The following is a 56738-nucleotide window of genomic DNA, read 5'->3' on the forward strand; positions in this document are numbered from 1 at the left end:
GAGATATAAAAGTCGGCGCAAGGTGCCAAACACAAGACGGCGGAACGGGGAGCGGGTCATACGGCTTCTGCATGAGTGAATGGGATGGAGCGGGCGCCAGTGTGCCGGATTCGTCGAAAATCGGCAAAAAAGCACCGAAGTAAAGTCAGTTGAGAGTTTTTCCGGGTGTCATATACTCGGCCGGTTACTGCCCGGGGCTTCCCCATGGACGTTCGGACGGTGGCTTAGGTTCGTACGGCTTTGCCTTTTCAATCGGGCGGGAAAAGCCGACTTAACAATAAGAAAACAGGAGTGAGCATCATGGCAACACGCGAAACCGGCAGTGTGAAGTGGTTCAACGACGCCAAGGGCTACGGCTTTATCCAGCGCGAGGGCGGAGCGGATGTGTTCGTGCATTACCGCGCGATCCGTGGCGAGGGCCACCGCTCACTGACCGAAGGCCAGCAGGTCGAGTACGCGGTCGTGGAAGGCCAGAAGGGCCTGCAGGCTGAGGATGTGGTGGGGTTGTAAGCCGCATTCACCGGCAACACAAAACCCTGTGGGAGCGAGCCTGCTCGCGAAAGCTGTGTATCAGACAATGACTCATTAACTGTCACACCGCTTTCGCGAGCAGGCTCGCTCCCACATTAGATCAGCGCTGGGCGCTAAATCACGCCGTTTTCCAGGTAATCTCTTCTTCCCCATCGGCGCTGATGCGGATCCAGCGGTCCGCCGATTCTTCCCCTTCTTCTTCCACCCAGGAGCCGGGCGCGCAGCGCACTTCGACGTTCAGCGCGGCGAAGGCGGCGCGGGCGCAGGCAATGTCGTCTTCCCACGGGGTCTGGTCACTTTCCAGATAGAGGCTGTTCCATTTTCCTACGGCCTTGGGCAGCCAGGTCACCGGAATGTGGCCAGCCTTGCACTTGTAGGTCTGGCCTTTCTGTACCCAGTCGCTGCATGGGCCCAGGGCCTCGCCTAGCCAGTGGGCGATGGCCTTGTGGTCAACGTCGGCGTCCTTCAGGTAAATCTCGATATCGGGTTGGCGCATGGATGTCCTCACTGCGGTCTTGAAAAATCCATTCGCGGATTTAGCTGGCCCCAAGCGATTGCCAGGGGCCAAAGGTTAATTATTGAACAATGAAATAATCGTAGCGCATCGACACCGTGACTTCGAACGGCTCGGCCTGTTCGATCACGTTGGCGCGGCGCTCGGCGCTGGCGCGCCAGCCGTGGGGCGTCATCGCCAGCAGATTGGCGCGGTCCTGGCCGCTGTCGAGCGTCAGCTTGAATTCCAGGGTTTCGCTGTGATCCAGCGCCATGCCGGGCGGCACCAAGGCCAGGTGCTTGTCGTCCGTGTACCCGCGCACTTCGTCGTACAGGCGCTCGCGCAATTCCATCAGGTGGCCGGCGGTAGGGCCGACTTTCATCAGGCCGCCGCCGGGGCTGAGCAAGCGCTTGGCCTCTTGCCAATCCAGCGGGCTGAACACACTCGCGAGGAACTGGCAGCAGCCATCCGCCAGCGGCACCCGGGCCATGCTGGCGATCAACCAGGTAAGCCGCGGGTTGCGTTTGCAGGCGCGCTTGACCGCTTCGCGGGAGATGTCGAGGGCATAGCCATCGGCGTTGGGCAGGGCATCGGCGATTTGCGCGGTGTAGTAGCCCTCACCACAACCGATGTCGAGCCAACGTCCAGGTGCCCGTTCGGCCGCCAATTCGGCCAGGCGCCGGGCGACCGGGGCGTAGTGCCCGGCGTTGAGAAAGTCGCGGCGAGCTTCGACCATCGCCTGGTTGTCGCCGGGGTCGCGGCTGTTCTTGTGCTGCACCGGCAACAGGTTCAGGTAACCCTGCCGCGCACGGTCGAACCGGTGGCCGGCGGGGCACACGACGCCGTTGTCCACGGCGTTCAGCGGTTCCCTGCAGATCGGGCAGGCGAGCATCAGGCGAGCAACTTGATCAGCGTCTTGTAGTAGATCTCGGTGAGCACGTCGAGATCAGCCGCCAGCACGCGTTCGTTGACCTGGTGGATGGTCGCGTTGACCGGCCCCAGCTCCACGACTTGCGTGCCCATGGTGGCGATGAATCGACCGTCGGACGTACCGCCGCTGGTGGAGGCTTTCGTCTCGCGGCCCGTCACGTCCTTGATGCTCGATGACACGGCGTCCAGCAGGGCACCCGGCTCGGTGAGGAATGGCAGGCCGGACAAAGCCCAGTCGATGTGCCAGTCCAGCTGATGCTTGTCGAGGATATCGGCGACGCGCTGTTGCAGGCCCTCGACGGTGGATTCAGTGGAGAAGCGGAAGTTGAACACCGCTTCCAGATCGCCGGGGATCACGTTGGTCGCGCCGGTGCCAGAGTTCAGGTTGGAGATCTGGAAGCTGGTCGGTGGGAAGAAATCGTTGCCATGGTCCCAGTGCTCGGCGGCGAGTTCGGCCAGGGCCGGCGCGGCCAGGTGGATCGGGTTCTTCGCCAGGTGTGGATAAGCCACGTGACCCTGTTTGCCGCGTACGGTGAGTTTCGCGCCGAGGGAGCCGCGACGGCCGTTCTTGACCACATCGCCCACCAGCGTGGTACTCGACGGCTCGCCGACGATGCACCAGTCCAGGCGCTCCCGGCGGGCCTTGAGGCGTTCGACCACGGCCTTGGTGCCGTGGTGGGCCGGGCCTTCTTCATCGCTGGTGATCAGGAAAGTCAGCGAGCCCTTGTGGTCCGGGTAGTCGGCGACAAACCGCTCGGCCGCCACAACCATCGCCGCCAGGCTGCCTTTCATGTCCGCCGCGCCGCGGCCGCAGAGCATGCCGTGTTCGTCGATGACCGCATTGAACGGGTCGAGCTGCCACGCCTGCTCCGGACCGGTCGGCACCACATCGGTGTGGCCGGCGAAGCACAGCACCGGGCCGTCCTGCTTGCCATGGCTGGCCCAGAAGTTATCCACATCCTCGATGCGCATCGGCTCCAGCTTAAAACCGGCGTCGCCCAGGCGCTGCATCATGATTTTCTGGCAATCGGCATCCAACGGCGTCACGGACGGACGGCGGATCAGGTCGATGGCGAGTTGCAGGGTCGGCGAAAGGTCGGCGTGGGCCGTCATGGAAGCTCCGGGAATAATGTGGACGCAAGGCTAGTGCGGGAGCAGGCTGGCTCGCGCAAAATGGCGGTTATCTTATAGCAAAACGACCATCATGGGCCCCTGGTGCTGGTCGGTTGGAACACAAATCCTGTGGGAGCGAGCCTGCTCGCGATGGCGGTTGATCAGTCGATACTCTATTGACTGGACTGACGCCATCGCGAGCAAGCTCGCTCCCACAAGGGGAAATTGGTGGGATTCAATTCGCGAACAGCTCGAATTGCCACGGCAAAGCCCTATAATGCGCGCCGGTTTTTGGGGTAACGGTCATGAGTACAGAAGATCCACGGTTTGCCGGCATCGCCCGTTTGTATGGCATCGAAGGCCTGGAGCGCCTGCGGGCGGCCCATGTGGCAATTGTCGGTGTTGGCGGCGTCGGATCCTGGGCGGCGGAAGCCATTGCCCGTTGTGGCGTGGGCGAGATTTCGCTGTTCGACTTGGACGACGTCTGCGTCAGCAACGCAAACCGCCAGCTACACGCCCTGGATAGCACCGTCGGCAAGCCCAAGGTCGAGGTGATGGCCGAGCGGCTGCGCGGCATCAACCCCGATTGCACCGTGCATGCAGTCGCGGACTTCGTCACCCGCGACACCATGGCCGAGTACATCACGCCGAACATCGACTGCGTGATCGACTGCATCGACAGCGTCAATGCAAAGGCCGCGCTCATCGCCTGGTGCAAGCGCCGCAAGATCCAGATCATCACCACCGGCGGCGCGGGCGGGCAGATCGACCCGACGCTGATCCAGGTCTGTGACTTGAACCGCACCTTCAATGACCCGCTGGCCTCCAAGGTGCGCTCGACCTTGCGCCGCGACTACGGCTTCTCCCGCACCGTGACCCGCCACTACAGCGTGCCGTGCGTGTTCTCCACCGAACAGCTGCGCTACCCGAAACCGGATGGCAGCATTTGCTTGCAGAAGAGTTTTGTCGGAGACGGCGTCAAGCTCGACTGCGCCGGCGGGTTCGGCGCGGTGATGATGGTCACGGCGACGTTCGGCATGGTCGCGGCGACCAAGGCTGTGGATAAGATTGTCGCGGGCGTGCGCCGGCCGGCGGACAGGGTCAAGCCCGGGGAGTGATGCAGCGCAGTTGACTAAGGGAGTGATGACCTGTGGCGAGGGAGCTTGCTCCCGCTGGGCTGCGCAGCAGACCCATTAATGTGAGCGCTTCGCGCTCAAGCGGGAGCAAGCTCCCTCGCCACAGGTTATTGCGTCAGTTCGCGCATGCGCTTCAACACCGCATTCAATCCATTGCTGCGCGACGGCGATAGCTGCCGCGATAACCCCAACTGATTGAACCAATCCGGCAAATCCACCTGCTGTAACTCGTCAGCGGATAAGCCATTGACCCGCGCGAGCAACAACGCCACCAAGCCACGGATCAATCTCGCATCGCTGTTGGCGGAGAACTGCCAGTGGCCGTCGCGCAACTGCCCCACCAACCACACCTGGCTCTCACAGCCGTGGACAAGGTTGGCGTCGCACTTGTCTGCATCGCTCAATGGCGCCAGGCGATCGCCCCACTGCATCAGCAGGCGGGCCCGCTGTTCCCAACCGGAGGCGTCCTGAAAAACTTGCAGCGCGGCGACCGCATCGGCAGGCAGGTTCATCGCAGCATCTCCAAGGCCTGGTCCAGGGCCTCGAAGAAACGTTCGAGATCGGCGGAGTCGTTGTACAGCGCCAGCGACACCCGAATCGCCCCGGACAGCTTCATATGCCTGAACAGCGGCATTGCGCAGTGATGCCCGGCGCGCACGGCGATGCCTTGCTCGGTCAGCAGGTGCGCCAGGTCGGCATTGTGGATACCGTCGACCACAAAACTGACGAGGGCCAGTTGCGGCTCGCCCACCAGGCGCACGCCGTTGCGCGCCTGCAGGCCGTGAAGCAGATAGTCATGCAGGGCAGTTTCATGATCGATGACCGCCTGCCCGTCGAGGCCGGACAGGTAATCGAGGGTCGCTCCCAGGCCGATCACACTGGCGATAGGCGGCGTCCCGGCTTCGAAACCCAGTGGCGCCGGGCGGAAGGTGGCGCTGTGGTAATCGGCCTGCTGCACCATTTCGCCGCCAAACTGCCAGTGACGCAGTTGGCCAAGCGCTGCGGTGCGGCCAAACAGCACGCCCAAGCCTTCCGGGCCGTACAGCTTGTGACTGGAAAACACATAGAAGTCGCAGCCCAAGGCCTCCACATCATGACGACCATGGACGACGCCTTGGGCGCCATCGATGACCGTCAGCGCACCCTGCGCCTTGGCCATCGCCAGCAATGCCGGCAACGGCTGCCAAGTGCCAAGCACGTTGGACAATTGGCTCACCGCCAACAGGCGCGTGCGAGGGCCGATAAGCTCGGCGGCCGCAGCGCTGTCGATAACGCCGTCGGCGTCCAGTGGCAGTACCACCAGTGTCAACGCGCGGCGCTCGGCCAGTTGCTGCCAGGGCAACAGGTTGGCGTGATGTTCCAGGGCGCTGACGACAATTTCATCGCCTGGGTTGAACAGGTGTTCCAGCCCGTAGGCGAGCAGGTTCAACGCCGAAGTGGCGCCGTGGGTGAATACGATTTGCCCGCAGTCACCCGCGTTGAGCCATTGTGAGACCTTGAGGCGACTGTCTTCGAATGCTTGGGTGGCCAGGGCTCCGGGCAGATGTTGCGCCCGGTGCACGTTGGCCGCGCCGTTGGCGTAGTAATGCGCCAGAGCGTCGAGCAAAGCTTGGGGTTTTTGCGTGGTGGCGGCGTTGTCCAGGTAGGTCTGGCCTTGCCGTTGCAGGGCGGCGATGGCCGGGAAATCGGCACGCCAGGGGGATTGAATCAACATGCTTGCGGGCCCTGCTGGAGTTACGCCGGACCCTGTGGGAGCAAATCTGCTCCCACAGGTGATGGTGTGGAGCTTAGTTGTGCGCGTGCAATGCTTCGTTCAGCTCGATGGCCGACTTGTGGGTCTTGCATTCCACCGCGCCGGTCTCGGAGTTACGGCGGAACAACAGGTCCGGCTGGCCGGCCAGATCGCGGGCCTTGACCACTTTGACCAGCTGGTTGTTCTCATCCAGCAGGGCGACTTTGGTGCCGGCGGTCACGTACAGGCCCGACTCCACGGTGTTGCGGTCGCCCAGCGGGATACCGATGCCGGCGTTGGCGCCGATCAGGCAGCCTTCGCCGACCTTGATCACAATGTTGCCGCCGCCCGAGAGAGTACCCATGGTCGAGCAGCCGCCACCCAGGTCCGAGCCCTTGCCGACGAACACGCCCGCCGAAACACGGCCTTCGATCATGCCCGGGCCTTCGGTGCCGGCGTTGAAATTGACGAAACCTTCGTGCATGACCGTGGTGCCTTCGCCCACATAGGCGCCCAGGCGCAGGCGCGCGGCGTCGGCGATACGCACGCCGGCCGGGACGACGTAGTCGGTCATTTTCGGGAATTTATCCACCGAGAACACTTCCAGCAACTCGCCACGCAAGCGGGCTTCGAGCTGGTGCTCGGCCAGTTCGGCCAGGTCGATCGCGCCCTGGCTGGTCCATGCCACGTTTGGCAGCAGCGGGAAGATACCGGCCAGGTTCAGGCCGTGAGGCTTGACCAGACGATGGGACAACAGGTGCAGCTTCAGGTAAGCCTCAGGGGTGGAGCTCAGCTGGGCATCCTCGGCCAACAGGGTGGCGACCAGCGGCTTGTGGCTTTCAGCCAGGCGAGTCAGCAGCTTGGCTTGCGCGGCGTCGACGCTGCGAAGTGCCTCGGCCAGTTGCGAGGCCTGGGCGGTGGTGAATGTGATGGCCTGGTTGCCTTCGCTGTAGCCAAGGATCGGCGCGACGGCTGCCACGATTTCGGCCGACGGGTTGAGCAATGGCTGTGCGTAGAACACTTCCAGCCAGGCGCCTTCACGATTTTGGGTGCCGACGCCGAAGGCCAGGCTGAACAGGGTAGTGGACATGAAATTACCTCTACAAAATGGACTGGGCAGGCTTACTTGATTTCTGCCGCGTAGATATCTGGCTTGAAGCCAATCAGGGTACGGTCACCGAGGTCGAGCACCGGGCGCTTGATCATCGAGGGTTGGGCGAGCATCAGTTCGATGGCTTTCGTCTGGTCGAGATCGGCTTTGCGTTCGTCGTCGAGTTTGCGAAAGGTCGTACCGGCGCGGTTCAACACCACTTGCCAGCCATGCTCGTCGCACCATTGAGTCAGGTGCTCACGGTCGATGCCGGCGGTCTTGTAGTCATGAAAATCGTAATGCACAGCGTGATCATCGAGCCAGGTGCGCGCCTTTTTCATCGTGTCACAGGCTTTGATGCCGAAAAGGTGCAACGTTTTGCTTGAATCGGTCAAGGAACTGCCCCCTTTGCAGGTGCCGGAAATAAAAGGTGAAGGATTATGCCATGACCGGACGGTTTCGCGGCGACCCAGGTTGATGTACACCAAAACCTGTGGGAGCGAGCTTGTGGGAGCAAAGCTTGCTCGCGATACAGGCGACACGGTTCAACTGCAACACTGTGTCATCGTTCATCGCGAGCAAGCTTTGCTCCCACAGGCTCATTCCACAGGGCAGGGCTGCGACATAGGTGTAACGGCCAAGCTGATGTTAGGCGGTCAATATGGCACTTCAACTGCAAGCTGTTGCCGGATATGTGTAGTTGGCATTGCAGTTAAGCTTATTCCGACCCGTCTGCGTGGCTGGGTCAACCCCGAGAGGGATCCAGAAGATCAACAATTTGCGATCATCGAGATCACATCCATTTTCTGATCCTTACCCTAACGACAAAGCCCGCAGATGTGGGCTTTGTCGTTTCTGGAAGACATAAAAAAGCCCGGACTGCCCGGGCTAGTATCAGGCAGCTTTTACTGGCTTTATCAGGCTTTCTGCTGGAATGCCGAACATATCGTGAAGCTTCCAGATCATGGGCAGAGTTAACGAGCGTTTACGGTTGAGCACCTCGTATACGCGGTTCGTTTTTCCGATAGCGGGAGCCAGATCGGCCGCGGTGAGTCCGGATTGCTCCATGCGAAACTTGATGGCTTCAATTGGGTCAGGCAGATCAACCGGGAAGTTCTTGGTTTCGTAGGCCTCGATCAGAGTGATCATGACTTCGAAAGCATCGCCTTCCGGGGTGCCAGGTTCAGGCTCATTCTCAAACAGGGGAGAGATCTCTTTGAGAGCTATCCGGTATTCGTCATCGGTGCGGATTGGGCGAATGTTCATGGTGATTACTCCATTTCCACGGTGTTTACGTCGATCTCATCGTACCGACGATGAGTGCCGACAAACTTGATGTACACAGCGCCGAAGCGGTAGGCAATGGCGACCACCAGGCGGTAGTCGTTACCCTTGATGTTGAATACCACGCGGCGACTCTTGAGAATGCTTGCGTTACCGTATTGCGCCTTGATGTCGTTTGGGTTGGTCCAAGTGGCTTTTTTGGCATCGTCAAGCCAAGCCTTAAGCTGCTGTTCGGAATCTGGGTATTTCTCCCAGAAGGCTTTCAGGTGACTGATGGCGATAATTCTCATGGGTGAGAATGTAGTCCCGTGGTGGGACTTTTGCAAGCATTCACAAGCAACAGCTTGCAGTTCTGCCGGGCACTCTGTTTCCGATATCTTGGGCCCATCTTCCACAGGGGACGCCATGAGATTGTTCGTAGGCGCGGTAGCTATTGCTTTGCTGGCGGGGTGTTCTACGTCGCCAGTTTCTCCAGGCGAAGCGAAGCCGGTTCCGAAAGACTGATCCTTGCTTTCTCCTCAAAGCCGAAAGAGACATACGGAACCGTAGTCGTGACTCGAGACACGGGGTTCCTGGGGCGCGACTGCTATGTCGCTGTCCATATCGACGGAACGCTTGCTGCACGAATCGATGCCGGTGAGGTGGCGAAATTCTTTCTGCCCACGGCGATCACTTCGTCGGGCTCGGCATAGACAAGCAAGGCGGCATGTGCAGCTAGCCAGACCTCATAAAAAGCAAAGCCGCCCGAAGGCGGCTTCAATCGACACGCAGTTGAGCTTGCTCTGCCCCTTCTGCGTGGCTGGGTCAACCCGGAGAGGGACCCAGACTCCTGCCAGCGTTCGCCGGTGACGGGGGCGATCATGGCTACTGATATCAGCGAATTCAAGCGAGCTTGATTCTTGAAACAGGCTGCATGAGTTTTTTTGCGGTGTTAAACCCGTAAAATCAAGGGCTTGCTTCGATGAGGTGCGTTTTATTTCTTTTCTTGTCTGAGCAAGCGCTTGTGGTCTGTCAGACGCACCGAAGTTTCCGACAAGTTTTTAAGGTTGTCCGTCGGAAGCGAGGGCTCTAGCCTCTGGGTGTTGCTGCCAGTTCAGCGACCGGACGTGAGAATCCGAACTCCTCTAGGCGCGCAGGCGTCGACCATATAAAGTGCAGGCGCTTTTCGTCTGCGCATTATGTTATGGCGGCTGTGCGCGGGCATGCTTCGGCATGGCCGGGCTTCTAGGGACTCGGATTCTCACCCCGCGTACGGCTGCCACCCTCCGGTCCGTGAGAAGACTCGGTGGCGGCTCCCAATTCTCTAGGAGCAATAACATGATCAAAGATACGCCTAATCCTCCAAAGCCAGCCTCCACTTTCCCCTACGGCGATTACGCCCCCGAAAAACTGCAAGAAGCAGCTGACCGTGTGCTGGATCAATATCTCAAGCCTGATGACGACAGCAAGTCAGAGCCCAAGCCCTCAGTGCATTTATTCACTGTGGCTGACGGTATCGACACCGAAGTGTTGCTGGCCAACCTCAGCGAAACCCTGGCTTCGGCCAATGCAATGCTCAACGACCTTGCCTTCGATCAGGACGGCTCGCGACGGCATGTAGCGTTGGGGGTGGCGCAGATGATTGAGTTGGGGATGTTGTTGGCGAACAAGTGCCTGGATCGGGTAGAGCTTCGGACTTGATGTGATAAGTGCTGGCCTCTTCGCGAGCAGGCTCGCTCCCACAGGGTATGTGGTGTCAACAAATATGAGGTCTAAATCAAACCCCTGTGGCGAGGGAGCTTGCTCCCGCTGGGCCGGGCTGGCGCTCCAGCGCGAAGCGGCCCTGAAACCGGGCAGCGCGGTATGTCAGGCAGATTGAGTTGACTGCTTTGGGGCTACGCAGCCCAGCGGGAGCAAGCTCCCTCGCCACAACAGCTGTTATGCGTGGGTTTCTTCCTGCTCAGGCACCAGCCGTACTTCCACCCTCTGACCCAACGCACGCGCTGCGCTGGCAAGTGTTGCCAGCGTCATCCCCGCATCGTTCTGATCCAGCGCACGATCAACAGCAGTGCGACTGGTGTGCATCCGCTGTGCCAAGGCCTTTTTGGTCACTTTCTGAAGCTTCATTGCTTCGGCAATCTGCCAGGCAATAACGCGTTTGAGCGCAGCTGCGGAAACTTCTTCGGCGATACCTTGCTCGGCGAGGAAGTCGTCAAAATCAGATCCGATGTGTTTGTTCATTTGCTGTGCCTCATAGTCTTGCTTTGCGTTGCTTGGTGGTTGCCATGTCGGTGGTTGGCGTTTTTTGACTTTTCTTTATGAAAGCGTGGAGCAGAACCATGTCAGAGCCCACCACAGTGAAGAGAACGCGGGCGATGGTATCTCCAAGGTCAATCCTGACCTCCCATAGCCCAGTGTCCAGCTTGCGAACCACCGGCATACCTATAGGCCAACCAATCTGAACGGTTTTGATGTCAGTCCCGATCATCCGTCTATGCTCGCGAGGCAGGTCAGTCAGCCATTCGCGAACAGGCTCATTCCCGGCGTCGGTGCGGAAGAAACGTACGTTCAGTATGGGGGCAATATCAACCATGAATGGGAGTGTACCGAAATAGGTGCATTTCACAAGTCCGGTTGCTACTGTGAATGTCTACAGAATCCTGCGATTGCGGGCATCTCCTGGCCTCGGCCTATGCAGTACTCAGCAACCTGACGTTTGACCTGGACGGCTCGCGACGGCATGTAGCGTTGGGGGTGGCGCAGATGATTGAGTTGGGGATGTTGTTGGCGAACAAGTGCCTGGATCGGGTAGAGCTTCGGACTTGATGTAATAAGTGCCGGCCTCATCGCGAGCAGGCTCGCTCCCACAGGGTATGTGGTGTCAACAAATATGAGGTCTACATCAAACCCCTGTGGCGAGGGAGCTTGCTCCCGCTGGGCCGGGCTGGCGCTCCAGCGCGAAGCGGCCCTGAAACCGGGCAGCGCGGTATGTCAGGCAGATTGAGTTGACTGCTTTGGGGCTGCTACGCAGCCCAGCGGGAGCAAGCTCCCTCGCCACAACAGCGGTCCGCTTCAGCGCGATACAGCCATCAACCCCGGCGCTGGATAAACGCTCGGATCCGCTCCGCCGCTTCCACGCATTCGGCCAATGGCGCAACCAGGGCCATGCGCACGCGGCCGGTGCCTGGGTTGACGCCGTCCACGTCGCGGGACAGGTACGAGCCTGGCACGACGGTTACGTGTTCCTGTTCGAACAAGTCGCGGCAGAAGGCGGCATCATCACCCGCTACGTTCGGCCACAGGTAGAAGCTGCCATCGGGCCGTTGCACGTCGAGCACCGGGCTGAGGATCTCCAGCACCGCGTCGAATTTTTCCCGGTACAGCGCGCGGTTGGCCCGGACGTGCACTTCGTCGTTCCACGCGGCGATGCTCGCCAGTTGGGTCTGAACCGGCATCGCGCAGCCATGATAGGTGCGGTACAGCAAAAAGCCCTTGAGGATATCGGCGTCGCCGGCCACGAAACCGGAGCGCAGGCCCGGCAGGTTGGAGCGCTTGGAGAGGCTGTGGAACACCACGCAGCGCTTGAAGTCCTTGCGGCCCAGTTCGACGCAGGCGGTGAGTAGGCCTGGCGGCGGGGTTTGTTCGTCGAAGTAGAGTTCGCTGTAGCACTCGTCCGAGGCGATGACGAAGTCATATTCATCCGCCAGGGCGATGAGTTTCTTCAGCACATCCACCGGGATCAGCGCGCCAGTCGGGTTGCCGGGGGAGCACAGGAACAGGATCTGGCAACGTTTCCAGATGTCCGGCGAGACGGCATCGAAATCCGGATTGAAACCGTTCGTGTCCAGGCACGGCAGGTAATGCGGCTTGGCCCCGGCCAGGAACGCCGCGCCTTCGTAGATCTGGTAGAACGGATTCGGGCTCACCACCAGGGCGTTGTCGCCACGGTTGACCACGGTCTGGGTGAAGGCGAACAGGGCTTCGCGGGTGCCATTGACCGGCAGCACGTGGCGCGCCGGGTCGAGCCAGCCGTTCGGCACGTTGAAGCGGCGCTCGCACCAGCCGGTGATGGCTTCACGCAGTTCCGGGATGCCGAGTGTGGTCGGGTACACCGCCATTTTTTCCAGATTGCTGGCCAGCGCCTCGGCCACGAAGCTTGGCGAGCGACGCTTGGGCTCGCCGATGGACAACGCGATCGGGCGCTTGTCTGGGTTCGGCGTGACGCTGCCGAGCAGGGCGCGGAGTTTTTCGAACGGGTACGGCTGGAGCTGGTTCAAAGCGTTGTTCATCGGGGGCCTCGTTCAATGTGGGCGCGATCCTTTGTGGGAGCGAGCTTGCTCGCGACAGCGGTGGATCAGGCAACATCGGCTTGGATGTTCCGCGGCCATCGCGAGCAAGCGCGCTCCCACAGGGAGTGGTGTTCGTTCAGATGCTAATGCGAGTCAGGTGAGCATCGGGTTCCTGGTTGACGCTCAAGTGCTGGACGATCGCTTCCTGCAAGCGGCTGCAAAGCTGCGGATCGGACAACGGCTGGTTGTGGGCGTCGGTGATGAAGAAAACGTCTTCCACCCGCTCGCCGAGCGTGGCGATCTTGGCGTTCTGCAGCGACAGGTCGAATTCCAGGAAAATATGGCCGACTCGCGCCAGCAGGCCCGGGCGATCCGGTGCGCTGAGCTCCAACACCGTGACCTGACGCTGGGCGTCGTTGTGGATCGTCACTTGTGGTGCAAAGGCAAAATGCTTGAGCTGGCGGGGCACGCGTCGCTGGATGATGGTCGGGTAGTCCGCCGGGTTGCGTAGGGCGTCGGTGAGTCCGTCGCGAATCTGCTTGACTCGCGCCGGGTTGTCGCCAATAGAGTCGCCGTCAGTGTCGAGCACGATATAGGTGTCGAGGGTGAACTGGCTGGTGGACGTAATGACCCGAGCGTCATGGATGTTGAGATTGAGCTGATCCATCGCCGCCACCGTCACCGCGAAGAAGTCGTGCTGGTCCGGCGCATAGATGAAGATCTGCGTGCCGCCCTCGAACTCGCGCTGGGTGGTTTCCTTGATCAGCACCAGCGGCCCGCCATCGGCCGGTTGCTGGAGGATCGCGTCGCTGTGCCAGGCCACGTCGCCGGCGGTGTGGCGCAGGAAATAGTCATCACCCAATTGCGACCAGAGCTGCTCGACATCGTCCGGATCGGTGCCCCCGCGCACCAGGATATCCAGGGCCGCGCTTTGGGTGCGGCGGATCTGCTCTTCGCGGTCCACGGGGTTTTCCAGGCCACGGCGCAAGGCGCGCTTGGTCTCGGTGTAGAGCTGGCGCAACAGGCTGGCTCGCCAGGAGTTCCACAGGGTCGGGTTGGTGGCGTTGATGTCGGCAACGGTCAGCACGTAGAGGTAATCCAGGCGGGTTTCGTCGCCAACGGCCTGGGCGAAGTCATGGATCACCTGCGGGTCGGACAGGTCCTTGCGCTGGGCGGTGGTGGACATCACCAGGTGGTTCTGCACCAGCCAGACGATCAGCCGGCTGTCCCAAGTTGGCAGTTGGTGCCGCTGGCAAAAAGCCTCGGCATCCACCGCGCCAATCTCGGAATGGTCGCCCTGGCGGCCCTTGCCGATGTCGTGATACAGCCCCGCCATGTAGATCAGCTCGGGCTTGGGGAGCTTGGCCATGAGCTTGCTGGCCAGCGGAAATTTCTCCGACACCTGGGTGTACTGCAGCTTACGCAGATGCTTGATCAGGTTCAGGGTGTGGGCGTCGACCGTGTAGATGTGGAACAGGTCGTGTTGCATCTGCCCGACGATGTAGCCGAATTCCGGCAGGTAGCGCCCCAGGATCCCGTAGCGGTTCATGCGTCGCAGGTTGCGGTGCACGCCGATCTTGCACTTGAACAGTTCGATGAACAGGCTGGTGTTGCGGATATCGTGGCGGAAATCATCGTCGATCAGATGCCGGTTTTCCCGCAGCAGGCGAATGGTATCGGCGCGCACGCCCTTGATTTCCGGTTGCTGGGCCATGAGCACGAAAATCTCGAGCATGGCGAACGGGGTGCGGCGGAACACATTGGCATTGCGCGCTTCGATGTAGCCGTCGTGCAGTTGGAAGCGCGAGTTGATCGGCTGCGGCGGCTCCTCGTCCTCGGGGGCGAGGATGACCTCTTCGAAGTGCTGGATGATCAGTTCGCTGAGCTGGGCGATGCTCATCACGACACGGTAGTACTGCTGCATGAAGTTTTCGATGGATTGCTTGGCATCCTGTCCTTCGAAACCCAGCAGGCCGGCAATGGAGCGCTGATGATCGAACAGCAAGCGGTCCTCGGAGCGTCCGGCGAGCATGTGCAGGGCGTAGCGGACCTTCCATAAGAATTCCTGGGACGATGCCAGCAAGGCGTTCTCGCTTTCCACCAGGAAACCTTCGCCGGCCAGGGCTCGCAGGTTCAGCGTGCCGTACTGACGGCGGGCGACCCACAGGATCGTCTGGATGTCACGCAGCCCGCCGGGCGAGCCCTTGACGTTGGGCTCCAGGTTGTATTCGGTGTCGTTGTACTTGTGGTGCCGGGCCTTCTGCTCGGCATGCTTGGCCAGGAAAAAGTCTTTGCTGGGCCACATGTGCGCGGTGCTGGTCACATCCAGCATGCGCTGGCGCAGGCGCTCGGGGCCGGCGATGGTGCGGCTTTCCATCAGGTTGGTGATCACCGTCAGGTCGGCGCGGGCCTCGTCGGCGCATTCCTGCACAGAACGCACGCTTTGGCCGACTTCCAGGCCAATGTCCCACAGCAGCGTCAGGAAGCGCTCGATGGAATCGCGGAAAATCTCGTGGTCCGCGCTATCCAAAAGGATCAGCAGATCAATGTCGGAATAGGGGTGCAGTTCGCCACGCCCGTAGCCGCCCACCGCCACCAGCGCGATGTCGGCATCCTCGCTCCAGTTGAACTGGTCCCAGGCCTTTTGCAGGATGTTGTCGACGAACCAGGCGCGGTCTTCGATCAACCGGCGGATATCGCGGCCACTGCGAAAGCGCTGGTCGAGCACTTCGTGGGCCTGGCGGATCGCCTTCTTGAACGCCGAAATGGGGCTTGCCTTCAGGGCCAGTTCAGCCTGGAACTGGCCGCGGTCGAAGAGTTCGGGGTCCACCTGCGGCATCGAATGACTTTCCTTTCTATCTATATCTATAGGCTGGGTACGGGTCAGGCGGAAACGCGCGCGATGGTGTCATCGCTGCGCAGGGTAAAGATTTCGTAGCCGGTCTCGGTGACGAGCAGCGTGTGCTCCCATTGCGCCGACAACTTGCGGTCCTTGGTGATGGCGGTCCAGCCGTCGCCCAGTACCTTGGTGTCGGCGCGGCCCTGGTTGATCATCGGCTCGATGGTGAAGGTCATGCCCGCCTGCAGTTCCATGCCGGTGCCGGCGCGGCCGTAATGCAGGATTTGCGGTTCTTCATGGAACACCTTGCCGATGCCGTGGCCGCAGAACTCGCGCACCACCGAGAAACCGTTCTTCTGCGCGTGCTTCTGGATCACTTCGCCGATGTCGCCCAGGCGGCAGCCCGGTTTCACCAGTTCGATGGCCATGTACATGCATTCCTGGGTGACCTTGGACAGGCGTTCGGCCCACTCCGGTACGTTGCCGACATGGAACATCCGGCTGGTATCGCCATGGTAGCCATCCTTGATGACAGTGACGTCGATGTTCAGGGTATCGCCGTCCTTCAATGGTTTCTCATTGGGGATGCCATGGCAGACCACATGGTTGATCGAGGTACAGATCGACTTCGGAAAGCCTTTATAGTTGAGCGGGGCAGGGATGGCTTTCTGCTCGTTGACGATATAGTCGTGGCAGATGCGGTCCAGCTCTTCAGTGGTAACGCCCGGCTTGACGTAGTCGGCGATCATTTCCAGCACTTCGGCGGCGAGTTTGCCGGCGACACGCATTTTAGCGATGTCCTCGGGAGTCTTGAGGGTAACGGTCATACAGGCTCTCTCTGCGCCCGACGGCGCTGTTCAAAACGAAATGGGCGGCGGATGATGATCCATGCGGCCCTGAAAGAGGCGATTCTAACAGACGATCAGCGCAAATCCCCGTCCACATGCATCGCTTCTCTCTATAGGGGTGTGCATCCATGGCCCATGAAAGGGCTGTGGGAAGGGGGCTTCACCGGGATTTCAGAATCCGTGTTCCGTTTTCGCCCTTGCTGTGGTATAAAATGCGCCGCTTTCCGGGGATGACCCCGTAAGCTTAAATCCACACACGTGTCGACACGATGACCTGGGTGCCTTCGGCTTTCACCGCCGCTGGTTGGTCATTGGGATACGTGGAGGCCAAACCCGACTTATCAAGGAACTATCATGTCCCAAGTCAACATGCGCGATATGCTGAAGGCCGGTGTGCACTTCGGCCACCAGACCCGTTACTGGAACCCGAAAATGGGCAAGTACATTTTCGGCGCGCGCAACAAGATCCACATCATCAACCTTGAAAAAACCCTGCCGATGTTCAACGAAGCACTGACCTTCGTAGAGCGCCTGGCCCAGGGCAAAAACAAGATTCTGTTCGTCGGCACCAAGCGTTCCGCCGGCAAGATCGTTGCTGAAGAAGCAGCACGTTGCGGTTCGCCGTACGTCGATCACCGCTGGTTGGGCGGCATGCTGACCAACTTCAAGACCATCCGCGCTTCCATCAAGCGTCTGCGTGACCTTGAAGTCCAGTCCGAAGACGGTACTTTCGCCAAGCTGACCAAGAAAGAAGCGCTGATGCGCACTCGCGATCTTGAGAAGCTGGACCGCTCCCTGGGCGGTATCAAGGACATGGGCGGTCTGCCTGACGCACTGTTCGTGATCGACGTTGACCACGAGCGCATCGCGATCACCGAAGCCAACAAGCTGGGTATCCCGGTCATCGGCGTTGTCGACACCAACAGCAGCCCGGAAGGCGTTGACTACATCATCCCAGGCAACGATGACGCCATCCGCGCCATCCAGCTGTACATGGGTTCGATGGCTGACGCTGTTATCCGTGGTCGCAACAACGTTAATGGCGGCACCGAAGTCTTCGCTGAAGAAGCTCCGGCGGCAGCCGCTGAGTAATTGACGCCCTGGCGTTGACTCAGTAAGCAAAAAGGGGGCTTGGCCCCCTTTTTGCCACCTCGAAAACCACTTGTCGCAAGCGCAGCTACCTGTTTGTAACCTGCAGCGATCTATAAACAGTGGTTTTTCCAGGAAGAATTGATCGCCCGTTCGGTCGGGTGGAATGGTTGAAAACCTATCCAAGAGGATTTTGAAATGGCAGAGATTACTGCAGCGTTGGTCAAAGAACTGCGCGAGCGTACCGGCGAAGGCATGATGGATTGCAAGAAAGCCTTGACCAAGGCTGGCGGCGACATCGAGAAAGCCATTGATGACATGCGCGCTTCGGGCGCCATCAAGGCTGCCAAGAAAGCTGGCAACGTTGCCGCTGAAGGCGCCATCGCCATCAAGGACGACGGTAAAGCCGCCGTTCTGCTGGAAGTCAACTCCCAGACCGACTTCCTGGCTCTGCAGGATGACTTCAAGGCATTCGTCGCTGCCAGCGTCGAAAAAGCTTTCGCTGACAAACTGACCGACGCAGCTCCGCTGATCGAAGCTCAGGAAGAAGCCCGCCTGGTCCTGGTTGGCAAGACCGGCGAAAACGTCAACATCCGTCGCCTGGTTCGTGTTGAAGGTGATGTGGTTGGTACCTACCTGCACGGCAACAAGATCGGTGTTGCAGTTGTCCTGAAGGGCGGCGATACCGAGCTGGCGAAAGACATCGCCATGCACGTGGCTGCAACCAACCCTGAGTTCCTGCTGCCTTCGGACGTTTCGGCTGAAGCGATCGAGCGCGAGAAGGGTGTTTTCCTGCAGCTGAACGAAGAGAAGCTGAAAGGCAAGCCTGCTGAAATCGCTGAAAAAATGGTCAGCGGCCGTATTTCCAAATTCCTGGCCGAAGCCAGCCTGGTTGAGCAGGCGTTCGTCAAGAACCCGGAAATCAAGGTCGGCGACCTGGCGAAGAAAGCCGGCGCTGAAATCGTTTCGTTCACCTACTTCAAAGTAGGCGAAGGCATCGAGAAGCCGGTCGACAACTTCGCTGAAGAAGTTGCTGCCCAGGTAGCTGCTGCCAGCAAGCAATAAGACGGTTCAACGACTGTCGCCCAGAAGAGGCTGCCCGCTCACGCGCGCAGCCTCTTTTTGGATGAGGATGCCGATTTATATTGGTTTCCTGTCGGAACTGGCTTACAAAGCCGTGTTCCGATGGCGCTGTGTCAGCGTCAAGCTAGAGTGAACGAGGCTGCAAACAGCCCGTTAAGAATTTTTTGAGAAAATACGCCGCAGGAGAGATTCGCAATGGCTCAGCAGGGCAGTGGTTATCAGGCTCGCTATAAACGCATTCTACTCAAGCTTAGCGGCGAGGCCCTGATGGGCTCGGAAGAGTTCGGGATCGATCCGAAAGTGCTGGACCGCATGGCCCTGGAAGTTGGCCAGTTGGTCGGGATCGGCGTACAGGTCGGCCTGGTCATCGGCGGTGGCAACCTGTTCCGTGGTGCTGCGCTGAGCGCGGCGGGCATGGATCGGGTCACGGGCGACCACATGGGCATGCTGGCCACTGTGATGAACGCTCTGGCTATGCGCGACGCGCTGGAGCGTGCCAATATCTCGGCCATCGTGATGTCGGCCATTTCCATGGTTGGCGTGACCGATCACTACGATCGCCGCAAGGCCATGCGCCACCTCAACTCCAAGGAAGTGGTGATCTTTGCCGCCGGTACCGGTAATCCGTTCTTCACCACGGATTCGGCCGCGTGCCTGCGAGCGATCGAAATCGATGCCGATGTCGTGCTCAAGGCAACCAAGGTAGATGGCGTGTACACCGCTGACCCGTTCAAAGACCCGCATGCCGAGAAGTTCGATCATCTGACCTACGATGAAGTGCTGGATCGCAAGCTGGGTGTAATGGATCTGACAGCTATCTGCCTGTGCCGCGACCACAAGATGCCGCTGCGCGTTTTCAACATGAACAAACCCGGTGCCCTGCTGAACATCGTCCATGGCGGCGCCGAAGGAACACTGATCGAGGAAGGCAAGCAATGATCAACGAAATCAAGAAAGACGCTGAAGAGCGCATGAAGAAATCCTTGGACTCCCTGAGCCACGCATTCGGTCAGATTCGTACCGGCAAGGCTCACCCGAGCATCCTCGGCAGCGTCATGGTGCCTTACTACGGCACTGACACACCGCTGAGCAGCGTTGCCAACGTCACCGTGAAAGATTCGCGTACCCTGCAGGTCGTGGCTTTCGAGCGCAACATGCTCGCTGCTGTAGACAAGGCGATCCAGAGCGCCGGTCTGAACCTCAACCCAACCAACCTGGGTGAGCTGCTGCTGATCCCGATGCCGGCTCTCACCGAGGAAACGCGCAAAGGCTTTACCAAACAGGCCCGTAGCGCTGCGGAAGACGCGCGTGTTGCCGTGCGCAACATCCGTCGTGACGCGTTGGGTGAGCTGAAGAAGCTGGTCAAGGATAAGGAAATCAGTGAAGACGAAGAGCGTCGTGCCATCGCTGATATCGATAAGCTGACCAAAGAATCCGAGGCCCAGATCACCAAGGCCACGGACGAGAAAGAAAAAGACCTGATGGCCGTATAAGGGTCTCGTTTTAATGGATAAGACCAAGCAGGCCGTGCCGTTCGCGGTGCCGCGCCACGTGGCGATCATCATGGACGGCAATAACCGCTGGGCCAAGAAACGCTTTATGCCCGGCGTCGCCGGGCATAAAGCCGGGGTTGATGCGGTCCGTGCAGTCATCGAGGTGTGTGCCGAGGCCGGCGTCGAGGTGCTCACCCTGTTCGCCTTCTCCAGCGAGAACTGGCAGCGTCCGGCCGATGAGGTCAGTGCCTTGATGGACCTGTTCCTCAAGGCCTTGCGACGTGAAGCCAAGCGCCTGGACGAAAACAAGATCAGCTTGCGGATCATCGGCGATCGTTCACGTTTTCATCCTGAGCTGCAGGCGGCAATGCGCGAGGCTGAGTCAGCCACGGCTGGCGCCGATCGGTTTGTCCTGCAAATCGCCGCCAATTATGGCGGCCAATGGGATATTGCCCAGGCCGCCCAGCGGCTGGCGCGGGAGGTTCAGGCCGGTCATTTGCGGCCAGAGGACATCACTGCCGACCTGTTGCAAACGTGCCTGGCGACCGGCGACCTGCCGCTGCCGGACTTGTGCATCCGCACCGGTGGCGAACACCGCATCAGCAATTTCCTGCTGTGGCAGCTGGCTTACGCCGAGCTGTACTTCTCCGACCTGTTCTGGCCGGACTTCAAACACGAAGCCATGCGCACCGCGTTGGCCGATTTCGCTTCCCGTCAGCGTCGTTTCGGTAAAACGAGCGAGCAGATCGAAGCTGGAGCCCGGGTTTAATGCTAAAACAACGAATCATCACAGCCTTGATCCTGTTGCCCATCGCGTTGGGTGGTTTTTTCCTATTGGAAGGTGCGGGCTTCGCCCTGTTCATCGGCTTGGTCGTAACGCTGGGCGCTTGGGAATGGGCGCGGCTGGCGGGTTTTGCCGCTCAATCGGCGCGCGTGACCTACGCGGCGGCGGTAGCGGCCATGTTGTTCATCATGTATGTGGTGCCTGGTATCGCGCCCTGGGTACTGGGAGCGGCGGTGCTCTGGTGGGCAACCGCGACGTTCCTGGTCTTGACCTATCCGCGTACCACGCACCACTGGTCCAATGCCGCGACCAAGCTGGTGATAGGGCTGCTGATCCTGTTGCCGGCCTGGCAAGGGCTGATCTGGATCAAGCAGGGGCCTCTGGGCAACTGGCAGATCATGGCGGTGATGGTGCTGGTGTGGGGCGCCGATGTCGGAGCCTATTTTTCTGGTCGTGCCTTCGGCAAGCGCAAGCTGGCGCCAAAGGTCAGTCCTGGCAAGAGCTGGGAAGGCGTCTATGGCGGCCTTGCCTTGAGCCTGGTCATCACGGCGGTGGTCGGCTTCGTGCGAGACTGGACCGTCGCGCAACTGTTGATGGGGTTGTTCGGCGCGGCCCTCATCGTGTTTGTCTCGGTGGTCGGCGACTTGACCGAAAGCATGTTCAAGCGCCAGTCCGGGATCAAGGACAGCAGTAACCTGCTGCCGGGTCACGGCGGCGTACTGGATCGTATCGACAGCCTGACTGCCGCGATTCCTGTCTTCGCCGTTCTGCTCTGGATGGCCGCGTCGTGAGTCGTGCACAGCAGATCACTGTGCTGGGCGCTACGGGTTCGATCGGCCTCAGCACGCTGGACGTCATTGGCCGGCACCCTGAGCGCTACCAGGTGTTCGCCCTCAGTGGTTTCACGCGCTTGAGCGAGTTGCTGGCGCTGTGCATTCGCCACGCGCCACGGTTTGCCGTAGTGCCCGAGGCTGGCGTGGCGAGCGCGCTGCAAGACGACCTACGGGCCGCGGGGCTGCGAACCCGGGTGCTCGTGGGGGAAGAGGGTCTTTGCCAGGTGGCTTCCGATCCGGAAGTCGACGCCGTGATGGCGGCGATCGTGGGTGCGGCGGGGCTGCGCCCGACCTTGGCGGCGGTGGAGGCTGGCAAGAAAATTCTGCTGGCCAATAAAGAGGCGCTGGTGATGTCTGGCGCGCTGTTCATGCAAGCGGTGCGCAAAAGCGGCTCGGTACTGTTGCCGATCGACAGCGAACACAACGCGATTTTCCAATGCATGCCGCAGGACTTTTCCCGTGGCCTGGGGACAGTGGGCGTCCGGAGGATTCTTCTGACGGCGTCCGGTGGTCCGTTCCGGCAGACACCGCTGGAAGAATTGGTGCATGTTTCACCCGAGCAGGCCTGCGCTCATCCGAACTGGTCCATGGGGCGCAAGATTTCCGTGGATTCAGCCAGCATGATGAACAAAGGGTTGGAGTTGATCGAGGCCTGCTGGCTGTTCGACGCCAAGCCGTCGCAGGTAGAAGTGGTGATCCACCCGCAGAGCGTGATCCACTCCCTCGTCGACTACGTCGATGGTTCGGTGCTGGCCCAGTTGGGCAACCCGGACATGCGCACGCCGATCGCCAACGCGTTGGCCTGGCCGGAGCGGATTGATTCGGGAGTGGCGCCGCTGGACCTGTTCGCGATCGCGCGCCTGGATTTCCAGGCGCCCGATGAACAGCGCTTTCCCTGTCTGCGCCTGGCGCGGCAGGCGGCCGAGGTGGGCGACAGCGCGCCGGCCATGCTTAATGCCGCTAACGAAGTGGCGGTTGCAGCGTTTCTCGATGGGCGTGTCCGTTACCTCGAGATCGCGAGTATCATCGAGGAAGTCTTGAACCTCGAGGCCGTGGTCTCCCTCGATGACCTCGACGCGGTATTTACCGTGGATGCCAGGGCTCGCCAGTTGGCGGGCCAGTGGTTGAGCCGCCACGGGCGTTGAGGCTGCGGTACGTTAGCCAGGGTTGTCCTGGGCAGGATTGTGGAGAAAACAGATGAGCGCGCTCTATATGATCGTCGGCACCCTGGTTGCGCTGGGTGTGCTGGTCACTTTTCACGAATTCGGCCATTTCTGGGTCGCGCGTCGCTGTGGCGTCAAGGTCCTGCGTTTTTCCGTCGGCTTCGGCATGCCCCTGCTACGCTGGCACGACAAGCAGGGCACTGAATTCGTTGTCGCGGCCATCCCCCTGGGCGGCTACGTGAAGATGCTCGACGAGCGCGAGGGTGAAGTTCCTCTCGACCAGCTCGACCAATCCTTCAATCGCAAGACCGTTCGTCAGCGCATCGCCATTGTGGCGGCGGGGCCGATCGCCAACTTCCTGCTGGCCCTGGTGTTTTTCTGGGCGCTGGCCATGCTGGGCAGCGAGCAGGTGCGCCCTGTCATTGGCGCGGTCGAGGCGGGGAGCGTTGCGGCGCGCGCCGGGTTGGGCGCGGGCCAGGAAATCGTGGCCATCGATGGCGAGCCAACATCAGGCTGGGCCGCCGTCAATCTGCAATTGGTGCGTCGCCTGGGTGAGAGCGGTTCCCTGCAGATGATCGTTCGCGAGGAGGGATCCACCGCGGACTCGCCCCGGGAGCTGGTACTCGATAATTGGCTCAAAGGTGCCGACGAGCCTGATCCGATCCGCTCCCTCGGGATCCGTCCATGGCGTCCCGCGCTGGCGCCTGTCCTCGCCGAACTCGACCCGAAAGGCCCGGCACATGCCGCGGGCCTGAAGACCGGTGACCGTTTGCTCGCGTTCGATGGGCGGGCGGTCAGCGACTGGCAGCAGGTGGTCGACTCGGTTCGTGTCCGTCCTGATGCCAAAATATTGCTGAGCGTGGAGCGCGACGGCGCCACGATCGATGTTCCCGTGACGTTGGCCGCCCGTGGCGAAGCCAAAGCGCCGACGGGTTACCTGGGGGCGGGGGTCAAGGCGGTCGACTGGCCACCGGAGATGGTTCGAGAGGTCAGCTTCGGCCCTGTCGCGGCAATTGGCGAGGGCGCGCGGCGTACTTGGACCATGAGTGTCCTGACCCTCGACTCGCTGAAGAAAATGTTGTTCGGCGAGCTCTCGGTAAAAAACTTGAGTGGACCGATAACCATTGCTAAAGTGGCGGGCGCTTCTGCCCAGTCGGGCGTCGCTGATTTCCTGAATTTCCTTGCTTATCTGAGCATTAGCCTGGGGGTTCTGAATTTGCTGCCCATCCCGGTACTGGATGGGGGGCATCTGCTGTTTTATCTGATCGAGTGGGCGCGTGGTCGTCCCTTGTCGGATCGGGTGCAAGGTTGGGGGATACAGATCGGTATCAGCTTGGTGGTCGGGGTGATGTTGCTTGCCTTGGTCAACGATCTGGGTCGTCTGTAACGCTTCGCTGAATTGCGAATCTGCCGCATTTTGCGGCAGTTTGTTTATTGCCAGTTGGAATAAGAAAGGACTTCATGAAACGTCTGCTGCTAACTGCGGTTCTCACCGTATTGATGATCGCCGAAGTTCACGCCGAGTCCTTCACTATCTCTGATATTCGCGTCAACGGCCTCCAGCGGGTTTCCGCAGGTAGCGTCTTTGGTGCCTTGCCGCTGAACGTCGGCGAGCAGGCGGATGATCGGCGCCTGGTGGAATCCACTCGTGCGTTGTTCAAGACCGGCTTCTTTCAAGATATCCAGCTGGGCCGCGACGGCAATGTCCTGGTCATCACGGTCGTCGAGCGCCCTTCGGTCGCCAGTATCGAGATCGAGGGCAACAAGGCGATTTCCACTGAGGACCTGATGAAAGGCCTCAAGCAATCCGGCCTGGCCGAAGGCGAGATCTTCCAGCGCGCCACTCTCGAAGGTGTGCGTAACGAGCTGCAGCGCCAGTACGTCGCCCAGGGTCGCTATTCGGCCACCGTCGACACCGAAGTGGTGCCGCAGCCACGCAACCGCGTCGGCCTGAAGGTCAACATCAACGAAGGCACCGTGGCGGCCATCCAGCACATCAACGTGGTGGGCAACACGGTTTTCCCGGATGAAGACCTGATCGACCTGTTCGAGCTCAAGACCACCAACTGGCTGTCGTTCTTCAAGAACGACGACAAGTACGCCCGTGAAAAACTTTCCGGTGACCTGGAGCGCCTGCGTTCCTACTACCTGGACCGTGGCTACATCAACATGGATATCGCTTCGACCCAGGTGTCCATTACCCCGGACAAGAAGCACGTCTACATCACCGTCAACGTCAACGAAGGCGAGAAGTACACCGTTCGTGACGTCAAGCTCAGTGGTGACCTGAAAGTCCCTGAAGACCAGGTGAAATCACTCTTGCTCGTGCAGAAGGGCCAGGTGTTCTCGCGCAAGCTGATGACCACCACGTCCGAGCTGATCACCCGTCGCCTGGGTAACGAGGGTTATACCTTCGCCAACGTCAACGGCGTGCCGCAGCCGCACGATGAAGACCATACCGTCGACATCACCTTCGCCGTGGATCCGGGCAAGCGTGCCTACGTCAACCGCATCAACTTCCGTGGCAACACCAAATCCGAAGATGAAGTGCTGCGTCGTGAAATGCGCCAGATGGAAGGCGGTTGGGCGTCGACCTACCTGATCGACCAGTCCAAGACCCGTCTGGAACGCCTGGGCTTCTTCAAGGAAGTCAACGTCGAGACCCCGGCCGTACCGGGCGTCGATGACCAGGTGGATGTGAACTACAGCGTTGAAGAACAAGCTTCCGGCTCGATCACCGCCAGCGTCGGTTTCGCCCAGAGCGCGGGCCTGATCCTGGGTGGGTCGATCACCCAGAACAACTTCCTGGGCACCGGTAACAAGGTCAGCCTCGGCCTGACCCGAAGCGAGTACCAGACCCGCTACAACTTCGGCTACGTGGACCCCTACTGGACCGCCGACGGCGTGAGCCTGGGCTACAACGCCTTCTATCGCACCACCGACTACGACGAGCTCGATGCTGACATCTCCAGCTACGCCGTGGACAGCCTGGGTGCGGGTGTGAACGTTGGTTACCCAATCAGCGAGACTTCGCGCCTTACCTTCGGCCTCACCGCGCAGCAGGACAAGATCAACACCGGTCGCTACACCGTTGACGAGATTTTCGATTTCGTCGAGAAGGAAGGCGATAACTACCTGAACTTCAAGGCGTCTGTCGGCTGGTCCGAATCGACCTTGAACAAGGGCGTGCTGGCGACGCGCGGTCGGTCCCAGAGCCTGGTGCTGGAAACCACCACCCCTGGCAGTGACCTGTCGTTCTTCAAGCTCGATTACCGTGGCCAGTTGTTCCAGCCGTTGACCGACAACTACACCATGCGCCTGCACACCGAGCTGGGTTATGGCGATGGCTACGGTTCGACCGATGGCCTGCCGTTCTATGAGAACTACTACGCCGGTGGTTTCAACTCGGTCCGTGGTTTCAAGGACAGCACCTTGGGCCCGCGCAGTACGCCGAGCCGTGGCACCAACCCGGGGACCATCCGCGATCCGGACCAGGATCCGCTGCCGTTCGGTGGCAACGTGCTCATCCAGGGCGGCGCGGAAATCCTATTCCCGATGCCGTTCGTCAAGGATCAGCGCTCCCTGCGTACCTCGGTATTCTGGGACGTGGGTAACGTATTCGACTCCAGTTGTGATGACACCACCAACGCTAACGGTACGAGTTCCAATACCAAGTGCAACGACATCAGCCTCAGCAACCTGGCCAGCTCCGTCGGTGTGGGCGTGACCTGGGTCACCGCGCTGGGCCCGTTGAGCTTCGCATTGGCGATGCCGATCAAGAAACCGGACGACGCTGAAACCCAAGTGTTCCAATTCTCCCTCGGCCAGACGTTCTAAGCGTCTGACCCAAGATAACGACAACGGATTTTGTAGGAGTACATCGTGCGTAAGTTGACTCAATTGGTTCTCCTGGCGACCGTGCTGGTCGCAGGCCCGGCTTTTGCCGACATGAAAATCGCCGTGCTGAACTATCAGATGGCCTTGCTGGAGTCCGACGCGGCGAAGAAATACGCCGTAGACGCCGAGAAGAAATTTGGCCCGCAACTGACCAAGCTCAAAGGCCTGGAAAGCAGTGCCAAAGGCATTCAGGACCGTCTGGTGGCCGGTGGCGACAAGATGGCCCAGGGCGAGCGCGAACGCCTGGAGCTTGAATTCAAGCAGAAGGCTCGTGACTTTCAGTTCCAGTCCAAGGAACTGAACGAAGCGAAAGCCGTGGCCGACCGTGAAATGCTCAAGCAGCTCAAGCCGAAACTCGACAGCGCCGTGGAAGAAGTCATCAAGAAAGGTGGTTTCGACCTGGTGTTCGAGCGGGGCGCAGTGATCGATGTCAAACCTCAATACGACATCACGCGCCAGGTCATCGAGCGCATGAACCAGCTGAAGTAATCCATGACAGCGACTATCAAGCTCGGCCAATTGGCTGAGTTCCTCGGCGCCACCCTGCGTGGCGACCCGGAGAAGGTCATCACTGGGCTAGCCACTTTGCAAGAGGCTGGCCCAGCTCAGTTGAGCTTCCTGGCAAATCCCCAGTACCGCAAATACCTGGCTGACAGCCGGGCTGCCGCGTTATTGCTCAAGGCTGGCGATGCCGAAGGGTTTGTCGGCGATGCGCTGATCGTGGCCGATCCGTACCTGGCGTACGCGCGAATTTCCCATCTGTTCGATCCCAAACCCAAGTCGGCGGCAGGCATTCATCCCAGCGCGGTGATCGCGTCGGATGCCGTCGTCGATCCCTCGGCCAGTATCGGTCCCTTCGTCGTCATCGAAAGCGCGGCCCGGATTGGCGCCGGCGTGACGCTGGGCGCCCATTGCTTCATCGGTGCGCGTAGCGAGATCGGCGAGGGCGGTTGGCTGGCTCCGCGGGTCACCCTCTACCACGATGTACGCATCGGCAAACGGGTGGTGATCCAGTCCGGCGCGGTGCTGGGCGGTGAAGGGTTCGGTTTCGCCAATGAGAAGGGCGTCTGGCAAAAGATCGCCCAGATTGGTGGCGTGAGCGTTGGCGACGACGTGGAGATAGGCGTCAATACAGCCATCGACCGTGGCGCGCTGGCCGATACGGTCATCGGCAATGGCGTCAAGCTCGATAACCAGATCCAGATCGCCCACAACGTCCAGGTCGGTGATCACACCGCCATGGCGGCTTGTGTCGGCATTTCCGGCAGCACCAAAATCGGCAAGCACTGCATGCTCGCCGGCGGCGTGGGCCTGGTGGGCCATATCGATATTTGTGACAACGTATTCCTGACCGGGATGACCATGGTGACCCACTCGATTACCGAGCCGGGTGCCTATTCTTCCGGCACAGCCATGCAACCGGCTGCCGAGTGGCGAAAGAGCGCGGCGCGTATCCGCCAGCTCGACGACATCGCGCGGCGCCTCAAGCAGGTGGAAAAGCGTGTAGGGGACGTGACCCCTGGCGGTAATGCTTCATCAGATGGCTGATACCATTTCCATATCAAGTGTGCACAGCCGCTAGGCCCTGGCCTCCTTGATTTGCTAGCGGGGTGCGCGTCAATCGTGCGCTCCCAATCTTTACATAGGCTTCCCCCCGAAATGATGGACATCAACGAGATTCGCGAATACCTGCCTCACCGTTACCCGTTCCTGCTGGTGGATCGGGTCGTGGACCTGGATGTTGAAGGCAAGCGCATTCGCGCCTACAAGAATGTCAGCATCAACGAACCGTTCTTCAATGGCCACTTCCCAGCGCATCCAATCATGCCGGGCGTGTTGATCATCGAAGCGATGGCTCAGGCTGCCGGGATCCTTGGTTTCAAAATGCTCGACGTGAAGCCTGCCGATGGCACGCTGTATTACTTCGTCGGCTCCGACAAGCTGCGTTTCCGCCAGCCGGTGACCCCGGGCGATCAATTGATCCTCGAGGCCAAGTTCATCAGTTGCAAGCGCCAGATCTGGAAATTCGAATGCCAGGCTTCGGTCGACGGCAAGCCGGTCTGCTCCGCTGAAATCATCTGCGCGGAACGCAAGCTATGAGTTTGATTGACCCTCGCGCAATCATCGATCCGTCGGCCGTGCTGGCCGCCGATGTCGAGGTTGGCCCTTGGTCAATCATCGGCGCAGGTGTGGAAATCGGCGAGGGCACGGTGATCGGTCCCCACGTAATTCTCAAGGGCCCGACCCGGATCGGCCGGCACAATCGCATCTACCAGTTTTCATCGGTAGGCGAGGACACGCCCGATCTCAAGTACAAAGGTGAAGAAACCCGCCTGGTGATCGGCGATCACAATGTGATTCGCGAAGGCGTGACGATCCACCGTGGCACCGTCCAGGACCGTTCCGAAACGACGCTGGGCGATCACAACCTGATCATGGCCTATGCCCATATCGGTCACGACAGCATCATTGGCAACCATTGCATCCTGGTCAACAACACCGCGTTGGCCGGCCATGTGCATGTGGATGACTGGGCGATCCTGTCCGGTTTCACCCTGGTCCACCAGTATTGCCATATCGGTGCCCACAGTTTCTCCGGCATGGGCACCGCCATCGGCAAGGATGTCCCGGCCTATGTCACGGTGTTCGGTAACCCGGCCGAAGCCCGCAGCATGAACTTCGAAGGCATGCGTCGTCGTGGTTTCAGCGAAGAGGCGATCACGGCCTTGCGCCGCGCCTACAAGGTCGTCTACCGCCAGGGCCTGACGGTCGACCAGGCGCTCGCCGAACTGGCCGAAGCGTCAGTGCAGTTCCCGGAGGTCGCGACATTCCGCGACTCCATCCAGTCTTCGACCCGCGGCATCACCCGCTGACCATGGCCAATCTGCGTATTGCGCTGGTAGCGGGAGAGGCTTCCGGTGACATCCTGGGTGCCGGCTTGATGCGCGCGCTCAAGGCGCAGCATCCCGCGGTCGAATTCATCGGTGTCGGCGGCCCGTTGATGCAGGCCGAAGGCCTGGAGTCCTACTTTCCCATGGAGCGGCTGTCGGTCATGGGCCTGGTGGAGGTGCTCGGGCGCTTGCGCGAGTTACTGGCCCGTCGCAAGAAACTGATCCAGACGCTGATCGAGGAGAAACCGGACGTCTTCATCGGCATCGACGCGCCGGACTTCACCCTCAATATCGAGCTCAAGTTGCGCCAGGCTGGCATCAAGACCGTGCATTACGTCAGCCCGTCCGTCTGGGCCTGGCGGCAGAAGCGGGTGCTGAAGATTCGCGAAGGCTGCGACCTGATGCTCACGCTGCTGCCATTCGAAGCGCGCTTCTACGAAGAAAAAGGCGTGCCGGTGCGGTTTGTCGGGCACACCCTGGCCGATACCATTCCCCTGGAAGCAGACCGCGCGGCGGCTCGCCAGGCATTGGGCCTGCCGGAAGGGCCGCTGGTGGCGTTGATGCCTGGCAGCCGGGGCGGCGAGGTCAATCGCCTGGGCGGGTTGTTCTTCGACGCCGCCGAACGGATGCGGACGATGCGTCCCGATGTCAGGTTTGTTCTTCCTTGTGCCAGCCCGCAGCGGCGCGGCCAGCTTGAAGCCTTGCTGGCCGGGCGCGATTTGCCGGTGATGCTGCTCGACGGTCAGTCCCACCAAGCGCTGGCCGCCTGCGATGCCGTGTTGATTGCCTCTGGCACTGCTACCCTTGAGGCGTTGTTATACAAACGCCCAATGGTGGTCGCGTATCGTTTGGCGCCGCTGACGTTCTGGATTCTCAAGCGCATGGTCAAGAGCCCTTACGTTTCCTTGCCGAATCTTCTGGCCCAGCGCTTGCTGGTACCCGAGCTGCTTCAGGACGACGCAACCGCCGAGTCGCTGGCCAATACGCTGTTGCCCCTGATCGACGGCGGCGAGGAACAGACCCGGGGCTTTGACGAAATCCACCGCACCTTGCGACGCGATGCGTCCAACCAGGCTGCGGAGGCTGTATTGACCCTGATCGGCAAGAAACAATGAGCAACGTAAAGCTGCAGATGGGCCTGGATTTCAACCTGGTCGCCGAGGTGGAACAGCTTGTCGCCGGTGTCGATGAAGTAGGACGCGGCCCGTTGTGCGGCGCGGTGGTCACGGCGGCGGTGATTCTCGATCCGACACGGCCGATTCTGGGTCTCGATGACTCGAAGAAACTCACCGAGGCCCGTCGCGAAAAGCTTTATGACGAAATCTGTGAGAAAGCCTTGAGTTGGTGCATCGCCCGGGCCGAAGTCGAAGAAATCGATGAACTCAATATCCTGCACGCCACCATGCTCGCCATGCAGCGTGCGGTGCACGGGCTGCATGTCACGCCGAAGCTGGCGATGATCGACGGCAATCGCTGTCCGAAACTGTCGATGCGCGCCGAGGCGGTCATCCAGGGCGACGGCAAGGTTCCGGCCATCGCAGCCGCCTCGATCCTGGCCAAGGTCAGCCGCGACCGGGAAATGGCCGCGTTCGAATTGATCTACCCCGGCTACGGGATTGGCAGCCACAAGGGTTATCCGACCCCGGTGCATCTGGAAGCCCTGGCACGCCTTGGGCCGACGCCGATCCACAGGCGTTCGTTCGCGCCGGTTCGGCTGGCTTATGAGGCGCGTGGTGGGCTGATCGTGAGTAATCAGGCTCCCATTACATAAAGGCGAATGTGGATTTGTGGCGAGGGGATTTATCCCCGCTGGAGCGCGAAGCGGTCCTTTAGCTGACAACCCGTTGCCTGATGGGCTTTTGGGGCCGCTTCGCAGCCCAGCGGGGATAAATCCCCTCGCCACAAAAGTAGTGTGCGCATTTGCCTGACGGGATACACATGGCTGATGTTTTACCCAAGGCCCGGTACAATCCGGGCCTTGTTGTTTTCATGACTTAACGCAGGATCACTATGCCGGCTTCATTCGTTCATCTACGCCTGCACACTGAATATTCCCTGGTCGACGGTCTGGTGCGGATCAAGCCCCTGGTCAAGACCCTGGTGGGCATGAACATGCCTGCCGTGGCGGTTACCGACCAGAACAACATGTGCTCGCTGGTCAAGTTCTACAAGAACGCCATGGGCGCCGGGATCAAGCCGATCTGCGGCGCCGACCTGTGGCTGGCGAGCAAGGACCCGGATGCGCCGCTGAGCCGTATCAGCCTGCTGGTGATGAATGCCGTGGGCTACCGCAACCTCACCGAGCTGATTTCCCGCGGCTTTATCGACGGCCAGCGCAACGGCTCGATCATCATCGAGCGCGAATGGGTGGCCGAGGCCAGCGAAGGGTTGATCATGCTGTCGGCGGCCAAGGAGGGCGAGATCGGCCTGGCCCTGCTCAGCGGCAATACCGAAGAAGCCGAGCAGCTCGCTCGCGACTGGATGGCGGTGTTCCCGGATCGCTTCTACATCGAAGTGCAGCGCACCAGCCGTCCCAATGACGAAGAGCACCTGCACGCCGCCGTGGCCCTGGCCGACAAGCTCGGTGCGCCGCTGGTGGCGACCAACGACGTGCGGTTTATCAAGCAAGAAGATTTCGAGGCCCACGAGACCCGCGTCTGCATCGGCGAGGGCCGCGCCCTCGACGACCCGCGTCGGCCGAAGAACTACAGCGACCAGCAGTACCTCAAGAGCGCCGAGGAAATGGCCGAGTTGTTCAGCGACCTGCCCGAAGCGCTGGAAAACACCGTCGAGATCGCCAAGCGCTGCAACATCGAAGTGAAGCTGGGCAAGCACTTTTTGCCCAACTTCCCGATTCCCGATGGCATGACCATCGATGAATATTTCCGCAAGGTCTCGTTCGACGGCCTCGAAGAACGGCTGAGCGTCCTTTTGCCCAAGGACACCACCGAAGATTACGAAGCCAAGCGCCAGGTCTATGTCGATCGGTTGAATTTCGAACTGGATATCATCATCCAGATGGGGTTCCCCGGTTACTTCCTGATTGTGATGGACTTCATCCAGTGGGCCAAGAGCAACGGCGTGCCGGTAGGCCCTGGCCGGGGGTCGGGCGCCGGGTCGCTGGTGGCCTACGTGCAGAAGATCACCGACCTCGACCCGCTGGAATATGACCTGCTGTTCGAACGTTTCCTCAACCCGGAACGGGTTTCCATGCCCGACTTCGACGTCGACTTCTGCATGGACGGTCGCGACCGGGTGATCGACTACGTGGCCGAAAAATACGGCCGCAACGCAGTGAGCCAGATCATCACTTTCGGTTCCATGGCCGCCAAGGCTGTGGTGCGCGACGTGGCGCGGGTGCAGGGCAAGTCCTACGGCCTGGCGGATCGCCTGTCGAAGATGATCCCCTTCGAAGTCGGCATGACCCTGGAAAAAGCCTACGAGCAGGAAGAAATCCTGCGGGACTTCATCAAGGTCGACGAAGAGGCCGCGGAAATCTGGGAGATGGCCCGCAAGCTCGAAGGCGTGGTGCGTAACGTCGGCAAGCACGCCGGTGGCGTGGTGATCGCGCCGACCAAGCTGACCGACTTTTCGCCGATCTATTGCGATGAAGAGGGCGACGGCCTGGTCACCCAGTTCGACAAGGATGACGTCGAGGCGGCGGGCCTGGTGAAGTTCGACTTCCTTGGCCTGCGGACCCTGACCATCATCGACTGGGCGCTCAAGACCATCAACCGCGACCGGGCCAAGGTCGGCGAAGAGCCGCTGGACATTGCCTTCATTCCGCTTGACGACAAGCCGACCTACAGCCTGTTGCAGAAAGCTGAAACCACGGCGGTGTTCCAGCTTGAATCCCGAGGCATGAAGGAGCTGATCAAGAAGCTCAAGCCCGACTGCCTGGAAGACTTGATCGCACTGGTGGCCCTGTTCCGTCCGGGCCCGCTGCAATCGGGCATGGTGGACGACTTCATCAACCGTAAGCACGGGCGCGCCGAGCTGGCCTATCCGCACCCCGACTACCAGTACGAGGGCCTCAAGCCAGTACTGGCACCGACCTACGGCATCATCCTGTATCAGGAACAGGTGATGCAGATTGCCCAGGTGATGGCCGGCTACACCCTCGGCGGCGCGGATATGCTGCGTCGAGCGATGGGTAAGAAAAAGCCCGAGGAGATGGCCAAACAACGCGGCGGTTTCATCGAAGGTTGTGCAAACAACGGCATCGATGCGGACCTGGCGGGCAACATCTTCGACCTGGTGGAAAAATTCGCCGGCTATGGCTTCAACAAATCCCACTCCGCCGCCTATGGCCTGGTGTCGTACCAGACGGCATGGTTGAAAGCACACTACCCGGCGCCGTTCATGGCGGCGGTGCTCTCGGCGGATATGCACAACACCGACAAGGTCGTGACCTTGATCGAAGAAGTGCGGACCATGAAGCTGCGCCTCGACGCGCCGGACGTGAACGCTTCGGAGTTCAAGTTCACGGTGAACGACGAAGGCCGCATCATCTACGGCCTCGGCGCGATCAAGGGCGTGGGCGAAGGCCCGGTGGAGGCGATCACCGAAGCGCGCCAGGACGGGCCCTTCAAGGACCTGTTCGATTTCTGCGCCCGGGTCGACCTCAAACGTATCAACAAGCGTACCCTCGACGGGCTGATCCGCAGTGGCGCCCTGGACCGTTTGGGCCCGTACTTCCATGACGAGCCCAAGGCCTACCAGGCCAACATCGACCGCAACCGCGCGGTGTTGCTGGCGGCGATGGAAGAAGCGATCAAGGCCGCCGAACAGACGGCCCGCACCCACGACAGCGGCCACGCCGACCTGTTTGGCGGGTTGTTCGTCGAGGAAGACGCCGATGTGTATGCCAATCATCGCAAGGCCAAGGAGCTGACCCTCAAGGAGCGCCTCAAGGGCGAGAAAGACACCTTGGGTCTGTACCTCACCGGTCACCCGATCGATGAATACGAAGGCGAGATCCGCCGCTTCGCCCGTCAGCGCATCATCGACCTGAAGCCGGCACGCGACACGCAAACGGTCGCCGGCATGATCATCGCCCTGCGGGTAATGAAAAACAAAAAGGGCGACAAGATGGGCTTCATCACCCTCGACGACCGCTCTGGGCGTATCGAAGCGTCATTGTTTGCCGACGCGTTCCATTCGGCGCAGTCGTTGCTGCAGACGGATGCGATGGTCGTGGTGGAAGGGGAGGTCAGCAATGATGACTTTTCCGGCGGCCTGCGGTTGCGGGTCAAACGCGTAATGAGCATGGAGGATGCCCGCACCAACCTGGCCGAGAGCCTGCGCCTGAAGTTGCAGACCCAGGATCTGAAGGGCGATCAGCTACGCTGGTTGGGTGAATTGTTCAAGCGTCATCGCGGTGCTTGCCCGATTACCATGGAGTACGTGCGCCCCGACGCCAAGGCCGTGCTGCAGTTTGGCGAGGGGTGGCGGATCGACCCGGCGGATGCGTTGATTCAAGCCTTGCGTGACCAGTTCGGCAAAGACAACGTCTTCCTCCAATACCGTTGACGGCCAGGGGCCACTCCCGCACCCGGAGCGCCCCTGACCTCGACTCGAATTTTTAATCTCGACCTGAACGCGCCTCTCCCTTAAGGTAGGGCGCGAATAGACAACCGGCCGGCCCAAGCTCTCTTGGACGTCGACCCAAGACGGACGCCTATGAACCCGAATTTTCTAGATTTCGAACAGCCGATCGCCGACCTGCAAGCCAAGATCGAAGAGTTGCGCTTGGTCGGTAACGACAATTCGCTGAATATCGGCGATGAAATCTCTCGGCTGCAGGACAAGAGCCGCACGCTGACCGAAGACATCTTCGGCAAGCTGACCAGTTGGCAGATCGCGCGTCTTGCGCGTCATCCGCGTCGTCCCTACACCCTGGACTACATTGAACACATCTTCACCGAGTTCGATGAGCTTCACGGCGACCGTCATTTCTCCGACGACGCCGCGATTGTCGGTGGTGTCGCCCGCCTGGACGACCAGCCAGTGATGGTGATCGGTCACCAGAAGGGCCGCGAAGTGCGCGAGAAGGTGCGTCGCAACTTCGGCATGCCGCGTCCGGAAGGCTACCGCAAGGCTTGCCGCCTGATGGAAATGGCCGAGCGCTTCAAGATGCCGATCCTGACCTTCATCGACACCCCGGGCGCCTATCCGGGCATCGACGCTGAGGAGCGCAACCAGAGCGAAGCAATCGCCTGGAACCTGCGCGTGATGGCGCGCCTGAAGACCCCGATCATCGCCACCGTGATCGGCGAAGGCGGTTCTGGCGGTGCGTTGGCCATCGGTGTCTGCGACCAATTGAACATGCTGCAATATTCCACCTACGCGGTGATTTCGCCGGAAGGTTGCGCTTCGATCCTCTGGAAAACCGCCGAGAAGGCACCGGATGCCGCCGAAGCCATGGGCATCACCGCCGAGCGCCTCAAGGGCCTGGGGATCGTTGATAAAGTGATCAACGAGCCAGTGGGCGGCGCCCATCGCGATCCGGCCGCAGCAGCGGCGCTGATTCGCGCTGAACTGAGCTCGCAGTTGTCGATGCTCAAAACCTTTGACAACGACGCGCTGCTGGCCCGTCGCTATGAGCGCTTGATGAGCTACGGTCTCTGATCTGATTGCAATACCTTGTGGGAGCGAGCCTGCTCGCGATAGCGATTTAACATTCAACTCCTGAGTTGACTGAGACACCGCCATCGCAAGCAGGCTCGCTCCCACAGTTGTTTATGCCCTAGGCTGACTCCTATGAACTCAAACACGGATCTGCCCAACCGGCTTCTCGCTCAGTTATCTGACTGGCGCAACGCGTCCACCTGGCGCATCGCCTTCTCCGGTGGCCTCGACTCCACCGTCCTGCTGCACCTGCTCGTTTCCCTGGCAAAAAGCCAGGTCCTGCCGCCCCTCGGCGCCATCCATGTCCACCATGGCCTCCAGGCCGTCGCCGAGGCGTGGCCGGAACATTGTCGCCGGGTCTGCGAGACCCTTGGGGTACCGCTGCAAGTGATCAGCGTTGAGGTCCGGCCCGGCGCCAGTGTCGAGCGCGCTGCCCGGGATGCGCGTTACACGGCTTTCATCGCGGCGACGCAGAACAACGAAGTGCTGCTCACGGCGCAACACCGGGACGACCAGGCCGAAACCCTGTTGTTTCGTTTGCTGCGCGGGGCCGGGGCGCGAGGCTTGTCGGCGATGCCGAGGCAGCGGCCCTTGGGGCAGGGGCATTTGCTGCGGCCATTGCTCGATGTCTCCCGGGCGGAACTGGAGGCCTATGCCAGCCGGCATGGCTTGAGCTGGGTTGAAGATCCCTCCAATGACGATCATCGTTACGCCCGCAATTTCCTGCGGCAGCGGGTCTTTCCAGTCTTGGCCGAGCAGTGGCCCCAGGCGTCGCTGACCCTGGCCCGCAGCGCCGCGCACCTGAGCGAGGCGCAAGGCTTGCTGGACGAGCTGGCGCAGATCGACCTGGCGTGCGCCCTCACGCCGAATGCCTTCGATTGGCTCGGGCTGCGGTCCCTTGAAATGACATCTTTTCGGGCCCTGTCCCCCGCCCGGCAACGCAATGCGTTGAGTCATTGGCTGGCGCCCGTCACGCGGCTTCCCGACAGTGACCATTGGGTTGGCTGGGACTCGTTGCGTGATGCCAGGGACGATGGCCATCCTGTCTGGCGACTGGCCGATGGGGAAATACACCGGACCGGCGGACGCATCTGGTGGTTATCCGACCACTGGCTGCAGCCAGTCTCAGGCCCCGTTGAATGGCCTTGCGTGGATCAGCCTTTGGCCTTGCCGGGCAATGGCCGGGTGAGCTTGCGCGGCGAAGCCCCCCCGGGACCGCTTTGCGTTCGCTATCGCCGGGGCGGCGAAGTCATGGAATTGCCGGGTCGTGGACACCGGGACCTCAAGCGTTTGCTCAACGAAAACAGCGTGCCGGCGTTCGTCCGTGGCCGTTTGCCGCTCCTGTACCGGGGCGAGCAATTGCTGGGGTTGGCCAATCTGAAGGGGTTCGATCGGGACGCCAGTGACCGTTGGCAACTCATTTGGCAGCCATGAAAGGAAGATCTGGGTTTGAGCTGAAAGGGGCTTTCCGGTAGACTACGCTCCCTTCTTGATACAACTTCTGTGGATTCGCCTGAATTGCAGGAGTTGCCGATTACCAAGCAGTCTTTGCTGGGCGATTCCAAAAAATGTGTAGCGAGCAACGTACCGGTGATTTCACCTCCGGTCTGTCCCGACGCGGCGGTTTTTTTGAAAGGTGCACTGTGATTAATGCAGGTGATCGGGGGCTTCGGCCTTCCTTCGCTTTCCCCGGCGGCTCGGACCGCTTTAACGCAGACTTCTAGGGTTTTTCATGACGCGCTACATATTCGTCACGGGCGGTGTTGTTTCTTCATTGGGGAAAGGCATTGCCTCGGCTTCATTGGCGGCCATCCTGGAGGCGCGGGGACTTAAGGTCACCATGCTCAAGCTGGACCCGTACATCAACGTCGACCCGGGCACCATGAGCCCGTTCCAGCACGGTGAAGTGTTCGTTACCCATGACGGCGCCGAGACCGACCTGGACCTGGGCCACTACGAGCGGTTCATCCGCACGACCATGACTCAGAACAACAACTTCACCACCGGCCGTGTCTACGAGCACGTGCTGCGCAAGGAACGCCGTGGTGACTACCTGGGCGCGACCATCCAGGTCATCCCGCACATCACCGACGAAATCAAGCGCCGCATCATCAAGGGCGCCGGCGACGCGGACGTGGCGATGGTAGAGATCGGCGGTACCGTGGGCGACATCGAGTCCCAGCCGTTCCTCGAAGCCATCCGCCAGTTGCGTTTCGAAATCGGTGCCAAGCGCGCGATGCTGATGCACCTGACGCTGGTGCCGTACATCGCCACGGCCGGCGAAACCAAGACCAAGCCAACCCAGCACTCGGTCAAGGAACTGCGTTCCATCGGCTTGCAGCCGGACGTGCTGGTATGCCGCTCCGATCACCCGATCGATATGTCCTCGCGTCGCAAGATCGCCCAGTTCACCAACGTGGAAGAACGCGCGGTCATCGGCCTGGAAGACGCCGACACCATCTACAAGATCCCGGGCATCCTGCACTCCCAGGGCCTCGATGATTTCGTCGTCGAGCGCTTCGGCCTGCAATGCGCCAGCGCGGACCTGTCTGAGTGGGAGGCCGTGGTCGATGCCAAGCTCAACCCGGAACACGAAGTCACCATCGCCATGGTCGGCAAGTACATGGAGCTGCTGGACGCCTACAAGTCGCTGATCGAGGCGATGAGTCATGCCGGCATCAGCAACCGCACCAAGGTCAACCTGCGCTACATCGACTCCGAAGACATCGAGAACCAGGGCACCGGCCTTCTCGAAGGCGCCGATGCGATCCTCGTGCCGGGCGGCTTTGGCCTGCGCGGCGTGGAAGGCAAGATCACCGCGGTGCAATACGCTCGTGAAAACAAGGTGCCGTACCTGGGCATCTGCCTCGGGATGCAAGTGGCGGTCATCGAGTTTGCACGTAACGTGATGGGCTGGAAAGACGCCAACTCCACCGAATTCGATCGTGCCAGTGGCCACCCGGTCGTGGGCCTGATCACCGAGTGGGAAGACGCCACCGGTGCCGTCGAAGTGCGTACCGAAAGCTCCGACCTGGGCGGCACCATGCGCCTCGGCGCACAGGAATGCCTGCTCGAAGCCGGCTCCAAGGTGCACGACTGCTACGCCAAGGATGTGATTGTCGAGCGCCATCGCCACCGCTACGAAGTGAATAACAACCTGCTGCCTCAACTGATCGAAGCCGGCCTGAAGATCTCCGGTCGTTCCGGTGACGGCGCGCTGGTCGAAGTGGTCGAAGCTGCCGACCATCCATGGTTCGTGGCCTGCCAGTTCCACCCGGAGTTCACTTCGACACCGCGCGACGGTCACCCGCTGTTCAGCGGTTTCGTGAAAGCCGCTTTGGCTCAACACCAGAAAAAGGCATAAGACGATGGCCCAGAAGATCATCCGCGTCGGCGACATCGAGATTGCCAACGACAAGCCCATGGTGCTGTTTGGTGGCATGAACGTGCTGGAAAGCCGCGACATGGCGATGCAGGTCTGCGAAGAATACGTGAAGGTGACCCAGAAGCTGGGTATCCCTTACGTCTTCAAGGCCAGCTTCGACAAGGCCAACCGTTCGTCGGTCACCTCCTACCGAGGCCCCGGCCTGGAAGAAGGCATGCGGATCTTCCAGGACATCAAGCAAGCGTTCGGCGTGCCGATCATCACCGACGTCCACGAGCCGGCCCAGGCCGCGGTCGTCGCCGAAGTCTGCGACATCATCCAGTTGCCGGCCTTTCTGTCGCGCCAGACCGACCTGGTGGTCGCGATGGCCAAGACCGGCGCGGTGATCAATATCAAGAAAGCCCAGTTTCTCGCGCCCCAGGAAATGAAACACATCCTGAGCAAATGTGAAGAGGCCGGGAATGACCAATTGATCCTCTGCGAGCGTGGTTCGAGCTTCGGCTACAACAACCTTGTCGTGGACATGCTCGGCTTCGGCATCATGAAGCAGTTCGAGTACCCGGTGTTCTTCGACGTGACCCACGCGCTGCAAATGCCCGGCGGTCGCTCCGATTCCGCCGGCGGTCGTCGCGCCCAGGTGACCGACCTGGCCAAGGCCGGCATGAGCCAGTCTCTGGCTGGCCTGTTCCTTGAAGCCCACCCTGATCCCGACAATGCCAAGTGCGACGGCCCTTGTGCCTTGCGCTTGAACAAGCTGGAACCTTTCCTGTCTCAGCTCAAGTCGCTGGATGAGCTGGTCAAGGGTTTTCCGACGATAGAAACCGCGTAACGCGGTTTTCTCCGGTAAAGTACCGCTCGATCAACGCTCTGGCCTGCGGGCCGGGCGTTGTCGTCGGCGAGCCTGCCCGCTGCTCTACACCCGCCGACCGTAAAAGTTTTCTTCTCGCTGCGTCGTTTTCGTCAACTTTGGAGTGTTTACAACAATGGCAAAAATCGTCGACATCAAAGGTCGTGAAGTTCTCGACTCCCGTGGCAACCCCACTGTCGAAGCGGACGTGCTTCTCGACAACGGCATCATCGGCAGCGCCTGCGCGCCGTCCGGTGCTTCCACTGGCTCGCGCGAAGCGCTGGAGCTGCGTGATGGCGACAAGAGCCGTTACCTGGGCAAGGGCGTGCTGAAAGCCGTCGCCAACATCAACGGTCCGATCCGCGAACTGTTGCTGGGCAAGGACCCTGCCGACCAGAAGGCCCTCGACCAGGCCATGATCAAGCTCGACGGCACCGAAAACAAAGCCACTCTGGGCGCCAACGCGATCCTCGCAGTGTCCCTGGCCGCCGCCAAAGCCGCCGCTCAGGACCAGGACCTGCCTTTGTACGCCCACATTGCCAACCTCAACGGTACGCCAGGCGTGTACTCGATGCCGGTGCCAATGATGAACATCATCAACGGCGGCGAACATGCCGATAACAACGTCGACATCCAGGAATTCATGGTGCAGCCGGTTGGCGCCAAGTCCTTCTCCGAAGGCCTGCGCATGGGCACCGAGATTTTCCATCACCTCAAGGCTGTGCTGAAGGCCCGTGGCCTGAGCACCGCCGTGGGTGACGAAGGCGGTTTCGCACCGAACCTGGCGTCCAACGAAGACGCCCTGAAAGTGATCTCCGAAGCCGTGGCCAACGCTGGTTACAAGCTGGGCACCGACGTGACCCTGGCCCTGGACTGCGCGGCCAGTGAGTTCTTCGAAGACGGCAAGTACAACCTGTCCGGCGAAGGTCAGGTATTCACCGCCGAAGGGTTCGCCGACTACCTCAAGGGCCTGACCGAGCGCTATCCGATCATTTCCATCGAAGATGGCCTGGACGAGTCCGACTGGGCTGGCTGGAAAATTCTCACCGACAAGATCGGCGAGAAAACCCAGCTGGTGGGCGACGACCTGTTCGTGACCAACACCAAGATCCTGAAAGAAGGCATCGACAAGAAGATCGCCAACTCTATCCTGATCAAGTTCAACCAGATCGGCACCCTGACCGAAACCCTGGAAGCCATCCAGATGGCCAAGGCTGCCGGCTACACCGCCGTGATCTCCCACCGCTCCGGTGAGACCGAAGACTCGACCATTGCCGACCTGGCCGTGGGCACCGCGGCGGGCCAGATCAAGACCGGTTCGCTGTGCCGCTCCGACCGCGTTTCCAAGTACAACCAACTGCTGCGCATCGAAGAGCAGTTGAACGGCAAGGCCAAGTACAACGGTCGCGCCGAGTTTCGCGGTTAAGCGGTAAATGGTAAAAAGACAGCGGATTGCGTCGCAACAATTACCAACGCGGTGGTTTTGCCTCTAATCTGATGCCTTATCAAGCACAAGCCTGGATCTTCCAGGCTTCGTGCTATCAGACGCTTCAAAGTTTGGCATGGCGGTCTTTTTTCACTGGATACCTGATATTCGATGCGCAGTCCCAATTGGTTGTTTCTCGTCTTGCTCCTGTTGCTGGCCGGCCTGCAGTACCGCCTGTGGGTGGGCAATGGCAGCCTGGCGCAAGTGGCCGAGCTGAATCAGCAGATTGCCGACCAGCACGCCGAAAACGAGGCATTGCTGGAGCGCAATCGGGTGATGGACGCCGAAGTGATGGAACTGAAGAAAGGCATGGAGACCGTCGAAGAGCGGGCTCGCCATGAATTGGGCATGGTCAAGGAGGGCGAAACCCTCTACCAGTTGGCCCAATGAGCATTCGTCCACCGGCCTTCTGGGCCGTGATTCCTGCCGCGGGCGTTGGTGCTCGCATGGCCGCGGACCGACCCAAGCAATACCTTCAACTGGGCGCACGCACAATTCTTGAACACAGCCTCGGCTGTTTCCTCGATCATCCGACCGTCAAGGGCGTGGTGGTCAGCATTGCTCACGACGATCCCTATTGGCCGACCCTGGCCTGCGCCAGCGATCCCCGTATCCAGCGGGTGGACGGCGGCGAGCAGCGTTCGGATTCGGTCCTCAATGCATTGCTGCACTTACATGAACAGGGCGCCGACGATTTCGATTGGGTGTTGGTTCACGACGCTGCGCGTCCCAATCTTGCCCGGGTCGACCTGGATACGTTGCTCCATGAGCTGGCGAACGATCCGGTCGGTGGCCTGCTGGCCGTCCCGGCTCGCGACACCCTCAAGCGCGCCGACAAGCATGGCCGCGTGCTGGAGACCGTCGATCGCAGCGTGATCTGGCAAGCCTATACACCGCAGATGTTCCGTCTTGGCGCCTTGCACCGGGCCCTGGCCGACAGCCTGGTGGCCGATGCCGTGATAACCGATGAAGCGTCCGCCATGGAGTGGGCGGGGCAAGCGCCTCGGCTGATTGAGGGGCGGGCGGATAACATCAAGGTCACCCGGCCGGAAGACCTTGAGTGGTTGCGCCAGCGGTGGGCGAATCGGCGTTAAGCGAGCAATGGAGGCGTCTTCAGGATCGCCATCGCGAGCAGGCTCGCTCCCACAAGGGATGTTGTCTGTACGCAAAGTTTGTATCCGCTGAAGATCCACTGTGGGAGCGAGCCTGCTCGCGATAGCAATCGATCAGGCAATATAAAACCAGCGTTACCCCCGATACTCCGGCCGCTCAGCCAACCCTTCCTTCAAGTAATCCACCAACTTGCGCACCTTCGGCGACAGATGTCGCTGCTGCGGATAAAGCGCCCACACCGCCGTGTTTGGGGGCTGATGGGCTTCCAGCAACGAAATCAACGCACCGCTGTGCAGATGCTCCAGCACATAATAATCCGGCAACTGGCACAACCCCACGCCTTGCAACGCAGCGTCCAGCACCGCTTGCCCGCTGTTGCAGCGCCAGTTTCCCTGCACCCGCTGGGAAAATTCCCGGCCGTTCTGCTCCAGTTGCCAGATGTCGGAGCTGCCGATCAGGCAGTTGTGGCGGCTCAGTTCCGACAAGCTATGGGGCCGACCATAACGTTCCAGGTAGGACGGCGAAGCGCAAAGGTACATCCGCCGCGGTGCCAGGCGCGTGGCTACCAGCCGTGAGTCCTGCAAGCGGCCGAGGCGAATCGCCAGGTCCAGGCCTTCATGCACCAGGTCCAGCGCGCGATTGCTCAGCTCGATGTCCACCCGTAACTGTGGATAGATCCCCATGAACCGCGTCACCAATGGCACGATGAACCGTTCACCGTAGGCAACGGCACAGGTCAGGCGCAGCATGCCCTTGGGTTCGCTGGCAAGATCACCGACGGCCCGCAATGCTTCCTCGCGCCCATCCTGCAAGCGCTGGCAATGCTGCAAGAAGGTCTGCCCGGCTTCGGTCAGCGTTACCCGACGGGTGCTTCGATAAAGCAAGCGTGTCTGCAGGCGCTCCTCAAGCCGTACGATTTGTCGACTGATATGGGAAGACGACACACCGAGACGTTCGGCTGCGGCGGTGAACTGGCTGCATTCGGCCACAGCCACGAACTCATCGATGCCTTCCCAGCGGTTGTCTGACATGGCTGATTATCCCTATATGGCAATAATGTTTTGCTTTCGGCTGGATTATTCAGTTTCCGGCATAGGATTACACTCCCTGTCTCGTTTTATTTTGCTGGAGTATCCGGATGATCAAGTCACGCGCTGCCGTTGCCTTCGAGGCCAAGAAACCCCTGGAAATCGTTGAAGTCGACGTGGCCATGCCCAAGGCGGGCGAAGTGCTGTTGCGCGTGGTGGCTTCGGGCGTTTGTCACACCGATGCCTACACGCTGTCCGGCGCTGACCCGGAAGGGATCTTCCCCTCGATTCTTGGCCATGAAGGCGGCGCCATTGTCGAAGCCATCGGCGAGGGTGTGACATCGGTGGCGGTGGGTGACCATGTGATCCCGCTGTACACCCCGGAGTGCGGCCAGTGCAAATTCTGTAAGTCGGGCAAGACCAACCTCTGCCAGGCCATCCGCGCCACCCAGGGCAAAGGCCTGATGCCGGACGGTACTTCGCGCTTTTCCTACAAGGGCGAGTCGATTTTCCACTACATGGGTACGTCGACGTTCTCTGAATACACCGTGCTGCCGGAAATCTCCGTAGCGAAGATCCAGAAAGATGCGCCCCTGGAAAAGGTCTGCCTGCTGGGTTGCGGCGTTACCACCGGCATCGGCGCCGTGTTGAACACCGCCAAGGTCAAGCCGGGTGACACCGTGGCGATCTTCGGCCTGGGCGGTATCGGGCTTTCGGCCGTGATCGGTGCCGTGAAGGCCAAGGCCGCGCGCATCATCGCCATCGACATCAACCCGGCCAAGTTCGAAATCGCCAAGCAGCTGGGCGCCACCGATTGCGTCAACCCGAAAGATTTCGACCGTCCGATCCAGGAAGTCATTGTCGACATGACAGACGGCGGCGTGGACTTTTCCTTCGAGTGCATCGGCAATGTGCAGTTGATGCGTGCCGCCCTGGAATGCTGCCATAAAGGTTGGGGCGAATCGGTGATCATCGGCGTGGCCGGGGCCGGCCAGGAGATCGCCACCCGTCCGTTCCAACTGGTAACCGGACGCGTCTGGCGCGGTTCGGCGTTTGGCGGCGTGCGCGGTCGCAGCGAACTGCCGAGCTACGTGGACATGGCTGAAAAGGGCGAGATCCCGCTGGATACCTTCATCACTCACACCATGGGCCTGGAGGACATCAACAAGGCATTCGACTTGATGCATGAAGGCAAGAGCATCCGTACCGTTATTCATTTCTGAGGTCGGTCATGAGCCTGGAAAACATTTCCTGCCAGAAGAGCTTCGGCGGCTGGCACAAGCGTTACCGGCACCGTTCCGAAGTGCTGGGTTGCGACATGGTCTTCGCCGTGTATCTGCCGCCGCAAGCGGAGCAGGGCGGTAAGTTGCCGGTGTTGTATTGGTTGTCCGGTTTGACCTGCACGGACGAAAATTTCATGCAAAAGGCCGGTGCCCAGCGCATGGCCGCCGAGTTGGGCTTGATCATCGTCGCGCCGGACACCAGCCCCCGTGGCGCCGAAGTGCCCGGTGATCCGGACGGTGCGTGGGACTTCGGCCTGGGGGCAGGGTTCTATCTGAACGCCACGCAGGATCCTTGGGCGCGACACTATCGGATGCATGACTATGTCGTGCAGGAATTGCCGGCGTTGGTAGAAGCGCATTTCCCGGCTTCGGATAAGCGTGGCATCAGCGGTCATTCCATGGGCGGTCATGGCGCGCTGGTCTGCGCCTTGCGCAACCCCGGGCGTTACCGTTCGGTGTCGGCCTTTTCTCCGATCAACAATCCGATGGATTGCCCGTGGGGACAGAAAGCGTTCGCCCGCTACCTTGGGGAAGACCGTTCGAAATGGCGCGAATGGGATGCCTGCGCGTTGATCGCCGAAGCGGGAGAAAAGCTGCCGCTGTTGGTGGACCAGGGTGATCGCGATGATTTCCTCGCCAACCAGCTCAAGCCCGAAGCCTTGCAACAGGCGGCCAAGGCGGCCGATCACCCGTTGGAACTGCGGCTGCAACCCGGCTATGACCACAGCTACTTCTTCATTGCCAGCTTCATCGATGAACACTTGCAACATCATGCACGCGCCCTGAACGGCTAATGCAGGTAGAATCACGCCCTGACAAAAATCGGGGCGTTTTTTTTATGCGTATTGGCCACGGCTACGATGTTCACCGTTTTGCTGAAGGCGACTTCATTACTCTGGGCGGCGTGCGGATCGCACACGGCTTCGGGCTGCTTGCGCATTCTGATGGTGACGTGTTGCTGCACGCCTTGAGCGATGCCTTGCTCGGCGCTGCCGCCCTGGGCGATATCGGCAAGCATTTCCCTGACACCGACCCGCGATTCAAGGGCGCCGACAGCCGTGTGCTGCTACGTCACGTGGTTTCCTTGATCCATGCCAAAGGCTGGAAAGTGGGCAACGTCGACAACACCATCGTTGCCCAGGCGCCAAAGATGGCGCCGCACATCGAAGCGATGCGCCAGCGGATTGCCGAAGATCTCCAGGTAGACCTGGACCAGGTGAACGTGAAGGCCACCACCACCGAGAAGCTGGGCTTCGTCGGTCGGGAAGAAGGCATAGCCGTCCATTCCGTTGCCTTGTTGTTGCGCTCATGACCGAACTTGAACTACTGGGGCCACGGGCCTATGGCGAGTCGTTGGGCAGCGCGGTACTGAAAGCCACGGCGGAGGATTTCCAGGTCGATGAAGTGCTCGACATTCCGTTGACCGGCGATGGAGAGCACTTGTGGATCTGGGTGGAAAAACGCGGTTTGAACACCGAGGAGGCTGCCCGGCGTATCGCCAAGGCCGCCGGCGTGCCGCTGCGCACGGTCAGCTACGCCGGACTCAAGGATCGCCAGGCACTGACTCGTCAGTGGTTCAGCGTGCAATTGCCAGGCAAGGCCGACCCGGACCTGTCGGCGGCCGAAAACGACACCCTGAAAATCCTCAAGACCGCCCGCCACAGGCGCAAGCTGCAGCGCGGTGCGCACTCGGCCAACGGTTTTACCTTGCGCCTGACCCAGTTCACAGGCGACAAAGCGGCGATCGAGGCACGCCTGCAACAAATTGTTCGCCAGGGCATCCCTAACTATTTCGGCGCCCAGCGCTTCGGCCACGAAGGTGGCAATGTTGTCGATGCTCGTGCATGGGCGGCGCGCAAAGCCTTGCCGGAACAGCGCAACGTGCGTTCACGCCTGCTGTCGACGGCCCGCAGTTTTCTCTTCAACAAAGTGCTGGCGGCCAGAGTGGCCGACGGTACCTGGCAACACGCCCAGGTGGGCGATCTGCTGGCTTTCACCGACAGCCGCAGTTTTTTCCCGGCCGGGGAGGCTGAATGCAGCGATCCGCGCCTGGCGATTCTCGATCTGCACCCGACCGGTCCCCAATGGGGCGAAGGCCCTTCACCCGCCGCTGGCGTGGTCTTTGAATTAGAGCAGGCCGTCGCCCAGAGCGAGGCGGACCTGCGCGACTGGTTGATAAACGCGGGGATGAGTCACGAACGTCGCATCCTGCGGCTGCCCATTGGCGGGCTGTCGTGGCATTATCCCTCGCTGGACATTCTGCAATTGGAATTCGTCCTGCCGGCCGGATGTTTCGCCACTGTCTTGGTGCGCGAACTCGTCGATCTGGTGCCTGCAGGGCAGACGGACAACCCATGCGTATTCTGATTTCTAACGACGACGGGGTGACAGCACCCGGTCTTGCCGCGCTTTATGCTGCGCTGGCGGATTTTGCCGAGTGCGTGGTGATCGCCCCGGACCAGGACAAAAGCGGCGCCAGCAGTTCGCTGACGATCGATCGTCCGTTGCATCCTTGCTACCTGGACAATGGTTTCATCAGCCTCAACGGTACGCCGACCGATTGCGTGCACCTGGGCCTGAATGGCCTGTTGGAGCGCGAGCCGGACATGGTGGTCTCAGGTATTAACCTGGGGGCAAACCTGGGGGACGATGTGCTGTATTCGGGTACGGTTGCCGCGGCCCTGGAAGGTCGTTTCCTGAACCACACCTCATTTGCCTTTTCGTTTGTTTCACGGCAGGTCGACAACTTGCCTACCGCCGCCTACTTCGCCCGCAAGCTGGTGGAGGCCCACGGCGAACTGGACCTGCCGCCGCGCACGGTGCTGAACGTGAACATCCCGAATTTGCCGCTAGACCATATCCGTGGCATCCAGCTCACTCGCCTGGGCCATCGTGCCCGCGCGGCCAAACCGATGCATGTCGTCGATCCGCGCGGCAAGGCCGGCTACTGGATCGCGGCCGCCGGCGACGCCGAAGATGGCGGGCCTGGCACGGACTTCCATGCGGTCATGCAGGGCTACGTCTCGATCACGCCGTTGCAGCTGGATCGAACCTTCAACGATGCCTTCAGGCATCTCGAAGGCTGGCTGGAGGGGCTGCACTGATGTCACGTGAACAAGACGATATGCTGCGCCGGGGAATTGGCATGACCTCCCAGCGCACCCGGGAACGGTTGATCCAGCGGCTTTACGAAGAAGGGCTGTCGAATGCCCAGGTGCTGGAGGTGATTCGTCGCACGCCGCGTCACCTGTTCGTCGATGAGGCGCTGGCCCATCGCGCCTATGAAGACACGGCGTTGCCGATCGGCCATAACCAGACCATTTCCCAGCCTTATATGGTGGCCCGCATGAGCGAGCTGCTGCTGGAGGCTGGGCCGCTGGACAAGGTGCTGGAGATCGGCACGGGTTCGGGCTATCAGACCGCCGTGTTGTCGCAGTTGGTGGAACGTGTGTTTTCCGTGGAGCGGATCAAGGTGCTGCAAGATCGCGCCAAGGAACGTCTCGTGGAATTGAATCTTCGCAACGTGGTATTTCGCTGGGGAGACGGTTGGGAAGGCTGGCCAGCGTTGGCGCCTTATAACGGCATTATTGTCACGGCGGTGGCCACAGACGTCCCCCAGGCCTTGTTGGATCAGCTTGCTCCGGGCGGACGACTGGTTATTCCGGTCGGTGCGGGTGAAGTCCAGCAGCTGATGTTGATTGTGCGCGAAGAGCACGGTTTTTCACGACACGTCCTCGGGGCGGTGCGTTTCGTACCGTTGCTCAACGGGCCGTTGGCCTGAGCATTTGTGATCGGATGCTGAATTCCAGGACACGGACTGTGTCTTACGGCAGCACCCGTTCGCCGGGCTTCGGTTTGCCAGATAACGTTAAACAGCGTCGAGCAAACGTGTGCGGGCGGCCATTGCGCTTCCTTTATAGACGCGCAATGTCGGCGAGCCATAGGGCAACATGTCTGCCTGGACAGGCAGTTTCGAATTTCTTCAGCCACCACAAAGGGAGCGGCGGGTGAGTCTCACAGTCATTGCGCAGCGTATGGGTATCACGAGCTTAAAGCGCCTGGTGACTGGCCTTCTCTTGGGTACCTTGCTGGTCGGTTGTTCCAGCACGCCTTCGGGTAACGTCCGAGTGGTCGATCGCAACAATGCGACACCGCAACGGCCAACGGTCACGACCGGCCAGTATGTAGTCCGGCGTGGCGATACGCTGTTTTCCATCGCTTTTCGCTACGGCTGGGACTACAAAGCCCTCGCGGCCCGGAACAACATTCCTGCGCCTTATACGATCCACCCAGGTCAGACAATTCGCTTTGACGGGCGCAGCGGTTCAACGCCTACGGCGGTCGTCACCCAGTCCGGTTCCACACCTTCTTCCTCTAGCAAAACCACGGTTATCCGTCGTCCGGCGGGTCCCGCGCCGGCGGCTGTACCGTCCGTCGCGAACAAGCCGGCCCCTGCTCCGATGCCTCCTGCAGGCCCCGCCCCGACTGGCTGGGGATGGCCTTCTAATGGCGTTCTCATTGGAAAATTCTCTTCAAACGGTAGTTTGAATAAAGGAATTGATATCGCCGGGGATTTGGGACAGCCTGTTTTAGCCGCGTCTGATGGCATGGTTGTGTACGCCGGGAGTGGTTTGAGGGGCTACGGCGAACTCGTGATCATCAAACACAGCGATACCTACGTCAGTGCCTACGGTCACAACCGCAGGCTGTTGGTTCGGGAGGGGCAGCAGGTCAAGGTCGGACAGGCAATTGCCGAGATGGGATCAACGGGTACAGACCGGGTGAAGCTGCATTTTGAGATTCGCCGACAAGGTAAACCTGTAGATCCGCTGCAATTCCTGCCACGTCGTTGATTCGGTTGTCAGCCTGTTCCGTCACGTAGAGGGAACAGGCTCCAGCGTTGCCAAGGATAAAGGCGTCGCTCGAGCTTGAGGTCGAACTCACCAAAGGACTATAACAATGGCTCTCAGTAAAGAAGTGCCGGAGTTTGACATCGACGATGAGGTTCTCCTTATGGAGACCGGCATCGCTATGGATTCGATGTCGAATGATGAAGGGGCGACTCCACCTTCCGTTCGTGCCAAATCCAAACACTCCGCTTCACTTAAACAACATAAGTACATCGACTACACCCGGGCGCTGGACGCCACTCAGCTGTACCTCAACGAAATCGGTTTCTCGCCGCTGCTCTCCCCCGAGGAAGAAGTTCATTTTGCGCGCCTGTCGCAACGTGGCGACCCGGCCGGTCGAAAACGCATGATTGAAAGCAACCTGCGCCTGGTGGTGAAAATCGCCCGACGTTATGTCAATCGTGGGCTTTCGCTGCTGGACCTGATCGAAGAGGGAAACCTGGGGCTGATTCGCGCTGTCGAGAAATTCGACCCCGAGCGCGGCTTCCGTTTCTCGACCTACGCGACCTGGTGGATCCGCCAGACCATCGAACGGGCGATCATGAACCAGACCCGGACCATTCGGCTGCCGATCCATGTGGTCAAGGAGTTGAATGTCTATCTGCGGGCTGCCCGTGAACTGACCCAGAAGCTGGACCACGAACCTTCACCTGAAGAAATCGCCAACCTGCTGGAAAAACCTGTGGGTGAGGTCAAGCGCATGCTTGGGCTCAATGAGCGGGTTTCGTCGGTGGACGTTTCCCTGGGGCCGGACTCTGACAAGACGCTGCTCGATACCCTGACCGATGACCGTCCCACCGATCCATGCGAGTTGCTCCAGGATGACGATTTGTCCCAGAGCATCGACCAGTGGCTCTCGGAGCTTACGGACAAGCAACGGGAAGTGGTGATTCGCCGCTTCGGCTTGCGCGGCCATGAAAGCAGCACGCTGGAAGATGTCGGCCTGGAGATTGGTTTGACTCGGGAGCGGGTGAGGCAGATCCAGGTCGAAGGCCTCAAGCGCCTCCGGGAGATCTTGGAGAAAAATGGCCTGTCGAGCGAATCGTTGTTTCAATAACACTCACCAAGCGCAGCAGAGAAAGCCCCGACTGGTTCGGGGCTTTTGCGTTTCTGGGCCATTTGATTTTCCAGTCCTACCCATTTTGTAGTTTCAGTTTGTAAGCCTTTGCCTACTGTTACGTAAGCGTTCGGTTTTCCTTCAATGGGACAGATGACTAACGAATGCGGTGAAAAATAGTTAACTAGTTGTTTTTAAACAAGATAAGTTTCTGTGAACGGACTGTTACAGAGGGCAGGAAGACGCCTGCGGGCCATTGCACGGAAATGGGAAAACACTAATATCAGTCCTGTGTCGACGGACAGACACACCTGTCAAGGATGATGGGAAGGAAAGGATATCGCAGGATGCGATTCATCAGGACGATGAATAGGATTAAAGGGATTAGGGAAAAAATGTGGGCGGGTCAAACCGCCCCTTTTTTTTGCCTGCGATTTTGTTTCAACCAGCAAAAAGGCCCGCAAGGGGCCTTTGGTGACGCGGGAAAGATCAGCGCTCGAGGTCTGCGATCTTGCCTGGCTTGCCATCCCACTCTTCAGCGTCCGGCAAGGCGTCTTTCCTTTCGGTGATGTTCGGCCAGATGTCCGCCAATTCAGCGTTCAGCTCGATGAAGTTCTCCATGCCAGCTGGCACTTCGTCTTCCGAGAAAATGGCATTCGCCGGGCATTCCGGTTCACACAGGGCGCAGTCGATGCACTCGTCCGGGTGAATGACCAGGAAATTCGGGCCTTCGTAAAAGCAGTCCACCGGACACACTTCTACGCAGTCGGTGTACTTGCACTTGATGCAGTTGTCGGTGACGACGAAGGTCATTTCTAATTCTCTCCTCAGGCGGCTGCGGCGAAGCCCCTTCACGGTAGGGGTCGCGGGGTTCGGGAGCGATAGTCTGCAAACCCAGGCTAATAGGCAGCAGCATCCCAAACCGCGCGAGATTCTAACAGCTTGAAAGCCTGTGCGTTAGATCCGTGTCTTCAATGTATAAAGCAATTCGAGTGCACGGCGTGGCGTCAGGTCGTCCAGGTCAACCTTGGCCAGTTCATCCAGCACCGGATGGGGCAGGCTGGCGAACAGGTCGCTTTGCTGCGGCGCGGCCGGTTTGCCTTTGGTCGGGCGGGGTACTTCGTGGGGCAGGCTGGTGGTTTCCAGGCGGCTCAGGTGCTCGCGGGCGCGGGTGATGACATCGCTCGGCACGCCGGCCAGCTGCGCCACCGCCAACCCGTAGCTCTGGCTGGCTGGGCCGGGCAACACGTGATGCAGGAAGACGATGCGTTCGTTGTGCTCGGTGGCGTTGAGGTGGACGTTTGCTACCAGCGGTTGGCTTTCCGGCAGTACGGTCAATTCGAAGTAGTGCGTGGCGAACAGCGTGTAGGCGCGCAGTTGAGCCAGGCGTTCAGCGGCAGCCCAGGCCAGGGACAGGCCGTCGAAGGTGCTGGTGCCCCGGCCGACTTCGTCCATCAGCACCAGGCTGCGTTCGGTGGCGTTGTGCAGGATGTTAGCGGTTTCGCTCATTTCCACCATGAACGTCGAACGCCCACCCGCCAGGTCATCGCTGGAGCCGATCCGGGTGAAGATGCGGTCCACCAGGGAAAGTTCGCAGCTGGCCGCCGGCACGAAGCTGCCGATGTGGGCCAGCAGCACGATCAATGCCGTCTGGCGCATGTAGGTGGACTTACCGCCCATGTTCGGGCCGGTGATCACCAGCATGCGGGTATTGTCGTCCAGGCTCAGGTCGTTGGCCACGAACGGCGTGGTCAGTACTTGCTCGACCACCGGGTGACGACCCTGGCTGATGCGCATGCACGGTTCGCTGACGAAGCGCGGGCAGTTCAGGTCCAGGTTCAACGCGCGTTCGGCCAGGTTGCTCAACACGTCCAGTTCAGCCAGGGCGGCGGCGGTGTCCTGCAGCGGCGGGAGCTGGCTGATCAAGTCTTCGAGCAGGGCTTCGTAGAGCATTTTTTCCCGGGCGAGGGCGCGGCTCTTGGCCGACAGCGCCTTGTCTTCGAACGCCTTGAGCTCCGGAGTGATGAAACGCTCGGCGCCCTTGAGGGTCTGGCGGCGAATGTAATCGGCCGGGGCTTGCTCGGCCTGCTTGCTCGGCAGTTCGATGAAGTAGCCGTGGATGCGGTTGTAGCCGACCTTGAGGTTGGCGAGGCCCGTACGGGCTTTTTCCCGGGCTTCGAGGTCGATCAGGAACTGGCCGGCGTTCTCGCTCAGCGATTGCAGTTCGTCGAGCTCGGCGTCGTAGCCGGTTTTCAGCACGCCACCGTCACGGATCACCGCCGGCGGATTGTCGATAATTGCTTTTTCCAACAGCGCGGCCAGTTCCGGGTAGGTGCTGGTGGTGCGCGCCAGTTGTTGCAGGTGCGGTGCTTCGAGGTCGGTCATCGCCACTTGCAGTTCCGGCAGCGCGCCGAGGGCGTCGCGCAGGCGCGCCAAGTCGCGGGGACGGGCATTGCGCAGGCCAATGCGAGCGAGGATCCGCTCGATGTCGCCGATTTCCTTGAGCTGCGGTTGCAACTGCTCGAAGCGATAACGGTCCAGCAGGCAAGTAATGGAAGACTGGCGCGCTGTCAGTACCGTCAGGTCCCGCAGCGGACGGTTCAACCAGCGGGTCAGCAGGCGGCTGCCCATGGCGGTCTGGCAGCGATCGACCACCGACTGCAAGGTGTTGTCGCGTCCGCCGGCCAGGTTGGTGTCCAGCTCCAGGTTGCGTCGACTCGCGCCGTCCAGCACCACGGTGTCATCCAGGCGTTCGTGACGCAGGCTGCGCAAGTGGGGCAGGGCGGTGCGCTGGGTTTCCTTGGCGTAGGCCAGCAGGCAACCGGCAGCGCCGATGGCCAGGGTCAGGTTTTCGCAACCAAAGCCCTTGAGGTCTTGCGTGGCGAACTGTTGGCAAAGACTTTTCAACGCCGAATCGCGCTCGAAGTCCCACGGTGCCCGACGACGTACGCCACGGCGTTTTTCCGCCGGCAGGTCTTTGGGCCAGTCGTCGGGAATCAACAGCTCCACCGGGTTGACCCGTTCCAGCTCCGCCAACAGATTTTCCCAGCCCTTGATTTCCAGCACCGAGAAATTGCCGCTGGTGATGTCCAGCACCGCCAGACCGAACAGGCGCTCGTCGCCCAGGACTGCAGCAATCAGATTGTCCCGACGCTCGTCCAGCAAGGCTTCGTCACTGACCGTGCCGGGCGTGATGATCCGCACGACCTGGCGTTCCACCGGCCCTTTGCTGGTGGCCGGGTCGCCGACTTGCTCGCAAATCACCACGGACTCGCCGAGTTTGACCAGCTTCGCCAGATAACCTTCCGCTGCGTGGTAAGGAATCCCACACATCGGAATCGCCATGCCCGCCGATTGCCCACGCGCCGTCAGGGTGATGTCCAGCAGCTTGGCGGCTTTCTTCGCATCTTCGTAGAAGATCTCGTAGAAGTCGCCCATGCGGTAGAACATCAGCTGATCGGGGTGCTGGTTCTTCAGGCGCCAGTACTGCTGCATCATCGGCGTGTGGGAGGACAGGTCGTTCACGGCTGTATTCATTGGGGTCAGGCAAAGCTCGTTGAAAGGTGTAGGCAAAAGGAGGGGCATCGGCCCGGCTTTTCCGCGATGGGCGCAAGGTTAACATGGGCGGTCTGGTGCTACCCAGGGATGAGTGCTTCGATGTTGGTGAAGCTGGGCTTCTTCCTTCCGATATCGCTTCTAGATGCGGCGCGGAAATATGCCTGAGGTATGAAACCAGGCAACAAAAAGCCCGACACATGGTCGGGCTTCGTTCCAGTCTTGACATCAGGCTCGTTTCGCCTCGGCCTGCATCATGACTAGGGTTTGCTGCTTGGTAGCCTCCGTCAAAACCTCGCTATAAACACGCTTCTTTTGGTCCGATTTCGCGTTACGAATAAAATCGGCGAAGGTGCTCTTGGTTCCTTTGGACAAGCCAAGCTTGATCGAAATCATAGGTGCCCTCCTGATGGTGCTCCGAGCATGGCCTCTAGGTCCGCCCGCGTGTGTTGCTCAGGGATATGGTAGTCAATCTTATCGACACCAGCCTTGTAAAGTCGTCCCGAATTGTCGATATGTTTGAGCAACAGATCTACATGGACATCACCTTGATACTCTAGCTTAAGCGCGTTCACGACGTCACGTGCTGCGAAGTATTGCTGGATGAAATGCTCTTTGTGAATCCTCCTACCCTCGGCCGCCTCACGAGCGTTGACAAACCCCCAGGCAAGCACAGGTGATTGATAGACATACAAAATTTGTATGAATCAGCCTTTTTTCAATGAGCGGTCGACGTTCCGTCTTGCAACATCTATGTTGGAAAACGTCCCGTCAAGGATAAACGATTGCCTTTGATCCAATGCGAAATCGAGGATTTTGTCGACCAGAATCGAAACCCCACCCTGAAAAAGCCACGAATTTGTTCCCGTATAAGCTGGAAACTCACTTCGCAGCTCATCAGCATCTATCCGTAGAATGGCGGTATCCGCAAAGAGATTCACCAAAGCTATTGAGGCCTCGGTTTTACCTGCGCCAGGGGAACCCGCCATGAAAACTGATACCGGCGCTTCTTCTGGTGGATAAAGCTCCTTATCTGTAAGTCGTTTTGCGATTGCTTTTTTATTGGATCGAGCGAAGCGCAATGCGTCTTCATAAACGGTTCGATCTGCTAAAGCCACTTCCTGATTGCGAGTGTTGGCATCCTCCGTCATTAATCTAATCCTTTTTAATATTCCTGTGTTTGACCCGGACTCAAGCGACCTATTGGTGTCCAGTGCTGTCCATGATGGAAATCGGTGAAGCGGTGGCGAGGGAGCCTGCTTCTGCTTGAGTGCGGAGTGCACACAAAAAAGGAGGGCTCCCAAGCCCAGCGGAGCGAACTCCCCCAACAAGCTCTTCGTTTTCTTAAGTGAACACTATGGCTATACATACGGCCATTTATGTTTCTGCTTAATGGGACCTGTTTACCTCACCTCAACCACATCCAACGCCCGGTTCGCCAGCAACTGGCTCAGCTCTATCATCTGTTGAACCCCCAGCAGGATATTCCGCCGCGAGCCCTTCAGGTCGAATGCCAGGTCGCTGACCATGGCGTTGGCCGAGGCCAGGGTTTCGCTGAGGTTGGCGAGCAGGCATTCGGCGTCGACGTTGGGGGCGATGATGAAAAGGGTGTCGGGTGTGTCAGCGGTTTCTTTGTCGGTTTTCGGCTTGAGGTAATAGTCCAGGGCGCGGGTGGTCGCGCCGTCGAGTTTCTTGGCGTTGGCCGATTGGCTGCGGGAGATGTGATCGTCTGGGGGATTTGGAGTGTTCTTCGGCATTCTATTGGATCCTTGAAGTTGAGCCACCACTCACTCGCGACTAAACGAGGGGTGGCAGCTGTACGCAGGTTAGTCGACCGGGGATCCAAGGAACCGGCGCGCCCGAGGGCGCCCTGCGCACAGCCACCATTGAGTACAGGAATAGAAGGACCTGACTGAATGGAGCAATGAGCACCTTGGAATACCGAGC

Annotated in this window: 55 protein-coding genes and 2 pseudogenes (1 of these 57 running past the window's edge); 36 read left to right on the top strand and 21 right to left on the bottom strand. The window is 60.2% G+C overall.

All coding sequences use genetic code 11. The annotated features are described in order from the left end of the window. Window positions 1-60 carry the 5' end (the start) of a glycerol-3-phosphate 1-O-acyltransferase PlsB gene (gene plsB, locus J3P92_RS05840; RefSeq protein WP_434562517.1) on the bottom strand. 2442 nt of this gene lie to the left of the window's left edge, so 60 of the gene's 2502 nt are visible here — the first part of the coding sequence; it begins with the start codon at window positions 58-60; its stop codon lies off the left edge, out of view. Between the two features lie 240 nt (window positions 61-300). Between plsB and J3P92_RS05845 the strand changes: the two genes are divergently transcribed. After that, window positions 301-510, top strand: coding sequence for a cold-shock protein (locus J3P92_RS05845; RefSeq protein WP_007927922.1), 210 nt, complete (start codon window positions 301-303; stop codon window positions 508-510). A 139-nt stretch (window positions 511-649) separates the two neighbouring features. Here the strand turns inward: J3P92_RS05845 and J3P92_RS05850 are convergent, their stop codons facing one another. The 3 genes from J3P92_RS05850 to dapE form a co-directional block, all read right to left on the bottom strand. Beyond that, window positions 650-1027, bottom strand: a complete 378-nt coding sequence (locus J3P92_RS05850) for a hypothetical protein (protein WP_420764225.1) — start codon at window positions 1025-1027, stop codon at window positions 650-652. A gap of 79 nt (window positions 1028-1106) precedes the next feature. Then, window positions 1107-1916 (bottom strand): putative RNA methyltransferase, encoded by an 810-nt coding sequence (locus J3P92_RS05855; protein WP_434650091.1) that lies wholly within the window; start codon window positions 1914-1916, stop codon window positions 1107-1109. Then, window positions 1916-3067, bottom strand: coding sequence for a succinyl-diaminopimelate desuccinylase (gene dapE / locus J3P92_RS05860; protein WP_434650092.1), 1152 nt, complete (start codon window positions 3065-3067; stop codon window positions 1916-1918). Before dapE ends, J3P92_RS05855 begins: the two co-directional genes overlap by 1 nt. Window positions 3068-3372: 305 nt before the next feature. Between dapE and tcdA the strand changes: the two genes are divergently transcribed. Beyond that, the gene (gene tcdA / locus J3P92_RS05865) at window positions 3373-4185 is read left to right on the top strand and encodes a tRNA cyclic N6-threonylcarbamoyladenosine(37) synthase TcdA (protein WP_053182857.1); all 813 of its coding nucleotides are present in this window, start codon (window positions 3373-3375) and stop codon (window positions 4183-4185) included. Window positions 4186-4310: 125 nt separating this feature from the next. Here tcdA and J3P92_RS05870 read toward each other — a convergent pair whose 3' ends face one another. The 4 genes from J3P92_RS05870 to J3P92_RS05885 all read right to left on the bottom strand — a co-directional run bounded on the left by J3P92_RS05870 (window position 4311) and on the right by J3P92_RS05885 (window position 7366). Then, complete coding sequence (locus J3P92_RS05870) at window positions 4311-4715, bottom strand: SufE family protein (RefSeq protein WP_434562523.1); 405 nt, start codon at window positions 4713-4715, stop codon at window positions 4311-4313. Beyond that, the gene (locus J3P92_RS05875; RefSeq protein ID WP_434650093.1) at window positions 4712-5917 is read right to left on the bottom strand and encodes an aminotransferase class V-fold PLP-dependent enzyme; all 1206 of its coding nucleotides are present in this window, start codon (window positions 5915-5917) and stop codon (window positions 4712-4714) included. The genes J3P92_RS05870 and J3P92_RS05875 overlap by 4 nt, the downstream gene beginning before the upstream one ends. A 73-nt stretch (window positions 5918-5990) precedes the next feature. Beyond that, complete coding sequence (dapD, locus tag J3P92_RS05880) at window positions 5991-7025, bottom strand: 2,3,4,5-tetrahydropyridine-2,6-dicarboxylate N-succinyltransferase (protein ID WP_420764230.1); 1035 nt, start codon at window positions 7023-7025, stop codon at window positions 5991-5993. A gap of 32 nt (window positions 7026-7057) precedes the next feature. Continuing rightward, window positions 7058-7366: an arsenate reductase gene (locus tag J3P92_RS05885; protein WP_238349422.1), complete on the bottom strand. Its 309-nt coding sequence runs from the start codon at window positions 7364-7366 to the stop codon at window positions 7058-7060. 37 nt (window positions 7367-7403) lie between these two features. Here J3P92_RS05885 and J3P92_RS05890 point away from each other — a divergent pair, with 37 nt between their 5' ends. Further along, entirely contained in the window at window positions 7404-7835 is a 432-nt protein-coding gene (locus J3P92_RS05890) for a hypothetical protein (protein ID WP_434650094.1), read from the top strand. Between the two features lie 84 nt (window positions 7836-7919). Here the strand turns inward: J3P92_RS05890 and J3P92_RS05895 are convergent, their stop codons facing one another. After that, window positions 7920-8291: a helix-turn-helix domain-containing protein gene (locus J3P92_RS05895; RefSeq protein WP_434609812.1), complete on the bottom strand. Its 372-nt coding sequence runs from the start codon at window positions 8289-8291 to the stop codon at window positions 7920-7922. Window positions 8292-8296: 5 nt separating this feature from the next. Then, window positions 8297-8599, bottom strand: a complete 303-nt coding sequence (locus J3P92_RS05900) for a type II toxin-antitoxin system HigB family toxin (protein ID WP_434609814.1) — start codon at window positions 8597-8599, stop codon at window positions 8297-8299. A 1027-nt stretch (window positions 8600-9626) separates the two neighbouring features. Between J3P92_RS05900 and J3P92_RS05905 the strand changes: the two genes are divergently transcribed. Continuing rightward, the gene (locus J3P92_RS05905) at window positions 9627-9989 is read left to right on the top strand and encodes a DUF6124 family protein (protein ID WP_434650095.1); all 363 of its coding nucleotides are present in this window, start codon (window positions 9627-9629) and stop codon (window positions 9987-9989) included. A 237-nt stretch (window positions 9990-10226) separates the two neighbouring features. Here J3P92_RS05905 and J3P92_RS05910 read toward each other — a convergent pair whose 3' ends face one another. Beyond that, window positions 10227-10529 (bottom strand): Fis family transcriptional regulator, encoded by a 303-nt coding sequence (locus J3P92_RS05910; RefSeq protein ID WP_420764233.1) that lies wholly within the window; start codon window positions 10527-10529, stop codon window positions 10227-10229. Window positions 10530-10539: 10 nt separating this feature from the next. Next, on the bottom strand, window positions 10540-10881 hold the full coding sequence (locus J3P92_RS05915) for a type II toxin-antitoxin system RelE/ParE family toxin (protein ID WP_434650096.1): 342 nt from the start codon (window positions 10879-10881) through the stop codon (window positions 10540-10542). Window positions 10882-10967: 86 nt separating this feature from the next. On the opposite strand from J3P92_RS05915, the pseudogene J3P92_RS05920 reads away from it, so the two are divergent. After that, window positions 10968-11114: pseudogene (locus tag J3P92_RS05920) on the top strand (DUF6124 family protein); the annotation flags it as partial. A gap of 263 nt (window positions 11115-11377) precedes the next feature. Here the strand turns inward: J3P92_RS05920 and dapC are convergent. The 3 genes from dapC to map form a co-directional block, all read right to left on the bottom strand. Beyond that, on the bottom strand, window positions 11378-12577 hold the full coding sequence (gene dapC, locus J3P92_RS05925; protein ID WP_434650097.1) for a succinyldiaminopimelate transaminase: 1200 nt from the start codon (window positions 12575-12577) through the stop codon (window positions 11378-11380). 136 nt (window positions 12578-12713) lie between these two features. Further along, window positions 12714-15416, bottom strand: a complete 2703-nt coding sequence (locus J3P92_RS05930; RefSeq protein WP_434650098.1) for a [protein-PII] uridylyltransferase — start codon at window positions 15414-15416, stop codon at window positions 12714-12716. Between the two features lie 44 nt (window positions 15417-15460). After that, window positions 15461-16243: a type I methionyl aminopeptidase gene (map, locus tag J3P92_RS05935; RefSeq protein WP_186705495.1), complete on the bottom strand. Its 783-nt coding sequence runs from the start codon at window positions 16241-16243 to the stop codon at window positions 15461-15463. A 375-nt stretch (window positions 16244-16618) separates the two neighbouring features. Here map and rpsB point away from each other — a divergent pair, with 375 nt between their 5' ends. The 23 genes from rpsB (at window position 16619) to ispD (ending at window position 42939) form a co-directional block, all read left to right on the top strand. Continuing rightward, entirely contained in the window at window positions 16619-17356 is a 738-nt protein-coding gene (gene rpsB, locus J3P92_RS05940; protein WP_003198231.1) for a 30S ribosomal protein S2, read from the top strand. 195 nt (window positions 17357-17551) lie between these two features. Continuing rightward, window positions 17552-18418, top strand: coding sequence for a translation elongation factor Ts (tsf, locus tag J3P92_RS05945; RefSeq protein ID WP_072387961.1), 867 nt, complete (start codon window positions 17552-17554; stop codon window positions 18416-18418). 213 nt (window positions 18419-18631) lie between these two features. Beyond that, the gene (gene pyrH, locus J3P92_RS05950) at window positions 18632-19375 is read left to right on the top strand and encodes a UMP kinase (RefSeq protein ID WP_039591983.1); all 744 of its coding nucleotides are present in this window, start codon (window positions 18632-18634) and stop codon (window positions 19373-19375) included. Continuing rightward, a complete protein-coding gene (gene frr, locus J3P92_RS05955) occupies window positions 19372-19929 on the top strand; it encodes a ribosome recycling factor (protein WP_420764236.1) in 558 nt (185 codons plus the stop codon). The genes pyrH and frr overlap by 4 nt, the downstream gene beginning before the upstream one ends. Window positions 19930-19942: 13 nt before the next feature. Then, the gene (uppS, locus tag J3P92_RS05960) at window positions 19943-20698 is read left to right on the top strand and encodes a polyprenyl diphosphate synthase (RefSeq protein WP_434562533.1); all 756 of its coding nucleotides are present in this window, start codon (window positions 19943-19945) and stop codon (window positions 20696-20698) included. After that, window positions 20698-21504, top strand: a complete 807-nt coding sequence (locus tag J3P92_RS05965; protein ID WP_434650099.1) for a phosphatidate cytidylyltransferase — start codon at window positions 20698-20700, stop codon at window positions 21502-21504. Before uppS ends, J3P92_RS05965 begins: the two co-directional genes overlap by 1 nt. Then, window positions 21501-22691, top strand: a complete 1191-nt coding sequence (ispC, locus tag J3P92_RS05970) for a 1-deoxy-D-xylulose-5-phosphate reductoisomerase (RefSeq protein WP_434650100.1) — start codon at window positions 21501-21503, stop codon at window positions 22689-22691. The genes J3P92_RS05965 and ispC overlap by 4 nt, the downstream gene beginning before the upstream one ends. A gap of 52 nt (window positions 22692-22743) precedes the next feature. After that, entirely contained in the window at window positions 22744-24096 is a 1353-nt protein-coding gene (gene rseP, locus J3P92_RS05975) for an RIP metalloprotease RseP (RefSeq protein ID WP_420764240.1), read from the top strand. 74 nt (window positions 24097-24170) lie between these two features. After that, window positions 24171-26546, top strand: coding sequence for an outer membrane protein assembly factor BamA (gene bamA, locus J3P92_RS05980; protein WP_420764241.1), 2376 nt, complete (start codon window positions 24171-24173; stop codon window positions 26544-26546). Window positions 26547-26591: 45 nt separating this feature from the next. After that, the gene (locus tag J3P92_RS05985; RefSeq protein ID WP_003184901.1) at window positions 26592-27095 is read left to right on the top strand and encodes an OmpH family outer membrane protein; all 504 of its coding nucleotides are present in this window, start codon (window positions 26592-26594) and stop codon (window positions 27093-27095) included. A 3-nt stretch (window positions 27096-27098) separates the two neighbouring features. Beyond that, window positions 27099-28154, top strand: coding sequence for a UDP-3-O-(3-hydroxymyristoyl)glucosamine N-acyltransferase (lpxD, locus tag J3P92_RS05990; RefSeq protein WP_434562535.1), 1056 nt, complete (start codon window positions 27099-27101; stop codon window positions 28152-28154). Window positions 28155-28265: 111 nt separating this feature from the next. Next, window positions 28266-28706: a 3-hydroxyacyl-ACP dehydratase FabZ gene (gene fabZ, locus J3P92_RS05995; RefSeq protein WP_003184897.1), complete on the top strand. Its 441-nt coding sequence runs from the start codon at window positions 28266-28268 to the stop codon at window positions 28704-28706. After that, on the top strand, window positions 28703-29479 hold the full coding sequence (gene lpxA, locus J3P92_RS06000; RefSeq protein WP_434650101.1) for an acyl-ACP--UDP-N-acetylglucosamine O-acyltransferase: 777 nt from the start codon (window positions 28703-28705) through the stop codon (window positions 29477-29479). Before fabZ ends, lpxA begins: the two co-directional genes overlap by 4 nt. 2 nt (window positions 29480-29481) lie before the next feature. Next, window positions 29482-30612, top strand: coding sequence for a lipid-A-disaccharide synthase (gene lpxB, locus J3P92_RS06005; protein WP_434650102.1), 1131 nt, complete (start codon window positions 29482-29484; stop codon window positions 30610-30612). Between the two features lie 11 nt (window positions 30613-30623). Further along, complete coding sequence (gene rnhB / locus J3P92_RS06010; protein ID WP_420764449.1) at window positions 30624-31268, top strand: ribonuclease HII; 645 nt, start codon at window positions 30624-30626, stop codon at window positions 31266-31268. 239 nt (window positions 31269-31507) lie between these two features. Beyond that, window positions 31508-35029 (top strand): DNA polymerase III subunit alpha, encoded by a 3522-nt coding sequence (gene dnaE / locus J3P92_RS06015; RefSeq protein WP_434562539.1) that lies wholly within the window; start codon window positions 31508-31510, stop codon window positions 35027-35029. A gap of 150 nt (window positions 35030-35179) precedes the next feature. Continuing rightward, on the top strand, window positions 35180-36127 hold the full coding sequence (locus J3P92_RS06020) for an acetyl-CoA carboxylase carboxyltransferase subunit alpha (protein ID WP_420764246.1): 948 nt from the start codon (window positions 35180-35182) through the stop codon (window positions 36125-36127). Between the two features lie 132 nt (window positions 36128-36259). Then, window positions 36260-37561 carry a tRNA lysidine(34) synthetase TilS gene (tilS, locus tag J3P92_RS06025; RefSeq protein ID WP_434650103.1) on the top strand — a complete coding sequence of 434 codons (1302 nt, stop codon included), beginning with the start codon at window positions 36260-36262 and terminating at the stop codon, window positions 37559-37561. Between the two features lie 298 nt (window positions 37562-37859). Then, on the top strand, window positions 37860-39491 hold the full coding sequence (locus J3P92_RS06030) for a CTP synthase (RefSeq protein ID WP_420764248.1): 1632 nt from the start codon (window positions 37860-37862) through the stop codon (window positions 39489-39491). 4 nt (window positions 39492-39495) lie between these two features. Further along, window positions 39496-40341, top strand: a complete 846-nt coding sequence (gene kdsA, locus J3P92_RS06035; RefSeq protein ID WP_122565457.1) for a 3-deoxy-8-phosphooctulonate synthase — start codon at window positions 39496-39498, stop codon at window positions 40339-40341. 154 nt (window positions 40342-40495) lie between these two features. Then, the gene (eno, locus tag J3P92_RS06040; protein ID WP_434650104.1) at window positions 40496-41785 is read left to right on the top strand and encodes a phosphopyruvate hydratase; all 1290 of its coding nucleotides are present in this window, start codon (window positions 40496-40498) and stop codon (window positions 41783-41785) included. 171 nt (window positions 41786-41956) lie between these two features. Further along, window positions 41957-42235 carry a cell division protein FtsB gene (gene ftsB, locus J3P92_RS06045; RefSeq protein ID WP_420764249.1) on the top strand — a complete coding sequence of 93 codons (279 nt, stop codon included), beginning with the start codon at window positions 41957-41959 and terminating at the stop codon, window positions 42233-42235. Next, window positions 42232-42939: a 2-C-methyl-D-erythritol 4-phosphate cytidylyltransferase gene (ispD, locus tag J3P92_RS06050; protein WP_420764250.1), complete on the top strand. Its 708-nt coding sequence runs from the start codon at window positions 42232-42234 to the stop codon at window positions 42937-42939. Before ftsB ends, ispD begins: the two co-directional genes overlap by 4 nt. Before the next feature lie 153 nt (window positions 42940-43092). Here the strand turns inward: ispD and J3P92_RS06055 are convergent, their stop codons facing one another. Further along, complete coding sequence (locus J3P92_RS06055; protein ID WP_420764251.1) at window positions 43093-43989, bottom strand: LysR substrate-binding domain-containing protein; 897 nt, start codon at window positions 43987-43989, stop codon at window positions 43093-43095. Window positions 43990-44096: 107 nt separating this feature from the next. Between J3P92_RS06055 and J3P92_RS06060 the strand changes: the two genes are divergently transcribed. The 8 genes from J3P92_RS06060 (at window position 44097) to rpoS (ending at window position 51236) form a co-directional block, all read left to right on the top strand. After that, the gene (locus tag J3P92_RS06060) at window positions 44097-45209 is read left to right on the top strand and encodes an S-(hydroxymethyl)glutathione dehydrogenase/class III alcohol dehydrogenase (RefSeq protein ID WP_434609841.1); all 1113 of its coding nucleotides are present in this window, start codon (window positions 44097-44099) and stop codon (window positions 45207-45209) included. A gap of 8 nt (window positions 45210-45217) precedes the next feature. Continuing rightward, window positions 45218-46063 carry an S-formylglutathione hydrolase gene (gene fghA / locus J3P92_RS06065; RefSeq protein WP_434562551.1) on the top strand — a complete coding sequence of 282 codons (846 nt, stop codon included), beginning with the start codon at window positions 45218-45220 and terminating at the stop codon, window positions 46061-46063. 44 nt (window positions 46064-46107) lie between these two features. Continuing rightward, window positions 46108-46581: a 2-C-methyl-D-erythritol 2,4-cyclodiphosphate synthase gene (gene ispF, locus J3P92_RS06070; protein WP_434562553.1), complete on the top strand. Its 474-nt coding sequence runs from the start codon at window positions 46108-46110 to the stop codon at window positions 46579-46581. Beyond that, window positions 46578-47636 carry a tRNA pseudouridine(13) synthase TruD gene (truD, locus tag J3P92_RS06075; RefSeq protein ID WP_434650105.1) on the top strand — a complete coding sequence of 353 codons (1059 nt, stop codon included), beginning with the start codon at window positions 46578-46580 and terminating at the stop codon, window positions 47634-47636. The genes ispF and truD overlap by 4 nt, the downstream gene beginning before the upstream one ends. Further along, window positions 47624-48373 (top strand): 5'/3'-nucleotidase SurE, encoded by a 750-nt coding sequence (surE, locus tag J3P92_RS06080; protein ID WP_420764256.1) that lies wholly within the window; start codon window positions 47624-47626, stop codon window positions 48371-48373. The genes truD and surE overlap by 13 nt, the downstream gene beginning before the upstream one ends. A 41-nt stretch (window positions 48374-48414) precedes the next feature. Then, window positions 48415-49050: a protein-L-isoaspartate(D-aspartate) O-methyltransferase gene (locus tag J3P92_RS06085; RefSeq protein WP_161796107.1), complete on the top strand. Its 636-nt coding sequence runs from the start codon at window positions 48415-48417 to the stop codon at window positions 49048-49050. A gap of 226 nt (window positions 49051-49276) precedes the next feature. Then, window positions 49277-50122, top strand: a complete 846-nt coding sequence (locus J3P92_RS06090) for a peptidoglycan DD-metalloendopeptidase family protein (RefSeq protein ID WP_434650106.1) — start codon at window positions 49277-49279, stop codon at window positions 50120-50122. A gap of 106 nt (window positions 50123-50228) precedes the next feature. After that, window positions 50229-51236, top strand: a complete 1008-nt coding sequence (gene rpoS / locus J3P92_RS06095) for an RNA polymerase sigma factor RpoS (RefSeq protein WP_420764258.1) — start codon at window positions 50229-50231, stop codon at window positions 51234-51236. A 489-nt stretch (window positions 51237-51725) separates the two neighbouring features. On the opposite strand, the gene fdxA is transcribed toward rpoS, so the two are convergent. The 5 genes and pseudogenes from fdxA to J3P92_RS06120 form a co-directional block, all read right to left on the bottom strand. Then, window positions 51726-52049, bottom strand: coding sequence for a ferredoxin FdxA (gene fdxA / locus J3P92_RS06100; protein ID WP_065886008.1), 324 nt, complete (start codon window positions 52047-52049; stop codon window positions 51726-51728). Window positions 52050-52193: 144 nt separating this feature from the next. Next, window positions 52194-54761 (bottom strand): DNA mismatch repair protein MutS, encoded by a 2568-nt coding sequence (gene mutS / locus J3P92_RS06105; RefSeq protein WP_420764259.1) that lies wholly within the window; start codon window positions 54759-54761, stop codon window positions 52194-52196. 258 nt (window positions 54762-55019) lie between these two features. After that, window positions 55020-55187, bottom strand: a complete 168-nt coding sequence (locus tag J3P92_RS06110; RefSeq protein ID WP_434650107.1) for a hypothetical protein — start codon at window positions 55185-55187, stop codon at window positions 55020-55022. Next, window positions 55184-55942: pseudogene (locus J3P92_RS06115) on the bottom strand (zeta toxin family protein). Before J3P92_RS06115 ends, J3P92_RS06110 begins: the two are co-directional and overlap by 4 nt. Window positions 55943-56194: 252 nt before the next feature. Beyond that, the gene (locus J3P92_RS06120) at window positions 56195-56548 is read right to left on the bottom strand and encodes a DUF6124 family protein (RefSeq protein ID WP_434650108.1); all 354 of its coding nucleotides are present in this window, start codon (window positions 56546-56548) and stop codon (window positions 56195-56197) included. Between the last annotated feature and the right edge of the window lie 190 nt (window positions 56549-56738).

Source organism: Pseudomonas sp. D3-27, from assembly GCF_051132165.1.
In the GTDB taxonomy this organism is placed as follows: domain Bacteria; phylum Pseudomonadota; class Gammaproteobacteria; order Pseudomonadales; family Pseudomonadaceae; genus Aquipseudomonas.

Coding starts and splice junctions, on each gene's coding strand:
- J3P92_RS05845 (WP_007927922.1), top strand. CDS start 301: ATGGCAACACGCGAAACCGGCAGTGTGAAGTGGTTCAACGACGCCAAG.
- J3P92_RS05850 (WP_420764225.1), bottom strand. CDS start 1,027: ATGCGCCAACCCGATATCGAGATTTACCTGAAGGACGCCGACGTTGAC.
- J3P92_RS05855 (WP_434650091.1), bottom strand. CDS start 1,916: ATGCTCGCCTGCCCGATCTGCAGGGAACCGCTGAACGCCGTGGACAAC.
- dapE (WP_434650092.1), bottom strand. CDS start 3,067: ATGACGGCCCACGCCGACCTTTCGCCGACCCTGCAACTCGCCATCGAC.
- tcdA (WP_053182857.1), top strand. CDS start 3,373: ATGAGTACAGAAGATCCACGGTTTGCCGGCATCGCCCGTTTGTATGGC.
- J3P92_RS05870 (WP_434562523.1), bottom strand. CDS start 4,715: ATGAACCTGCCTGCCGATGCGGTCGCCGCGCTGCAAGTTTTTCAGGAC.
- J3P92_RS05875 (WP_434650093.1), bottom strand. CDS start 5,917: ATGTTGATTCAATCCCCCTGGCGTGCCGATTTCCCGGCCATCGCCGCC.
- dapD (WP_420764230.1), bottom strand. CDS start 7,025: ATGTCCACTACCCTGTTCAGCCTGGCCTTCGGCGTCGGCACCCAAAAT.
- J3P92_RS05885 (WP_238349422.1), bottom strand. CDS start 7,366: ATGAAAAAGGCGCGCACCTGGCTCGATGATCACGCTGTGCATTACGAT.
- J3P92_RS05895 (WP_434609812.1), bottom strand. CDS start 8,291: ATGAACATTCGCCCAATCCGCACCGATGACGAATACCGGATAGCTCTC.
- J3P92_RS05900 (WP_434609814.1), bottom strand. CDS start 8,599: ATGAGAATTATCGCCATCAGTCACCTGAAAGCCTTCTGGGAGAAATAC.
- J3P92_RS05905 (WP_434650095.1), top strand. CDS start 9,627: ATGATCAAAGATACGCCTAATCCTCCAAAGCCAGCCTCCACTTTCCCC.
- J3P92_RS05910 (WP_420764233.1), bottom strand. CDS start 10,529: ATGAACAAACACATCGGATCTGATTTTGACGACTTCCTCGCCGAGCAA.
- J3P92_RS05915 (WP_434650096.1), bottom strand. CDS start 10,881: ATGGTTGATATTGCCCCCATACTGAACGTACGTTTCTTCCGCACCGAC.
- dapC (WP_434650097.1), bottom strand. CDS start 12,577: ATGAACAACGCTTTGAACCAGCTCCAGCCGTACCCGTTCGAAAAACTC.
- J3P92_RS05930 (WP_434650098.1), bottom strand. CDS start 15,416: ATGCCGCAGGTGGACCCCGAACTCTTCGACCGCGGCCAGTTCCAGGCT.
- map (WP_186705495.1), bottom strand. CDS start 16,243: ATGACCGTTACCCTCAAGACTCCCGAGGACATCGCTAAAATGCGTGTC.
- rpsB (WP_003198231.1), top strand. CDS start 16,619: ATGTCCCAAGTCAACATGCGCGATATGCTGAAGGCCGGTGTGCACTTC.
- tsf (WP_072387961.1), top strand. CDS start 17,552: ATGGCAGAGATTACTGCAGCGTTGGTCAAAGAACTGCGCGAGCGTACC.
- pyrH (WP_039591983.1), top strand. CDS start 18,632: ATGGCTCAGCAGGGCAGTGGTTATCAGGCTCGCTATAAACGCATTCTA.
- frr (WP_420764236.1), top strand. CDS start 19,372: ATGATCAACGAAATCAAGAAAGACGCTGAAGAGCGCATGAAGAAATCC.
- uppS (WP_434562533.1), top strand. CDS start 19,943: ATGGATAAGACCAAGCAGGCCGTGCCGTTCGCGGTGCCGCGCCACGTG.
- J3P92_RS05965 (WP_434650099.1), top strand. CDS start 20,698: ATGCTAAAACAACGAATCATCACAGCCTTGATCCTGTTGCCCATCGCG.
- rseP (WP_420764240.1), top strand. CDS start 22,744: ATGAGCGCGCTCTATATGATCGTCGGCACCCTGGTTGCGCTGGGTGTG.
- bamA (WP_420764241.1), top strand. CDS start 24,171: ATGAAACGTCTGCTGCTAACTGCGGTTCTCACCGTATTGATGATCGCC.
- lpxD (WP_434562535.1), top strand. CDS start 27,099: ATGACAGCGACTATCAAGCTCGGCCAATTGGCTGAGTTCCTCGGCGCC.
- fabZ (WP_003184897.1), top strand. CDS start 28,266: ATGATGGACATCAACGAGATTCGCGAATACCTGCCTCACCGTTACCCG.
- lpxA (WP_434650101.1), top strand. CDS start 28,703: ATGAGTTTGATTGACCCTCGCGCAATCATCGATCCGTCGGCCGTGCTG.
- lpxB (WP_434650102.1), top strand. CDS start 29,482: ATGGCCAATCTGCGTATTGCGCTGGTAGCGGGAGAGGCTTCCGGTGAC.
- dnaE (WP_434562539.1), top strand. CDS start 31,508: ATGCCGGCTTCATTCGTTCATCTACGCCTGCACACTGAATATTCCCTG.
- J3P92_RS06020 (WP_420764246.1), top strand. CDS start 35,180: ATGAACCCGAATTTTCTAGATTTCGAACAGCCGATCGCCGACCTGCAA.
- tilS (WP_434650103.1), top strand. CDS start 36,260: ATGAACTCAAACACGGATCTGCCCAACCGGCTTCTCGCTCAGTTATCT.
- J3P92_RS06030 (WP_420764248.1), top strand. CDS start 37,860: ATGACGCGCTACATATTCGTCACGGGCGGTGTTGTTTCTTCATTGGGG.
- kdsA (WP_122565457.1), top strand. CDS start 39,496: ATGGCCCAGAAGATCATCCGCGTCGGCGACATCGAGATTGCCAACGAC.
- eno (WP_434650104.1), top strand. CDS start 40,496: ATGGCAAAAATCGTCGACATCAAAGGTCGTGAAGTTCTCGACTCCCGT.
- ftsB (WP_420764249.1), top strand. CDS start 41,957: ATGCGCAGTCCCAATTGGTTGTTTCTCGTCTTGCTCCTGTTGCTGGCC.
- ispD (WP_420764250.1), top strand. CDS start 42,232: ATGAGCATTCGTCCACCGGCCTTCTGGGCCGTGATTCCTGCCGCGGGC.
- J3P92_RS06055 (WP_420764251.1), bottom strand. CDS start 43,989: ATGTCAGACAACCGCTGGGAAGGCATCGATGAGTTCGTGGCTGTGGCC.
- J3P92_RS06060 (WP_434609841.1), top strand. CDS start 44,097: ATGATCAAGTCACGCGCTGCCGTTGCCTTCGAGGCCAAGAAACCCCTG.
- fghA (WP_434562551.1), top strand. CDS start 45,218: ATGAGCCTGGAAAACATTTCCTGCCAGAAGAGCTTCGGCGGCTGGCAC.
- ispF (WP_434562553.1), top strand. CDS start 46,108: ATGCGTATTGGCCACGGCTACGATGTTCACCGTTTTGCTGAAGGCGAC.
- truD (WP_434650105.1), top strand. CDS start 46,578: ATGACCGAACTTGAACTACTGGGGCCACGGGCCTATGGCGAGTCGTTG.
- surE (WP_420764256.1), top strand. CDS start 47,624: ATGCGTATTCTGATTTCTAACGACGACGGGGTGACAGCACCCGGTCTT.
- J3P92_RS06085 (WP_161796107.1), top strand. CDS start 48,415: ATGACCTCCCAGCGCACCCGGGAACGGTTGATCCAGCGGCTTTACGAA.
- rpoS (WP_420764258.1), top strand. CDS start 50,229: ATGGCTCTCAGTAAAGAAGTGCCGGAGTTTGACATCGACGATGAGGTT.
- fdxA (WP_065886008.1), bottom strand. CDS start 52,049: ATGACCTTCGTCGTCACCGACAACTGCATCAAGTGCAAGTACACCGAC.
- J3P92_RS06110 (WP_434650107.1), bottom strand. CDS start 55,187: ATGATTTCGATCAAGCTTGGCTTGTCCAAAGGAACCAAGAGCACCTTC.
- J3P92_RS06120 (WP_434650108.1), bottom strand. CDS start 56,548: ATGCCGAAGAACACTCCAAATCCCCCAGACGATCACATCTCCCGCAGC.